Source organism: Paenibacillus sp. MAH-35, from assembly GCF_058135425.1.
The window spans coordinates 1-57671 of the sequence record NZ_JBYUPU010000045.1 but is presented as its reverse complement, the minus strand read 5'-3'; the positions used below and the strand labels follow the sequence as shown (position 1 = coordinate 57671).

49 protein-coding genes (1 of these 49 running past the window's edge) are annotated in these 57671 nt (G+C 52.2%); 44 read left to right on the top strand and 5 right to left on the bottom strand.

The window, feature by feature from the left end; genetic code table 11:
• From AC3Y2E_RS29595 to argH, 37 genes are all read left to right on the top strand, one after another.
• On the top strand, positions 1-366 hold the 3' portion of the coding sequence (locus AC3Y2E_RS29595; protein ID WP_379216891.1) for a hypothetical protein. It extends 1806 nt beyond the left edge of the window; 366 of the gene's 2172 nt are visible here — the last part of the coding sequence; its start codon lies off the left edge, out of view; it ends in the stop codon at positions 364-366.
• Positions 367-451: 85 nt separating this feature from the next.
• The gene (locus AC3Y2E_RS29590) at positions 452-1129 is read left to right on the top strand and encodes a hypothetical protein (protein ID WP_379216889.1); all 678 of its coding nucleotides are present in this window, start codon (positions 452-454) and stop codon (positions 1127-1129) included.
• Between the two features lie 87 nt (positions 1130-1216).
• Positions 1217-1489: an alpha/beta-type small acid-soluble spore protein gene (locus AC3Y2E_RS29585; RefSeq protein WP_379216887.1), complete on the top strand. Its 273-nt coding sequence runs from the start codon at positions 1217-1219 to the stop codon at positions 1487-1489.
• Between the two features lie 241 nt (positions 1490-1730).
• Positions 1731-2936, top strand: coding sequence for a methionine adenosyltransferase (gene metK, locus AC3Y2E_RS29580; RefSeq protein WP_332071879.1), 1206 nt, complete (start codon positions 1731-1733; stop codon positions 2934-2936).
• Between the two features lie 856 nt (positions 2937-3792).
• Positions 3793-6459, top strand: coding sequence for a stalk domain-containing protein (locus AC3Y2E_RS29575; RefSeq protein WP_379216885.1), 2667 nt, complete (start codon positions 3793-3795; stop codon positions 6457-6459).
• Between the two features lie 253 nt (positions 6460-6712).
• Positions 6713-7894 (top strand): sensor histidine kinase, encoded by a 1182-nt coding sequence (locus AC3Y2E_RS29570; RefSeq protein WP_379216883.1) that lies wholly within the window; start codon positions 6713-6715, stop codon positions 7892-7894.
• Between the two features lie 5 nt (positions 7895-7899).
• Entirely contained in the window at positions 7900-8613 is a 714-nt protein-coding gene (locus tag AC3Y2E_RS29565; protein ID WP_332071882.1) for a response regulator transcription factor, read from the top strand.
• Positions 8614-8682: 69 nt separating this feature from the next.
• Complete coding sequence (locus AC3Y2E_RS29560) at positions 8683-9087, top strand: glycosyltransferase family A protein (protein WP_379216880.1); 405 nt, start codon at positions 8683-8685, stop codon at positions 9085-9087.
• Between the two features lie 33 nt (positions 9088-9120).
• Positions 9121-10926, top strand: a complete 1806-nt coding sequence (locus AC3Y2E_RS29555) for an ATP-dependent helicase ComFA (protein WP_379216878.1) — start codon at positions 9121-9123, stop codon at positions 10924-10926.
• 316 nt (positions 10927-11242) lie between these two features.
• Complete coding sequence (locus AC3Y2E_RS29550) at positions 11243-11791, top strand: ComF family protein (protein WP_379216876.1); 549 nt, start codon at positions 11243-11245, stop codon at positions 11789-11791.
• Between the two features lie 65 nt (positions 11792-11856).
• Positions 11857-12273, top strand: a complete 417-nt coding sequence (locus AC3Y2E_RS29545) for a TIGR03826 family flagellar region protein (protein WP_379216874.1) — start codon at positions 11857-11859, stop codon at positions 12271-12273.
• Between the two features lie 120 nt (positions 12274-12393).
• A complete protein-coding gene (gene flgM / locus AC3Y2E_RS29540) occupies positions 12394-12663 on the top strand; it encodes a flagellar biosynthesis anti-sigma factor FlgM (protein ID WP_379216872.1) in 270 nt (89 codons plus the stop codon).
• Positions 12664-12687: 24 nt separating this feature from the next.
• Positions 12688-13182, top strand: a complete 495-nt coding sequence (locus AC3Y2E_RS29535; protein WP_379216870.1) for a flagellar protein FlgN — start codon at positions 12688-12690, stop codon at positions 13180-13182.
• Between the two features lie 33 nt (positions 13183-13215).
• Positions 13216-14802, top strand: coding sequence for a flagellar hook-associated protein FlgK (gene flgK, locus AC3Y2E_RS29530; protein WP_379216868.1), 1587 nt, complete (start codon positions 13216-13218; stop codon positions 14800-14802).
• 45 nt (positions 14803-14847) lie between these two features.
• The gene (gene flgL, locus AC3Y2E_RS29525; protein ID WP_190929265.1) at positions 14848-15744 is read left to right on the top strand and encodes a flagellar hook-associated protein FlgL; all 897 of its coding nucleotides are present in this window, start codon (positions 14848-14850) and stop codon (positions 15742-15744) included.
• A 32-nt stretch (positions 15745-15776) separates the two neighbouring features.
• Entirely contained in the window at positions 15777-16349 is a 573-nt protein-coding gene (locus tag AC3Y2E_RS29520; RefSeq protein ID WP_317891225.1) for a DUF6470 family protein, read from the top strand.
• A 70-nt stretch (positions 16350-16419) separates the two neighbouring features.
• Complete coding sequence (gene fliW / locus AC3Y2E_RS29515; RefSeq protein WP_379216865.1) at positions 16420-16902, top strand: flagellar assembly protein FliW; 483 nt, start codon at positions 16420-16422, stop codon at positions 16900-16902.
• Complete coding sequence (csrA, locus tag AC3Y2E_RS29510) at positions 16883-17134, top strand: carbon storage regulator CsrA (RefSeq protein ID WP_379216863.1); 252 nt, start codon at positions 16883-16885, stop codon at positions 17132-17134. The genes fliW and csrA overlap by 20 nt, the downstream gene beginning before the upstream one ends.
• Before the next feature lie 196 nt (positions 17135-17330).
• On the top strand, positions 17331-20168 hold the full coding sequence (locus AC3Y2E_RS29505; RefSeq protein WP_483875105.1) for a flagellin N-terminal helical domain-containing protein: 2838 nt from the start codon (positions 17331-17333) through the stop codon (positions 20166-20168).
• A 114-nt stretch (positions 20169-20282) separates the two neighbouring features.
• Complete coding sequence (gene fliB, locus AC3Y2E_RS29500; protein ID WP_379216861.1) at positions 20283-21521, top strand: flagellin lysine-N-methylase; 1239 nt, start codon at positions 20283-20285, stop codon at positions 21519-21521.
• A gap of 83 nt (positions 21522-21604) precedes the next feature.
• Complete coding sequence (locus AC3Y2E_RS29495; protein ID WP_379216859.1) at positions 21605-21955, top strand: flagellar protein FlaG; 351 nt, start codon at positions 21605-21607, stop codon at positions 21953-21955.
• A gap of 19 nt (positions 21956-21974) precedes the next feature.
• Entirely contained in the window at positions 21975-23513 is a 1539-nt protein-coding gene (gene fliD, locus AC3Y2E_RS29490) for a flagellar filament capping protein FliD (protein WP_379216857.1), read from the top strand.
• Between the two features lie 23 nt (positions 23514-23536).
• On the top strand, positions 23537-23932 hold the full coding sequence (gene fliS, locus AC3Y2E_RS29485) for a flagellar export chaperone FliS (protein ID WP_379216855.1): 396 nt from the start codon (positions 23537-23539) through the stop codon (positions 23930-23932).
• The gene (locus tag AC3Y2E_RS29480) at positions 23925-24260 is read left to right on the top strand and encodes a hypothetical protein (protein WP_379216853.1); all 336 of its coding nucleotides are present in this window, start codon (positions 23925-23927) and stop codon (positions 24258-24260) included. The genes fliS and AC3Y2E_RS29480 overlap by 8 nt, the downstream gene beginning before the upstream one ends.
• A 413-nt stretch (positions 24261-24673) precedes the next feature.
• Entirely contained in the window at positions 24674-24871 is a 198-nt protein-coding gene (locus tag AC3Y2E_RS29475) for a cold shock domain-containing protein (protein ID WP_131016797.1), read from the top strand.
• A gap of 220 nt (positions 24872-25091) precedes the next feature.
• A complete protein-coding gene (gene hpf / locus AC3Y2E_RS29470; protein WP_332074068.1) occupies positions 25092-25643 on the top strand; it encodes a ribosome hibernation-promoting factor, HPF/YfiA family in 552 nt (183 codons plus the stop codon).
• A gap of 214 nt (positions 25644-25857) precedes the next feature.
• The gene (locus AC3Y2E_RS29465; RefSeq protein WP_379216850.1) at positions 25858-26952 is read left to right on the top strand and encodes a site-2 protease family protein; all 1095 of its coding nucleotides are present in this window, start codon (positions 25858-25860) and stop codon (positions 26950-26952) included.
• A 272-nt stretch (positions 26953-27224) separates the two neighbouring features.
• On the top strand, positions 27225-29729 hold the full coding sequence (secA, locus tag AC3Y2E_RS29460) for a preprotein translocase subunit SecA (RefSeq protein ID WP_379216848.1): 2505 nt from the start codon (positions 27225-27227) through the stop codon (positions 29727-29729).
• A gap of 107 nt (positions 29730-29836) precedes the next feature.
• Positions 29837-30950, top strand: a protein-coding gene (prfB, locus tag AC3Y2E_RS29455; RefSeq protein WP_379216846.1) for a peptide chain release factor 2 whose coding sequence is annotated in 2 segments (ribosomal slippage) — positions 29837-29908 and positions 29910-30950 — 1113 coding nt in all. Because the reading frame shifts where the segments join, the coding sequence is not laid out codon by codon here.
• Positions 30951-31037: 87 nt separating this feature from the next.
• Positions 31038-31907: a YitT family protein gene (locus tag AC3Y2E_RS29450; protein ID WP_379216844.1), complete on the top strand. Its 870-nt coding sequence runs from the start codon at positions 31038-31040 to the stop codon at positions 31905-31907.
• Positions 31908-32287: 380 nt separating this feature from the next.
• On the top strand, positions 32288-33337 hold the full coding sequence (gene argC, locus AC3Y2E_RS29445; protein ID WP_379216842.1) for an N-acetyl-gamma-glutamyl-phosphate reductase: 1050 nt from the start codon (positions 32288-32290) through the stop codon (positions 33335-33337).
• Between the two features lie 131 nt (positions 33338-33468).
• Positions 33469-34710 (top strand): bifunctional glutamate N-acetyltransferase/amino-acid acetyltransferase ArgJ, encoded by a 1242-nt coding sequence (argJ, locus tag AC3Y2E_RS29440; RefSeq protein ID WP_379216893.1) that lies wholly within the window; start codon positions 33469-33471, stop codon positions 34708-34710.
• A 64-nt stretch (positions 34711-34774) separates the two neighbouring features.
• On the top strand, positions 34775-35563 hold the full coding sequence (gene argB, locus AC3Y2E_RS29435) for an acetylglutamate kinase (protein ID WP_379216840.1): 789 nt from the start codon (positions 34775-34777) through the stop codon (positions 35561-35563).
• A 49-nt stretch (positions 35564-35612) separates the two neighbouring features.
• Positions 35613-36803 (top strand): acetylornithine transaminase, encoded by a 1191-nt coding sequence (argD, locus tag AC3Y2E_RS29430; RefSeq protein ID WP_379216837.1) that lies wholly within the window; start codon positions 35613-35615, stop codon positions 36801-36803.
• A 69-nt stretch (positions 36804-36872) separates the two neighbouring features.
• The gene (gene argF, locus AC3Y2E_RS29425) at positions 36873-37832 is read left to right on the top strand and encodes an ornithine carbamoyltransferase (RefSeq protein WP_379216835.1); all 960 of its coding nucleotides are present in this window, start codon (positions 36873-36875) and stop codon (positions 37830-37832) included.
• 103 nt (positions 37833-37935) lie between these two features.
• Positions 37936-39177, top strand: a complete 1242-nt coding sequence (locus tag AC3Y2E_RS29420; protein ID WP_190929282.1) for an argininosuccinate synthase — start codon at positions 37936-37938, stop codon at positions 39175-39177.
• A gap of 136 nt (positions 39178-39313) precedes the next feature.
• Positions 39314-40732, top strand: a complete 1419-nt coding sequence (gene argH, locus AC3Y2E_RS29415) for an argininosuccinate lyase (protein WP_379216832.1) — start codon at positions 39314-39316, stop codon at positions 40730-40732.
• A 144-nt stretch (positions 40733-40876) separates the two neighbouring features.
• Here argH and AC3Y2E_RS29410 read toward each other — a convergent pair whose 3' ends face one another.
• The 3 genes from AC3Y2E_RS29410 to AC3Y2E_RS29400 all read right to left on the bottom strand — a co-directional run bounded on the left by AC3Y2E_RS29410 (position 40877) and on the right by AC3Y2E_RS29400 (position 43900).
• Positions 40877-41767, bottom strand: coding sequence for a DUF4097 family beta strand repeat-containing protein (locus AC3Y2E_RS29410; protein WP_379216830.1), 891 nt, complete (start codon positions 41765-41767; stop codon positions 40877-40879).
• A 1-nt stretch (position 41768) separates the two neighbouring features.
• Positions 41769-42299: a DUF1700 domain-containing protein gene (locus tag AC3Y2E_RS29405; RefSeq protein WP_379216828.1), complete on the bottom strand. Its 531-nt coding sequence runs from the start codon at positions 42297-42299 to the stop codon at positions 41769-41771.
• Positions 42300-42430: 131 nt separating this feature from the next.
• Positions 42431-43900 (bottom strand): VanW family protein, encoded by a 1470-nt coding sequence (locus tag AC3Y2E_RS29400; protein ID WP_379216826.1) that lies wholly within the window; start codon positions 43898-43900, stop codon positions 42431-42433.
• Positions 43901-44089: 189 nt separating this feature from the next.
• On the opposite strand from AC3Y2E_RS29400, the gene ftsE reads away from it, so the two are divergent.
• The 5 genes from ftsE to AC3Y2E_RS29375 all read left to right on the top strand — a co-directional run bounded on the left by ftsE (position 44090) and on the right by AC3Y2E_RS29375 (position 49944).
• Positions 44090-44776 (top strand): cell division ATP-binding protein FtsE, encoded by a 687-nt coding sequence (gene ftsE, locus AC3Y2E_RS29395; protein WP_379216824.1) that lies wholly within the window; start codon positions 44090-44092, stop codon positions 44774-44776.
• The gene (gene ftsX, locus AC3Y2E_RS29390) at positions 44766-45683 is read left to right on the top strand and encodes a permease-like cell division protein FtsX (RefSeq protein ID WP_190929288.1); all 918 of its coding nucleotides are present in this window, start codon (positions 44766-44768) and stop codon (positions 45681-45683) included. Before ftsE ends, ftsX begins: the two co-directional genes overlap by 11 nt.
• Before the next feature lie 37 nt (positions 45684-45720).
• Entirely contained in the window at positions 45721-46905 is a 1185-nt protein-coding gene (locus AC3Y2E_RS29385; RefSeq protein ID WP_379216821.1) for a murein hydrolase activator EnvC family protein, read from the top strand.
• An 86-nt stretch (positions 46906-46991) separates the two neighbouring features.
• Positions 46992-48446 carry a S41 family peptidase gene (locus AC3Y2E_RS29380; RefSeq protein WP_379216819.1) on the top strand — a complete coding sequence of 485 codons (1455 nt, stop codon included), beginning with the start codon at positions 46992-46994 and terminating at the stop codon, positions 48444-48446.
• A gap of 205 nt (positions 48447-48651) precedes the next feature.
• On the top strand, positions 48652-49944 hold the full coding sequence (locus AC3Y2E_RS29375) for a PDZ domain-containing protein (RefSeq protein WP_379216817.1): 1293 nt from the start codon (positions 48652-48654) through the stop codon (positions 49942-49944).
• A gap of 818 nt (positions 49945-50762) precedes the next feature.
• On the opposite strand, the gene AC3Y2E_RS29370 is transcribed toward AC3Y2E_RS29375, so the two are convergent.
• Positions 50763-51539 (bottom strand): flagellar motor protein MotB, encoded by a 777-nt coding sequence (locus AC3Y2E_RS29370; protein WP_379216815.1) that lies wholly within the window; start codon positions 51537-51539, stop codon positions 50763-50765.
• Positions 51532-52317, bottom strand: a complete 786-nt coding sequence (locus AC3Y2E_RS29365) for a flagellar motor protein (protein ID WP_379216813.1) — start codon at positions 52315-52317, stop codon at positions 51532-51534. The genes AC3Y2E_RS29370 and AC3Y2E_RS29365 overlap by 8 nt, the downstream gene beginning before the upstream one ends.
• Before the next feature lie 167 nt (positions 52318-52484).
• Between AC3Y2E_RS29365 and uvrB the strand changes: the two genes are divergently transcribed.
• Together uvrB and uvrA are read left to right on the top strand one after the other, a co-directional pair.
• Entirely contained in the window at positions 52485-54482 is a 1998-nt protein-coding gene (gene uvrB / locus AC3Y2E_RS29360) for an excinuclease ABC subunit UvrB (protein WP_379216811.1), read from the top strand.
• Positions 54483-54604: 122 nt separating this feature from the next.
• Positions 54605-57487: an excinuclease ABC subunit UvrA gene (gene uvrA / locus AC3Y2E_RS29355; RefSeq protein WP_379216809.1), complete on the top strand. Its 2883-nt coding sequence runs from the start codon at positions 54605-54607 to the stop codon at positions 57485-57487.
• The last annotated feature ends 184 nt before the right edge of the window (positions 57488-57671 follow it).

The following is a 57671-nucleotide window of genomic DNA, read 5'->3' as shown; positions in this document are numbered from 1 at the left end:
TCGGCCGAAATTGGAAAGACAACAAGTAACGTTAAAATTAGTTTTGATTATGATTTAGAGAAAGATGCTAGATTTGAAGTGTTACCAGAAGACTATAAGTTGGTCCTGGAAATGGAGGACCTTGATGGAATGGCTAAATTAAGTCAAGTACTAGATATTGAAAAATCAACTAGTACTTCAAGTAGTAATACAGAGACATTGTTAAAGATCGGGAAAAACCAAATAGAGTTTTGGGTCACCGATTCCGATTTTATTTATAAAGCAAGGAGCATTAAGAAATATAAATTAAACATCTATCACCAATTCCAAGGCCAGAAAAAATTGATAGCTAGCAAGGAGCTTGATTGGTTCATCTACTCCGACTAACCCCCAATCCTTTCGACTTCCCCCAGTCGAAAGGATTCTTTTTTCCAACGTCGAATCTAAATAAAGTCAGGAGGCGACAAACTCAATGGTGTTGAAGAAAAAACTTCTACTAACAGGACTTATCGGAATAGGCGTGCTAACTGGAGTATACATAGGGCAAGCTGCCATTATATCGAAGGCGGATGGGGCGGTGCAGCCGGGGAGTGCGGAAGATCCGTTGGTTACGAAGAGCTACTTGGATGAACAACTTAAGAAAATAACGGGTGGCCAGTGGACGGGATCGACGGGGACGGGGAACAGCGGACAAACGGGCGGACAGCAGGGAAATACCGGTTCGACGATTTCGGAAGCGCGTATTCAAGAATTGATTGCGGCGGAGATTAATAAAGTGAAGCAGGAACTGCAAACCGGATCGAATTCGACCGGCGGTACGACAGTGCAGCCGCCTGCCTCTACAGGGGCCGCTCCCACCCTTGAAGTCATGAAGCTGGGGGCTGGTCAAGTGCTCTATGCGGGAGCCGGAACGGAAGTGATTGTCCGTACAGGCAAAACGATTGCAGTAAGCACCGATGACGGTATTCCCGATGTAACCACGGGTAAGGATATACCTGCCGGAACTGCAATTGACAACAATCATCTGCTCATTTTCCCTCGGGAGGGGCGCGGTATTAAGCCTGATCCCAAAAACAAGGACGAGATTTACGTCATGGTACGGGGAAGCTACATTTTGCTAAAAGAGGATGGAACGAAATCCGCTCCATAATTTTGCCCCTTTTAGCAGTAATCGATACGGGTGAACGTTTGAAGCGGGGTCATACTACAGGTATACCATTCAAGGGAGGTTTACCATATGGCCAGCAATCGTAAAATCGTACCGGAATGTCATCAAGCCATCGATCAGATGAAATACGAAATCGCCGCCGAACTGGGCTTGCCTGTCGGTCAACACGCAGCACAAATGGGGAACGTGGAATTTGCAACTGAACTGGGTACCATTTCCGCCGGTTCAATCAAGGAAGATTACTGGGGACATATTGCATCCCGCGATACCGGAGCTGTCGGCGGAGCGATCACCAGGCGCCTGGTCCAGCAGGCGGAACAGACCCTTTTCGGACTCCACTAAACTCTCCGAGTATTGCAATATTTTTACTATATTCATTTATTGACAGAGCCGGGCAAATCCAGTAACATCAATAACTGAAGGTCTTGCGAAGCAACCTTTTCCTAGTGGAAAAGGTTCCTTTTTTGCTATAGCGGAGATGTAGGTTCGCTATTCCCGAGTTTCGTACTTAGAGTAACCAACTATGACTGATGCTACACACCTGCAGCAGTCAAGTAAATATTAGATGCAGGAGGCACACGATATGACTTTGAGGAACGGTCGGCGTTTGTTCACTTCGGAATCGGTAACGGAAGGCCATCCGGATAAAATTTGCGACCAAATTTCTGACGCAGTCTTGGATGCGTTTTTGGCCAATGACCCTAATGCGCGCGTAGCGTGCGAAGTATCGGTAGCAACAGGCTTGGTTCTCGTTATTGGCGAGATCAGCAGCTCTGCGGATTACGTGGATATTTCGGCGATTGCCCGCAATACTATTAAAGAGATCGGCTATACTCGTGCGAAGTACGGTTTTGACGCTACCACTTGCGCTGTACTGACTTCGCTTAACGAACAATCCGCTGACATTGCCATGGGCGTTGACAAAGCGCTCGAGGCCAAAGAAGGCACGATGACGGACGAGCAGATTGAAGCTCTTGGCGCCGGCGACCAAGGATTGATGTTTGGTTTTGCGGTTAACGAAACGCCTGAGCTGATGCCGCTGCCGATCGCTTTGGCTCACCGCTTGTCTCGCCGCCTGTCTGAAGTTCGTAAGAACGGCACGCTTCCTTACCTGCGTCCAGACGGCAAAACACAAGTTACCGTTGAATACGAAGGCGACAAGCCGGTTCGGGTTGACGCAATTGTCGTATCGACTCAGCACGCAGAAGAAATAACGCTTGAGCAAATTCAAAGCGATATTAAAGAGCATGTAATCAAACCGGTTGTTCCTGCAGAATGGCTGGATGAGCATACAAATTACTTCATCAATCCGACAGGCCGTTTCGTTATCGGCGGTCCTCAAGGCGATGCAGGTTTGACAGGACGTAAAATTATCGTGGATACGTACGGCGGATATGCCCGTCATGGTGGCGGCGCTTTCTCCGGTAAGGATCCGACGAAGGTTGACCGTTCCGCAGCTTATGCCGCTCGTTACGTTGCCAAAAACATCGTAGCAGCAGGCTTGGCGGAAAAAGTTGAAATTCAGCTCGCTTACGCCATCGGCGTAGCCCGCCCGGTATCCATTGCCGTGGATACGTTCGGAACAGGCAAAGTCAGCGAAGAGAAGCTGGTTGAAGTCATCCGCAATAACTTCGACCTTCGCCCGGCCGGCATCATCAAAGAACTTGATCTTCGCCGCCCTATTTACCGTCAGACAGCCGCTTATGGACATTTTGGCCGTATGGACCTGGATGTACCTTGGGAGCGCACAGACAAGGCGGACAAGCTGAAACAAGACGCTTACGCGTAAAGATTAGCTTCCGCTAAATAGATATGGGGCTGTTCCCAAAGTGTTCGCATACACGGAACGTCTCTATTTCTAAACGAAAGGACCTTAAATTCCACTATAAAGTGGGGTTTGGAGGTCCTTTTTTTCAAGAGGAAAGGTTCTATGAAGGGGCTTAAGAATCGCGTAATGACTTTTAGGGCAGCCTCTCTTGGTTATACGCCCCGCATGAGCGTCATCCCCCAGGGTAAACGACCCCAAATTGGGCTTGCGGATGGCTAAGGTACAGAACAGGTATCGAGGCAAGGACAGTCAGTCGGATAGGGCGCCAAAGCGGAAAAGAAGCAATGAAGCAAAGAAGCAAAGAAGGCCAATCCTGTAAACTCCAGTAGCGGGCAGAAAGCTGACTTTCATATTGAGGGACACTGTGGAACACGCGAGCGCGAAGCCAAAGCCACTTTCTAACCAGAGCTTGAGGTCCCAATGAATCCACAGGAGTCAGCAGAGGCTAGCTTGTGGGAAGATTGAAACCCGACCGATAGAACGCTGCTCCTTTTAAATGTAATCTTAATTCCATTTCCCCGATTCTCTCAAACGCTCCACCCTAATAACTTCTGTCGCCTTTGTAGGCATATCTCCCAAATCCACTAGAACCTCTTCCAAAAAATTCATAGAGTTGCTCGAAAATTACCCCATAAATCGTTCTATAGGCCCGAATGGTATAGGAGATTCGGGTAGGTTCGACAGTCTCTCTAGTTCGTTCTCTCTAAAAACATTGCGATCCGTCCGGTCCTACGTAACTTTTTGGGGAAAAACGGAGTCTATATTGTTATGCAACAATTATGGAGAGAGATAGAGAGATTCGGAGAGGAGATTCAAATTGCTAGAGCTTAAAGACAACAGGCAGAAGAAAAGCAGAAGATTCAAAGGTTGGACGGCACTTGTGCTGGCCGCTACGATAGCGGTGCACCCGTTGTTTACCCCTCCTACCCTACAGGCCGCATCGGCCGCTGATTCCCAAGTCACGATGGTTACGCAAGACCCGCTTACGTATGGCGCTATTTTGCGAAAATATGTCTGGAGTTTTGATAGAGCCAAAAAGCCGGTAACGGTGAAAGCGAATGTCGTAGAAGTAGACTTGCAAAATCCGTACGTCAAGCTCGACACGATCGTCGGTACGGGAGGGAAATATACCAAAAAACAAAGCGTACGGAAAATGGCCAACGAAACGGAAGCTACGGCGGCGGTGAACGGCGATTTCTTCAATATGCAGGCGGACGGAGTTCCGATGGGGCCCCAGATCATGGACGGCAAGCTGCAGTCGACGACCATTGACATGCCGGGCTGGTACTCGTTTGCGCTCACGAAAGAAAACAAACCGGTTATCGATCTCTTTGCTTTCCAAGGGAAAATGATAGCGAGAGACGGCGCGTCCTATCCTCTTGGCGGAATTAACAAGACCTATTATTGGTATGAAGATGACGGCATTCATCAGGAAGGCGTACACAGCCTGATCGATGGACTGTATATGTATACGAGTGCCTGGGGAGACGTCAACCGCTCTAACGACGGGACGACGGTACCTACCGAAGTGTTGGTGCGCAACGGCAGAGTTGTAGAGATTAAGCCAACCGGTATTTTGGACATGATGCCTCCCGAGGACGGATATATTCTCCGAGCATCGGGCAAAGCCGACGAATTCGTCCGTCAGCATCTGAAGGTCGGGGACCCCATCGTGGCCGATTACAAGATGTTCGCGCAGGACCCGGGCAATTCGTATGATGTCGGCGGGTTTAAAACGATGATCGGCGGACATACCATATTGGTGGATCAGGGCCAGCCGACCGCTTTTTCCCGGGGCGGGGTATCGGAAAATGCCAACAGAGCGCGGACAGCGATCGGTTACTCCAAGGACGAACGCTACGCTTACCTGATCACTTTAGATGAAAGCAGTTCTAGCGCAGGAGCGACACTGGCCGAATTGCAGCAGCTGATGATCAAAATCGGCGTGTGGAAAGGGATGAACCTGGACGGCGGCGGTTCGACCCAATTGGTAACTCGAAAGCTTGGCGATTTTCATACGACGCTGTTAACCGAAGTCGGATACGAGCGGCCTGTAGTCAACGGAATCGGTGTTTATTCATTGTCACCTGAAGGGGAAGCTAAAGGCATGAGCCTTCAAGGCCCGACAGCTTTGTTTATCGGGCAAAAAGCAACGTACGGCATCGAGAAAGCGTACGATGTGTTTTACAACCCGCTGGACCCCGAGCGGTTATCGCCGATATGGACGGCATCGCAGCCGATCGGGACGTTTGAGGGAAGCACATTTGCAGCCAAGGCAACCGGCAAAGCTACGCTGACCGCCAAAGTGGGACAAGCCGCGGAAAGTCTGGATATCGAGGTAATTGGCGGCGAAGATATTGCCAGTTTGAAAATCGACGCCTCTTCCACGGCGCTGCTGCGTAACTCGATCTATAAAATGACGGTGAAAGCGACCTCCAAATCCGGTAAAACCGGCAGCGTTCCGGCCGACGCGCTCCAATGGGAGTTTATCGGGTTCAAAGGACGGATGGAAGGGGACCGTCTCACTGTAGACAGTATCGATCCTAATGTGAAGGAAGGCCGGATGATCGCCCGGTATGACGGATTTTCCGCCATGCTGACCCTTCCAATCGCCGACCAGCGGATCGTGGAATCGTTTGAAGGTGCTACGCCGATTTCCTTTTCTTCGACGGAAGGCGTAACCGGTACGGTATACAAGGTGACCGAAGGCGCAGGAGCGTCTGCTAACAAGGTGCTCGCCCTCCAATACGATTTTACCCAAGGAACGAAAACAACGGTCGCTTACGCTACCTTTATGGGCGGTCTGAAGATTGAAGGAAGTCCGGAATCGCTCAGCCTGAAAGTAAAGGGCGACAACAGCCGCAACTGGATTCGTGCGGAAATTCAGGATAGCTCCGGCGGCCTGCCCAAGCTGATCAGCTTGACGGAGAATACCGACTTCACGGACTGGAAAGTCGTCAGCGCGGATCTGAAAAAACACAACCTGACGTATCCGATCACCGTGAACAGGATTTATGTGGCCAATCCGGAAAACGGGCATAGCGGGCGCGGGTTGAAAGGGCAAATCTTGTTCGACGACTTCACGTTCCATTATTCCAACCAAACCGAGCCATCGAAAAACACAGTGAAGCTGACGATCGACCAGAAGTCGTTGACGGTGAACGGAGCCGAGCTTCAATTGGATCAGGCGCCTGTCATTGTCGAAGGAAATACGCTCGTACCGGTTCGCTTTGTAGTGGAAGCGATGGGAGGAAAATTGACCTGGGTCGATGAGGAGCGTAAAGTAGTGATTATGAAAGACAACCATCTCATCGAGTTGTGGCTGGATAAGAAAGACCTCATTGCCGATGGAGAGCGGATTACGGCGGAAGTGCCGCCAATCTTGATGACGGAGCGGACGATGGTGCCGCTGCGGATTATCGCCGAGAATATGGGCTGGAAAGTGACATGGGACGAGATGACGCGTTCGGTTACGCTGCAATAAAAGGCTTTCGTTTGAGATGATCCGGTGTATGCGTTCTGGTTTGAGCTTGGAAGCCGCCTTCGCTTTAACTGATGGCGGAGGCGGGCCTTCCAAAGCATAATAATCATCTTGCGCAGCCTGCCCACCGGATGGAAAAAAGCCGGATTTCGCGATGGCTCGCAAGGGCAAGGTAACCTCCTGTACCGTTAAATTAGGGCCAATTATCCACTCCAAACCGGTCGAAATATGGTAGTATAGGATTCAGGGTCAAAAAATGGGTAAAGGGGCACGGGTTAGCTTGCAATTCGACGCGATCGACAAAGTCATTAAAAATGCGATTGGTGTCATGGAATCAAGCAAATATCAAATGTTTGAGATTTGCGAAAGCGCCCGTAACGAGTGGGAGGCGCTAAACAAGGAACTTCACCAGGTGATGGAAGAAGTCTCTCACACCATTGACCAAGTGGACAAGCTCGAAGTGGAATATAAACGTTCCCGCATCCGTCTTACGGAAGTGAGCCGGGACTTCCACCGTTTCAAGGAGGAAGACATTCGGGTTGCTTATGAGGCAGCCACGCAGATGCAGCTCCAGCTTATTATGGCCCGGGAAAAAGAGCATCACTTGAGAGCGAGAAGAGATGAGCTACAAAAACGGATCCGAAATTCCGATAAAACGATAGAACGCGCCGAAGCGCTTGTCAGTCAAATGAACGTCGTGCTCCAGTATTTGTCAGGTGATTTGAATCAGGTGACCCGTATCCTCGAATCGGCCAAAAACCGGCAGCTGCTTGGCCTGAAAATTATCCTCGCCCAGGAGGAGGAGCGCAAGCGGATCGCCCGGGAAATTCATGACGGACCTGCGCAAGCGATGGCCCATATGGTGCTTCGTTCCGAAATTGCAGAACGTATGATCGACCGCGAGGAATATGGTTCGGTGAAGGATGAGCTCAAGGATCTGAAGGGAGCCGTACGGCTCGGCCTGGAGGAAGTGCGCAAAATCATTTTTAACCTGCGGCCTATGGCGCTTGACGATTTGGGGCTCATTCCAACGCTTCGCAAATATATTCAGGACTTCGAGGATCGCACCTATATTCATGTCCGCTTCGATGTGGTCGGGGTGGAGACGAGACTTCCCTCCGCGATGGAAGTGGCTGTATTCCGTTTAATCCAGGAAGCATTGGCTAACGTGTGGAAGCACTCCAAGGCGACCCGGGTGAATGTGGAAATTACATATCAGAGGCAAATGGTGAAAGTAGTCGTAAAAGATAACGGAGTCGGGTTTGCGCTCGATAAGCTGGAAGTAAAGATCGTGAAAGGCAGCTCACATTTCGGCATTATGGGGATGCGGGAGCGGGTCGAGCTTCTGGAAGGACGGATGGATATCGAATCCGAGCCGGGTGCCGGCGCGAAGCTTACGATGATCATTCCGATCGGTTTAGAGCAAAGAGAGGAGTAAGCGGTATGGAATTGAAACGTAACGTACAGATCGTCATCGCCGACGATCATCAACTGCTGCGGGAAGGCGTCAAACGCATCTTAAATATGGAGAAAGATTTCGAAGTAGTCGGTGAATGCGGCGACGGGATTCAAGTTGTGGAGCTGTGCAATTCGCTGCGTCCCGATGTGGTTCTGATGGACATCAATATGCCGATTGAGAACGGCGTCGTCGCGACGGAGAGGCTGAAAGAGTTTTTCCCGGAAATCAAGGTCGTTATCTTGTCGATCCATGACGATGAAAGCTACGTGTTTGAGACGCTTCGCAAAGGGGCGTCCGGTTATCTGCTTAAAGACATGGAGGCCGAATCGCTGATCAATGCGATCCGGTCGGTTGTAGCAGGCCATGCATACATACATCCGAAGGTAACGGGCAAGCTGATCAACCAGCTTCGGAGAATGACTTATCTCGATCCGGCCGGCGTAGGCGGCGGAGACCAGAGTCCGAAGGAAGCCGGAGTCAAATATATTCATCAGCCGAATAGCCCGCTTACTCGCCGCGAAGCTGAAGTGCTGCGTTTGCTGGCGGAAGGTAAAAGCAACAAATCGATCGGCGAAATGTTGTTCATTAGCGAGAAGACGGTTAAAAATCACGTGAGCAGCATTCTGCAAAAAATGGAAGTGGAAGACCGGACCCAAGCGGTTATTATCGCAATCAAAAACGGGTGGGTTACGCTTTAAAACGAATCAGGCGCGGAGGAACCATGGACATCATAGTGGCATATAATGGCTGTAAGGGAGGGAGCCGCTATGATTGTCGGGTTGCTGTCGATTTTCGGGGCGTACGGTTTGGCAATCGCCATGGTTCATCTGAGTCGTGCCTGGTTTCGATCGGAACATCGGAAGCCGATTCATTACGTACTTCTTACCAGAAACAATGCGATGCATATCGAATGGTATCTACGGACGCTGCTGTTCGTATCCAAAATGAAAGCCAGGGACATTCATGTCGTGGTGATGGACGAACGATCCGAAGACGACACCTTGGCCATAGCGGAACGGCTCGCCGTATCCCGGTCGAATCAGTTGGAGATTATGGAATGGGGCGGCGACGCTCAGCTCGACGAATGGATCGCCCGCTATGAGAGCGAAGAAGTGGTGCTCGTGCGGCTTAGCAATACGAAGGAGCTTCAACATATTCCGTTATATCAATAGTTAACCGCTTACAGGCGGTATGGAGGGGCATGGGTGAAGGTTCGAATGTATGGGGCCTCCGTCGGTCCAGGGCTGGAATGGCGAATATCGCTTGAATGGAATACGGATTGTACCTACTGGTTCGAACAGTATGGCGGGAAAGTATCCCTCCACCTGTTGGAACCAGTTTTGTCTTTAGGGGAGGCGTGGGCGCTGCTGAGAGAGCTGGACGGCACGGACAGTCTGCAAAGCTCGATGCAGCGAATAGCCGCAACGTGCAGAGCGTATGGGTTTCAGGCGGGTGAGCTTCGACTTCGGACGATTTCGTTTGATGCGTACCGGGCAAACCGGGTGGAGCGTCCTGTACTGGACCTGGAGGAGTTAGTAAGGATGGAGAGGGTATTGGCGGGGCGTTGTTTCTCTAAAGAGGAGCTGCTCCGTTTTCTGGACCATCACGGGCTTCAAGCGTCTTTATCGCAGTGGACGAGCTATGTGCAGGCTGCATACTTGAGAGGACGGCTGAAACTGACCGGGGGCGTGGAGCGGGAGAGACGGCGGCGGTTTCCCTGGTCCAGGCCGGAGCTGCATTACCGCTGCTGCCGATGCGGGACAGGTAAGGAGAAGATGTATCCGGCGGACTGTATCCATTGCAGCGGTCCGTGCGTGTACTGCGAGGAATGCTTGACGATGGGCCGGATGCAGACGTGCTCGTTGCTGTTGTATGGTTTGTCTGTTGATAGAGAGGATAAAAGGGGCTGCCGGGAAGGACAGGCAGATCGGGACAGTACGATCGCAAAATGGGGTCTCAGTCCGGCACAGACTGAAGCGGCACGGCAGGGTCTAGCGTTTTTGGCTGGGGGTAACAGGATGGAGCCCGGCCGTTTCCTGATCTGGGCGGTGACCGGAGCGGGGAAGACCGAGATGATCTTCCCGTTTATCGACTACGAGCTGCACAGGGGGAGGAAGGTGCTGATCGCCACACCCCGGCGCGACGTCGTGCTGGAGCTCCAGCCAAGGCTGAAGCGGGCGTTTCCGGACCGGTCTGTCGTGACGTTATATGGGGGGAGCGAGGAGCGCTGGGATCAGGGGGAGATTACGCTGTCCACTACGCACCAGCTGCTGCGATTTTATCGAAGCTTCGACCTGGTTATAATTGATGAAATCGATGCGTTTCCTTACCACAATAATCCCATGCTTCAGGCAGCCGCGCAGCGGGTGTGTACGTCTGACGGAGCTTACGTGCTGTTGTCGGCGACACCGCCGGCGGGTTTTATTCGCGACGCTGAGCGAGGCCGGCTGGAACATGTGAAAGTACCGGTGCGTTTTCACCGCCATCCTCTTCCTGTCCCTCGCATATTGAAAATCAAGGTGATGTCGGGCTGGAGGGGACACGTGCCTTCGAATCTAAAAACGGCATTGCAGCGATCGATCGACAGGGGGGCGCAATTGTTCGTTTTCGTGCCGAAAATTCGTGAGGTGGAACCGACGGTGGAGGTGCTCCGCAGACAGTTTCCCGGCTGCAGCGTCGAAGGAACGTCCTCTCTAGATCCGCACAGGGCGGACAAGGTTACGAATTTTCGCCAAGGGAACATTCGCCTGCTGGTGACGACCACAATTCTGGAGCGGGGCGTGACGGTTCCGCGAACCGATGTTTTCATTCTGGAAGCCGACTCCGGAACCTTCGATTCTGCGGCACTCGTACAGATGGCTGGAAGAGCCGGCCGGTCGAAGGACGATCCGAACGGAAGAGTGTTTTTCGCTGCTGCGGCACATACCCAATCGCAAGCGCGTGCGATCCGGCAAATTCGGCAGATGAATCGGCTGGCGAAGCGGAAAGGGTACTTGTTGGAGCATCCCTAATACGGCAAGCTGAAGCTGAGAGGAAGCACCTTTCGCCGATGGAGGTGTTTTTTGTTTTGCCCGAATACGATCAAATTCTACATCTACAATAGGAGTGTTTATTATGGTTCAATGGAAGCAGCTTATGTCCCGGTTGATCCGCTCAGGGGAAGCTTGGCTGGGAACGCCGACCCGTCCTTGCGCTTATTGCAGTTGTCCTGGGAAGTCGTATGCAGTACCGTCCTTGAACGTATGCAACAGGTGCTACAGCCGCATACCGTGGATTGAAACGATTCGATGTATAAAATGCGGGCGGGCGGAGCGTTGCCCCGACTGTGTGCGATGGGGAGCGGCATCGCTGCAGCTGAGCAGGAGCGCGGTCCGGTACGACGCCGAGATGAAGGAATGGCTCGCCGCCTACAAATACCGCAAAAATGAACGGTTAAGCGATCTGTTCGCCACGATGCTATACGCGACTTATAAGCGGCATGAGTGGGACTTTACCCGTTCAGGTGCTCCACATGTCGTCACCTACGTTCCCGTGAGCGAGGCGAGACTGTACGACCGCGGGTTTAACCAGGCGGCCCAGCTTGCCGCCAGACTCGGCGAACGGCTGAACGTTCCGGTCGTACCGCTTCTAAGACGCAACCGGGACACGGTCAAGCAAAGCGGCAAGTCGCGCTCGGAGCGGCTGACTGATTTGAAGGACGTCTTTTCGCCCGAACCCTCTTCGATAAATCTGTTATTAAAAAAACCGCTCGGTTCGCCGATAAACATAGTAATCGTAGACGATGTGTACACGACAGGAAGCACGCTGCATTATTGCGCCGACACCATTTGCAGCCGGCTGGAAGCGAATGTGTACGGCTTGACTTGGGCCAGATGACCGGAGCATAGAAGGATCAGGAGAGCGGAGCCGATTTTTGACTATAGAGAAAGAGGGGCTGCGTTGTGAATTTATCCAATTGCCCGCAGTGCGGGAAAGTATTTGTTAATAACAGCTATAATATTTGTCCGGCTTGTATAAGAGAAATCGAAGACCATTACCGGAAATGCGTGGAATTTCTGCGCAAAAACCGCGACAGCACGTTATATGAGTTAAGCGAGGGAACGGGCGTATCGGTACGCCTGATCACCCGATTTATCCGTGAAGGACGGATCGGAGCGAAGGATGCCCCGAATTTGATGCTGCCTTGCGAATCCTGTGGGGAGCTGATTAAAGACGGCTCGATATGCGACAATTGCCGAAGCAAGCTGTCTAAGGATGTAAGGCACCTTCATGAGGATGAGCGGCGGAGAACGGACAGGCAAAACCATTTCGGCTTCGGCAGCACTTATATGAAGGACCGGGACAAATTCGGAAAATGATGCTGCTTGCGGATGCCCAGAAAACATTTGCACAGCTATAAACAATCAAACCCAGTAATCCGATATACTCGATATTAGCATCGTCGGAGTTGAAAGGAACGAAGAGAGCAGGTGATCCCAATGAAAATTAACGGTATCCAGCGGGTCGGCGCGGCCAATCCGTACGCGAAGCACGAAGCGAGACCGACAGATATAAAGGGCAAGCGGGAGATGCAGAAGGATGCGGTTCAGATCTCTCCGGAAGCGCAGGAGCTGCTGGACGCTAAAGGGACGGCTGAAGCCGCGCTGCGCAGCCAAAAGCTTGATCATTTGAAACAGTCGGTTTCGACCGGCACTTATTACGTGGAAGCAGGCCATATTGCGGAGAAGCTGTTTCCCTTTATCAAGTAGCGGGAGAGCGGGTGAGCGATTGACATGGAAGCGATCCTTCAAAGCTTGGATCAACTGATAGAAGTACATCGGCTCTTGCTCGAGCTCAGCCGGCACAAGCGGGAAGCGATCGTGCATAACGATGTGGAACGTCTGATGCAGATGACTCAGAAGGAAAACAAGTGGACAAAGCGTGTAGAGCAGCTCGATACGGAGCGGTCGGAAGCGGTGCTTGCTTACATGCGCTCCAGAAATATGTACGTCACGGGCGCCATCACAGTTAGCACGCTCAGCAAAATCGTAACCAAGCTGGAAGAGAAGGAAGCGCTTGTGGAACGGCAGCAGGAGCTTGTCCGGCTCATTGGCGAGATTAAGCAGGAGAACGAGCTGAACATGCAGCTGGTCGAACAGTCGCTCGCCTATATTAACTATTCGATCGACGTGTTCGTAGGCTCGGATAACCAGGACGTCGTTTACCAGCATCCTCAGCAGGAGCAGCATACCTACCAGGCAAGATCGATGTTCGATCAGAAAGCATAAACGTCATACCACCGACGAAAAGAGGAAACGGCAATGAGATCTACATTCGGCGGAATAGAAATATCCAAACGCAGCTTATTCTCCCACCAAGCGGCACTGACGACAACGGGGCATAATGTGGCGAACGTTAATACGAGGGGATACTCGAGACAAGTAGTGAACCTTGTGGCAGCTAAGCCGATGGAAGCGATCGGGATGATGAGAACGACTATTCCTGGCCAAAGCGGTCAGGGTGTAGAGTTCACTTCGATTACCCGGATTCGTGAACGGTTCTTGGACGGGCAGTACTACAACGAGAACAAATCCCTCGGAGAGTGGACTGTTCGCAATGATACACTTGAGAAAATTGAAGCGATTATTAATGAACCCACAGATACGGGAATTCGGCAAGTCATCGAGAATTTCTGGAATTCGTGGCAAGAGCTTAGCAAAAATCCGGAGAATTTAACGGCCCGGTCGGTTGTTAAGGAAAGCGCGATCGCTCTAAGCGATGCTTTTAACCATACATCCAAGCAGCTATCCGATTTATCTTCCGATTTAACGGACAATATCAATGTAAAAGTTACCCAGACAAATACGATGGTGCAGCAGATTGCACAGTTAAACGAGGAGATATATCGTGTCGAGGGACTGGGGAATGACGCCAACGATCTAAGAGACCAGCGGGATGTGCTGCTCGACGACTTGTCCAAGATCATCAATGTGAACGTTACGGAGACTGACAGCGGGTACAACGTTCGGATGGGAAATATCGAGCTGGTTAATGGTAGGGAAGCGGTGACTCAGTTTACAGCTGAGACTATGGAACAAGCCTACACGAGCCGGGATTTGGCGAGCGGAGAAGTGTACGGGATGATTTTGTCGCGGGACGGGTATGTCGCCAGCTACCGTAATGAATTGAACGCAATGATCAAGACTCTCGTTGAAGGAGAGACGGAGGTTACTCTTCCGGCGGGAGCTGTTATTCCCGCAGGTACCGTCCTTAATGGCACCACCTACACAGGAAGCATAGCCAACCGTACATTAGCCGAGCCGACCAAAGTCACGGTTAGAGGTTTTAACGGGCTCCACAGCTTAGGCTATGCTTTATCCAATGGAGAGGCTAAGCAGGGGGGCGTCTTCTTTCAAACAAACGACGGCAGCAACAATATCACGGCCGGTAATATTAGCGTAAATCCAGACATTGTTAATAACGTAGAGAATATTTCTTCTTCTATGAGAACGTATCTAGACCCTGCCGATAATAAGGTGAAAGTGGTCAAAGGGAATAATGATCTGGCCTTGTTGGCTGCAGGGTTGCGTTCCAATCGGTTCGACTTTATGGCAAATTCCACGGAGACCGTTGCACTTAACGGGGGTACTCTGGATGAGTTTTTCCGCGCCGTTGTCGGCCAGTTAGGGGTTCAGACACAGGAAGCGCATCGTCAAGCGACGAACCAGAAAATATTAGTCGAGCAAGTGGAATCCCGTCGTCAGTCCGTCAGCGGCGTTTCAATGGATGAAGAAATGACCAATATGATCAAATTCCAGCATGCTTATAATGCGGCTGCACGAGCACTAACTGTACAGGATGAAATATTGGATAAAGTGATCAACGGCATGGGAGTTGTCGGTCGATAAGATTGACCTACCCGGTTTTCATTACGTTTGAGAAGGAGGGCCCTGATGAGTTTTCGAGTAACCCAGAACATGATGAACTCTCAATTGCTGCGTAATTTAAACAATAATCTGCTACGTTCCGAAGTTTATCAGAATCAATTGTCCACAGGGCGACAAATCAATAAACCGTCGGACGATCCGGTAGGAATCAGCTTTGCTATGAGATATCGGAGCGAGCTGTCTGCCAACGACCAATATCAGTCCAACGTGGATGCGGCGCTTTCCTGGATTACATTTACCGATACGCTGATGGATCAGGCGGGCAGTGTGGTTCATAAGCTGCGTGAAATGGCAGTTAGCGCAGCGAACGGAACAAATCCGCAGCAAGCTCTCGATATCATGAATCAGGAAGTCAAGCAGCTGTACGAGCAGATGGTGGATGTCTCCAACAGTGAATTTAATGGCAAACGCGTGTTTAACGGACAAAAGACGGATCTGCAGCCGTATACGCTGGAGGACGCCAAGAACCAGGTTACGGATGATGGAGCGATCCAGTTCGAGATCGGAGTAGGCGTCAAGCTGCCGATTAATGTAACAGGCAATCAAGTATTCGGACTCCCTACGGATGAAGACAATATGTTCGCGATCTTCGGAGAAATATCCGAGGCGCTTACGAACGGGGATCATAAAGAAGTTAGCGCGCTTATCGGCAAGATCGATTCCCGCATGACCAAAATGCTGGACATCCGTGCGGATATTGGAGCCAAAACAAACCGGATTCAGCTTGCGGAGAACCGGTTAAAGGATATCGGTCTTAACGTGCAGGAGCTGCAGTCCAAGACCGAAGATGCCGACATGGCCATCGTCATTACGAATCTCAAAATGAACGAAAATGTATACCAAGCTTCCTTATCTGCCGGATCCAAGCTGATTCAGCCGAGCCTGGTCGACTTTCTGAGGTAATAGCAGCATCCTGATGAAGGAGTGAAGCATCGGTGCCCTCGATTCCCCAAATCCAAATATCGCAGCAGTATGCCAAGCTTGGCATCGATGCGGATCTTGGCCGTTATGAAATGAAGCAGCCCAGGCCCACACTCGAGCTTGAACAGCCGCAGGCTAAAGTAGAGATGAGACAGCCTCAAGGCGAACTGAAGATCGACCAGAGCCGGGCGTGGGATGCTTTGTCCCGAACTAATATTTTAGAGGTTATGCATCGGATTTACGGGCAAGCCCGCGAACTCGCGATGAAGGGAACCGCCAGAATTGTTGAAGATGGAAACCGTATGGCGGCGATCCATAAATCGAAAGCCGATGCTATACCGGAACTCGCTATGGACGTAAGAGTAAGCTTCCCCGAGATGGTGTATGCCGGCGAGGCCTCCTTCGACAACGTGGACATCTCTTATACGGCACGCAGGCCAGAAATTAACATTACGCCAAGTCCCGTCCATTCACGCGCGCAACTGAATCCTCCGCAGGTCGACTACTACAGAGGAAAGCTGGATATTTACATGCTGCAGTACAACAAGGTGGAAATAACTCCTCCTGCGTTTGATACAAGAGTATAGGAACGTATAAACTATAGGGTAACGACTATAGTTTTTTTGTAGTTTCCGAACCTGTAGGAGTGTGAGATGGATGATGAAGATACAAACATTGCAATTTGGCGAAATTGAGATCCGGGAAGACAGTATTCTCACGTTTGAACACGGCTTGCCGGGATTTGAGAACTTGCATAGGTTTACCGTGCTGACACCGGATCCGGAGCTTCCCTTCTCCTTTTTGCAGGCTGTTGATGACGGGAACACCGCGTTCGTGCTAACTGATCCTTTTCTATTTTATCCGGAGTACGAATTCGATGTGCCGGAGGAAGTACAGCAGCAGCTTCAGATCATCGAGGGGCAGGAGCTTACCATATGGGCGATCGTCTCGGTCAGAGAGGAGCTGGCCCATTCCACCTTAAATTTGATGGCTCCGGTGCTGATTAACGGCAGCAAGCGTCTTGGCCGGCAATGTATTCTGCATGGCAGCGGCTACTCGACCAAGCATCCTCTGCATGTAAAAGCTGAAACGGCTGCAACAGCTGAAGAGGGGGATGCACATGCTCGTATTAACACGTAAGAAGGGCGAGTCCATTATGATCGGGGACACGATCGAGGTCGTCGTCCTGGGCAGTGAAGGAGATGCGGTGAAGATCGGGATCAAAGCACCGCAGCAAGTGCAAATTTATCGCAGCGAAATATATGAGATGATCCAAGTATCGAACCGGGAAGCGACACAATCCGTCGGACTTGTCGATAAGTTGAATCAATGGATGAAGAAACCGGAGAAAAATGGAGAAAACGATAGATGAATCTCGAATATACGGGGAAAACAGCTGATAATTGTCGATTATCGGCTGTTTTTGTTTGAATTTGACATGAACATAAGTAACAGTTCCTTCCGATATATAAATCAGGCGCTGTATTGTCCGGGCGGCCGACCTGGCAAACAGTAAGACCGAGCTCCCACAAGGATGTGGGGATACCTTTCAAGGAGGAAGAAAAACAATGAGAATTAATCACAACATTGCGTCTCTGAACACACACCGTCAGATGACCAACAACACTGCTGCAACTAGCAAATCGCTTGAGAAGCTGTCTTCGGGTCTGCGTATCAACCGTGCGGGCGACGACGCTGCAGGTCTCGCAATCTCCGAGAAAATGCGCGGACAAATCCGCGGTTTGGAGCAAGCTAGCCGCAACTCGCAAGATTCCATCTCGCTGATCCAAACGGCTGAGGGTGCTCTGAGCACGACTCATAACATTCTGCAACGTATGCGCGAGCTTGCTGTACAAGCAGCGAACGACACTTCGACAGATGCTGACCGCGCAGAGCTGCAAAAAGAAGTTTCTCAGTTGAAATCCGAAGTAGACCGGATTTCTAGCACGACTGAGTTCAATACGAAGAAGCTCTTGAATGGTAGCTTGACTGCTGCTAAACAAGTACAAGGTACAGTCGCTAATTCTTCTGCTATTGACGCTGCCGATCAGGCTGCAACTGCTGCTAAGACAGGTGCTGGTCTTGCTATCGAATTGACTCAATCGTTGGCAGGTAAATCCGGCACTGGATATTCTCACACCGGTGGCGCACAACTTGCTGAGAGAACCATCGTCAGAACTGGCGAGAATGATACGTTTAAAATTGCTATTAACGGAGCAGCAGATTTAACTGTCACTATCGCTGCAAGCGGTGCTGAAGGGTACACTCGCGAAGATTTTGCAAATGCTGTAAGCAAAGCTATTATCGATGCTCAGGAAGGAGCTACAGCTGGTTCTTCCAAAGCTGAATTTAATCAAGTAACCGTAAAAGCTACAAATGACGGACGACTTGAGTTTACAACGAAAGCAACAGGTGCAAGCAGCACGATCAAAGTTGAAGTAAAAGCCGATACTGCGAGTAAAGATGCGCTTGCTGCTATGGGTTTTGACGAAAAGGCAACTTCGTTCACTTCAACAGTGGATCTTGGTACTACAGGATATAAAACCTTGGCGACAGGCAATAACAAAATTGATGTAACCTTTGGTAATGGTAGTGCCATTACGGTTAATTTGGAAAATGACGGTGGCTTGACTGCTGGTACACAGTATACTTTCTCTGCTTTAAAAGAAGGTCTTCAAAAAGCTTTTGATACAAAACTTGGAAAAGATCAGATTGTTATAGGCGACGACGGTAACGGGCGCCTGACAATTAAAAACAATGTTGGAACAGGAACGCTTACTCTAGCGAACAATGGTGGTACCAACGTAACCGACCTGTTTGGTGGAGCGGTAACTGTTACTAAGGACGTACTAGCTACCAAATCAACTACTACTGCTGGTACAAATGCAGTTAACACAATCAAAGCTGGAACAGTTATTTCAAAAGGTGCTAATGATCAGTTTAACATTTCTTTGAATGGTAAAGAAACGACTCTGACTTTGGCTGCTGGTACTTATGCGGACCGGAACGCTCTTGTTACGGAAGTTAACAACCAAATTAATGCTTCGAGCGATCTTATTGGTAAAGTTAAAGCTACCTTGGGATCCGACGGTAAAATAGAGTTTGAATCTCTTGTAAAAGGTGCTGACGCAACATTAAAAGTATCTACTCCACCAACTATTCCTCGCTCTGCATTAGGTGCGTTGGGATATGATGGGGCTGCAACTACGATTAATGCACCTGCTGCGGCCGATCTAGCTGCTGGTATTGATTTGGACACTACTGCAGATAGAAAGATTAAAGTGACACTGGGGGCCAAGACGGAGTATCTTGATCTCACAGGTTATGATGGTATTAATAGCTCAGTTGCCAATGTTAAAAGTTCCCGTGATGCTATCGTCAAAGCTCTCCAAGCAGAGTTTGATAAGAAATTTGGAGAAAATGCTGTTACAGTTGCGACTAAAACGACCCCTGCTGGAGTAGATACTTTATCTTTGACGGCAAACGCCCGCGGTGCTCTTTTCAAAATTGAGAATGAAGCTGGTGTAGCAACAGGTCGTGCAGCATTGTTTGGTGGAGCTGACATAACAGCAACAGTAACTACTGCAGGCGTTAACTCTAATGTAGCGGGTACAGATGCTGTTGATAACTCTATTGCAAATACAACGAAACTTGTTGATCTTGTTGACACAAATGGCAACGGACTTGGCTTGCAAGATGGAAATGTTATTAAGATCTCGGGAACCCAGAATGGCAAAGCCTTCGAAGCTTCTGTCACAGTTGGAGCCAACAGTAAAGTTGATGACATTCTTAGTGCTATTCGGAATCTTAAAGAGTTCGATGGTGCGACAGTATCGTTGGATACAGCAACAGGAAAAATTGCCGTACGGGGTGCTGACGGTCAAGACAAAGATATCTCGAACCTTAAGTTTACAGCTCAAAGGTCAGCTACTGATGTAACTCAAGTTGCTAACTTTAACCGAGTTTTTGGTGATTTTACTGTTACTCAACAAGCTCAAAATGGTGCTGCTGACAGCTCGCTTCAGATGCAAATCGGTGCAAATGAAGGTCAAACACTTAAAGTTGATATTAACGATATGGGAACCCAAGCTCTTCGTATTCAAGATGTCGATGTTTCTACAAGCTCAAGTGCACAAACTGCAATTAGTGTAGTAAATAATGCTTTGGAAATCGTTTCTGCAGAGCGGTCCAAACTCGGTGCATACCAGAATCGTTTGGAACATACCATTAGCAACCTTGGAACCTCCGCTGAGAACTTAACAGCATCTGAATCCCGTATTCGTGATGTTGATATGGCTAAAGAGATGATGGACTTCACGAAGAACAACATCCTTTCTCAAGCTGCTCAAGCTATGCTTGCTCAAGCAAATCAACAACCTCAAGGCGTGTTGCAACTTCTTCGTTAATAACATGTAATCTTGTAGAGACCTTAGATGATCTAAGGTCTCTTTTCCTATTAATAAATAGATTAATGAAGCCGATATTAGTAGTAACACTTAATTCGTTCAAAGGGGAAATATATGAACAGTACTAAAAGAGTTAAACACTTATACCCACTGTACATGGATAAATTCCAATGCATTGGTTCAGAGTGTGAAGACACCTGTTGCTCAGGTTGGCAAGTTTCGATCGATCGATCGACATATAAAAAATATAACAAGGTCTCAGATCCTGTGCTCAGAAGGCTGCTAGAAAACAGTTTGAAGAGAAATCGGGTTGATCCGAGTGATGGATATTTCGCCAGTATAAAACTGAATGAACAGAACCGCTGTCCGCTATTAACCGAAGATAGAAGATGTGGAGTTCAACTTAGATTAGGAGAGCAGTATCTCTCCAATGTATGCGCTAGTTACCCAAGAGGAGCAAATGTTGTCAACAATGTATTTGAGTTATCGGGCACGATATCCTGTCCTGAGATGGCAAGGCTTGTATTGCTTAATCCTGAGGGTATAGATTTTACAGAACAAAATAGAGAGCTTGATAATAGAATTAATGTGGGGAAAATTTTGAGAACCAATGAAGCTACAGTTCCTATCGAGCGTTTTTTTTGGGAACTTAGAATATTCACTATACAAATTTTGCAAAATAGAAATTACGATCTTTCAGATCGACTGATTTTGCTAGGAATGTTCGTTCAAAAGGTTCAGGAGTACATTGAAGAAGGTAACGGAGGAATAGCTGAGCTTATTGCAAGGTATTCAGCATTGATAGACAATTTTGGCTTAAAAGAATCCTTACAAGACATTCCGACTAATACTGTAATTCAAATGGAATTACTGAAAGAACTAGCTGATGAACGGTATAAAATAGGAGTTAGCAGTCAACGTTATTTCGAGTGTTATGCTGCATTTTTACATGGAATTGAGTACAACTTAGAAGATACTACTGAAGATATAGCATCACGCTATAAAGAAGGCTATGAGAAGTATTATCAACCGTTTATGAAGCAACATGGATATATTCTGGAGAACTATCTTGTTAATTATGTTTATAAAAGTCTCTTTCCATGCGGCAAGTTCACCAATATATTTGATGAATTTGTAATGTTGGCATTGCATTACGCATTAATTAAGATGCATTTAATCGGAATAGCAAGATATGCAAAAGAGCAGTTTTCAGTTGATTTCGTCATTAAGTTCATGCAATCTTTCTCTAAAACTGTTGAACATAACAATATGTTCTTTTCCAATGCATATAGTCTTCTGGAAAAGCATAATTACAAAACCATGGCTTATATGGCAATAATGATCAGGAATTAATGTGATAGATAAAATAGCTATAACAATAGTTATATATCCCTCCGATATATACCCTATAGGAATGTTATACGGAGGGATTTTCAATGGAAAATCAACCAATTGGGGGAAGTTATCCTAAGATCCCGCCTTTAGGAAGCGACATGACCAACACGATCCAGACTGCACAAGAGCTTAAGAAGGCGGAGTTACAAGGAGAACATATCTCCATCAGTGAAGAGCAGCTTATTATGGCCATCGATAGAGCTGTACAGGCGGTACAGGGACCAGTAACGGTGCTGGATTTCTCGATTCATAAAAGTACTAACCAGATTATGGTAAAAGTACTGGAGCGGGATACCGGGAAGGTTGTCAGGGAGATTCCTCCGGAAAAGATGCTTGATTTCGTAGCGAAGTTATGGGAAATGGCTGGCATATTGGTAGACAAGAGAGCTTAATTATCGAAAGTGGGTGATAATGATGCCATTACGAGTGGCTGGACTGAGTGGATTTGATGTAGATAATACCGTAAAAGAGCTGATGAAAGCCCAGCGCGTTAAGTATGATGCATTGGATCAAAAGAGACAAACGTACGAATGGTCTAGGGATGAGTATCGGGATACGAATCTTAAATTAACGGATTATCGTAACAATAAGTTATTTAAGTTCCGGTTAGAAGGTACATTCAATAAAAAGGAGGTTACTGTTTCGGGCAATTCCGAAATATTAACTGCCAAGGCTACTAGTTCAGCAGGTGAGAGTAATCTAGCTATATCAGTTCAAAAGCTAGCAGTAGCTGCATCAAATTTTAGCAATTCAGCAATTGCAAAAGAAGAATTTGATCCTTCCAAGCCATTATCTGAACAAATACCTAATCTACTTAGTGATGCTCCGCTTACAACGAGTTATAAATTTAAAATTAACAATAGCGAAGAAATAACTGTTGATACCAATAAAGATTCTCTCAACGACATTCTCTCCAAAATCAATCAAAAGACCAATGTAACAGCTTTTTATGATGAAAGTAAGAAACAAATATCCTTTATGGCAAAACAAACGGGTAAAGTTAATGGAGAAGATCAAAAAGGGGACAAGATAGTATTCGAGGACTTAAATGAAGGTAATTTCTTGAGCAACGTATTAAAGGTGGCAACAGATAGTGGTAATAAATCGTTAGCCAACGACGCAGAAGTTACGATCAACGGCCTGGCCACCACCCGCACCAGCAACACGTTCACTGTAAACGGTATTGAGATTACGCTTAAAAAGGCTGGCGGCACAGAAGCCACGATCGAGCCCAAAACAAAGGTCGATGAGGTTGTCGAAGCCATTAAAACTTTTGTTACCGAATATAACGATTTTCTGAAGCAAACGCAGGACAAGCTTTCTGAAAAAAGAAATCGTGACTACCTTCCATTGACAGATGCACAAAAAGAAACCATGTCCGAGAAGCAAATCGAGCAATGGGAGAAGCTGGCCAAGAGCGGAATGCTGCGTAATGATTCCATATTGGCCAATATGGTCACAGATCTTCGTTTCGCAGTTACTGGTATTGTCGATACCGGGCATTCGACCATCAAGTCCCTAGCGTCGATCGGAATTGACACCGGAGATTATACGGAAAAAGGGAAGCTAGTCATCAAGGACGAAACGAAGCTGCGTGCTGCCATCGAGAATAACCTTGAAGCGGTCCAGACGTTATTCACACAACCAATAGGTGAGGGCGAGGATGGGGCCAAAGGCGGCATTGCCAATCGGATGTACGCCCGGCTGAAGGATGGCCTTGATGAACTGATCGAGAAAGCGGGTGCTCCCAATACGACTTCGTTTGATCAGAGTATAGTGAGCACAAGGCTCCTCGAAGTAAATAAACAGCTTGACCAAATGGACAAAAAGCTCAGAACGATGGAAGATAATTATTATAAAAAATTTGCTGCAATGGAAGCTGCGCTTAATCGGTACAACTCCCAATCGGCCTATTTGGCAAACGCGTTTGGCACTGGCAAGAGCCAGTAACGAGGGAATGAGGAGGGACATCCATGATTCAATCACAGCCGAATAAGTATCTAGAAAATTCGATTCAGACAGCTTCTCCCGCACAGCTTCTCGTTATGCTTTGTGATGGGGCGATACGTTTCTGCAAACTGAGCATAGAGGATATTCGCAAAAACGATATCACCGCCGCCCACAATCATATTTTTAAGGTTCAGGATATCATTAGTGAGTTTGTGATTACCTTGGATCAATCTTTGCCAATCGCGAAAGACTTGTTGCGTCTATACGATTATTTAATTTACCGATTGATTCAAGCCAATACCAAAAAAGAAATCGAGCCGCTCGAAGAGGTTCTCGGTTACCTGCAGGAGTTCAAGGAAACGTGGATTCAAGCCACCAAAATCGTAAACAGCCAAAGAAGCGGAATTCAACATGGATAGTTTGATTGGGAAGCTGGAGATTATCACGGAGCAACTCTTAGGGTCCTTACAATTCGCCAAGCAGGAAGAGTTAGAGGACTTTATTGAGCAACGACAGGCATTGATCAAGCAACTGATGGAATTAACGATTACCCCGGACCAAGCATCATTGCATCGTAACCGGGTGACCGCTTTGCTTGAAAAAGATTCAATAATCACAGCGAGAATATCCGAAATCCAGGTTGAGAACCAGAGCGGTATAACTAGAATGAATTTGGCTAAAAAACAAAAAGCTACCTACGAGGCGGATTACGTAATGGATCCGTTCATGTTTGATAAAAAAAAGTAAAAAAGTACGATGATGAGCGCTGCATGGTTATGCAGTGTTTTTATTTTTTATTGGAGCTGCAGGCTGCGGCAAAATTCGGTCTATCTCGTTAATATAAAACAATTGAAGCAGGGGTGCACCGAAGTCGCTTTTTCAAGTGCATCTGCCCCTTCCATTTGTATTTTCTCCTGTGCGCAACTGAATAACTACCCTGTGGATAATGTGTATAACTCTGTGAATAACTAATGAAAACAAGCTTTCATAATGTGTATTTCTTGTAAATAGCCAAATTTTCGTGCAATTCGGGCAAGCGAGAATTGGGCAAGGCTGGGAGAGAAAGATTGCGCTTTCACGTTGACATTCGGCAGGGCTGGTGGTATAGTCAGGGTGTGGGCAAGGCCCGCAGCTATTTGAAGATGAAGGGAATGTTTTGCATGCAAGGTAAAGTAAAATGGTTTAACGCAGAAAAAGGTTATGGATTCATCGAGCGCGAAGACGGCGGAGACGTATTCGTTCACTTCTCGGCAATCCAATCGGACGGCTTCAAGACTTTGGAAGAAGGCCAAGCCGTAGAATTCGACATCGTGGAAGGCGCACGCGGTCCGCAAGCAGCTAACGTCATCAAATTATAATCAACCGGCTGTTTGCCGCGATTGAATATATACGCTAGCAGCGAAGATGCCCCGGGAAACCGGGGTGTCTTTTTTGCATGAATTTTCCTCTTTTCAAGGGTGTGAACATTATGCAACAAAAATAATCAGAATTGTTTAATTATTTTGAATTATTGCAAAGTTTTTTTGAAGTAGGCTCCTTAATATGATATAGTAGAAGTATGAAAGGAGCTGTTGAACAATGAACTTTACCATTCGCGGTCAAAACCTGCTGCCCACCGACGCACTAAAAGAGTACGCTGCTAAAAAGATCGGAAGGCTGGAAAAGTATTTCGAAGCTGCTCCCACCTCTGACGTGAACGTCACGCTCAGCGTAGCCAAAAACATGCAGACGGTAGAAGTAACGATTCCGCTGCCTGGAGTGCTGCTGAGAGCTGAGGTTAAGAACGAGGATATGTACGCCTCGATCGATTTGGTTACCGAGAAGCTCGAGCGCCAAATCCGCAAGCATAAAACGAAAGTAAACCGCAAATTCCGGGGAGACGGTATTCGTACATTGTTCAGAGAAAGTTATGACGGCTCGACGGCAGTGAAACTGGACGAGGAAGACGAAGATCTGGAGCTGGTTCGCACGAAGCGTTTCAATCTGAAGCCGATGGACGTAGAGGAAGCGATCTTGCAAATGAACATGGTCGGTCATAACTTCTTCGTATTCGCTAATGCTGACTCTAAGGAAGTGAATGTGGTTTACCGGAGAAACGACGGCAAGTACGGTCTCATCGAGCCGAACTGAAGCCTAGCACATAGTAACGAACGGCATCCATAACGTTTATAACTCGCCTGATCCTGAAACGGATCAGGCTTTTCTGCGTATAAAATCTAATAACCAGCACGAAGAAACCGAATCCGGGGGACGCTAACCTAACGTAAGGTCTAACGTCATCACGGTTTTCACCATTGAAAATGAAAGCAGCGGTGAGTGAAGTAGCCGCAGGGAGGTTGGTACATTGGACAACAAGCCGGCCAAACGAAACGGCTGGTGGCTTTTGGGAGCCGCGGGGCTGTTTATTCTGAGCAAAGGCAAGACGCTGCTCGCCTTATTCAAATTCAGCAAGTTCGGCACAGCCATCATCAGCATGCTCGTCACCGTGTGGGCCTATACGATCGTGTTCCCGTTCCAGGTGGCGGCGGGTCTGGTGGGGATGATCCTAATTCACGAGATGGGACACGTAGCCGCAGCGAAGCGCAAGGGTCTTCCGGTGAGTGCACCGTTTTTTATTCCTTTTCTCGGGGCGATGATTATGCTAAAGCGGAATCCGCGGGATGCCGTAACGGAGGCTTATATCGCGTATGGAGGTCCGCTGATCGGCACGTTAGGCGCTACGGCCGCCTACGTCATCGGCTGGCTTGGCATTCAGGCGGGCGGCGGAACTGGATGGTATGTATGGATCGTCATCGCCAAGATCGGGTTTATTTTAAATTTGTTTAATTTGCTTCCGATGCAGCCGATGGACGGCGGGAGAATCGCTTCGGCGCTTAGCAGATGGCTGTGGATCGTAGGCCTTGTCGGCGGAGCGCTGCTTATCTTTTACTTGAATGCCTGGATACTGGCGATATTCTGGGTTTTGTTCGCCTACGATTTATACAAGAAGTATATCAAACGGGTCAAGACGTCGCCTGTCCAATATACGGTGCGCTGGGAAACCCCGCTCGTTCCTTTACTGGAGGCCGGTTATTTTATCCCGGGAGAAGAGCACCGAAGAGAGCTTCCGTTCAGCACCTCCAGTACGATTGAGAACGGCGTGCAGCAGCTTCATGTGAAATGGGAAGGACTTGGTCTGGAGCATACGGCAGACTTGCAAGGACAATCGCAAATCCGTAAGGTGGAAGTCGTTCGGGTCATCAAAAAGACAGACGAAGAGGAAGAGTCGAAGCTTGTCATATTTTTGCAGGTGCAGGGCGATACTCATGAAAATGATACGTACTATGAAGTTCCCCCAACAACCCGTCTGAGATACGGAATCGCCTATTTTGGGCTAATCGCTTTTTTGGTGTCGATGCTGTTGGTCATCCAATCTATGGCAATGCCGATCATTTCGTAACCCGATCAGGGCCCGTCGGTACAAGCCTGTTGTTGCGGCGGCTTGCGCAAACTGTTACAATTTATGCAAACGGTTTGTCGTGAAAAAGGACGTTATCCTGTAACATTCGGAACGATTGTCTCGTCTGAAACACGGAACGATCATCAAGGACCTTTACGGCGCTTTGCCTGATTGCAGCGGCACGAAGGTTTTTTAAAGGTTCATGGATTCAATGCTACAAAAAATTCGTTTGTTCCGTCCGACGGACTACGTATAGCGAAAGGGGTTCTCGCATGCTGGGACTCGTAAAAAAGATATTTGGCGATTCGAACGATCGCGAGATTAAGCGATTGATGCGAACGGTAGAGATGATCAACGAGATGGAGCCTCAGATCAAGGCACTGTCTGACGACGAGCTTCGCAACAAAACGGCGGAATTCAGATCCAAGATCGAAGCCGGAACTGAATTAAACGAGCTTCTTCCGGAAGCTTTCGCGGTCGTACGCGAAGGGTCATGGAGAGCGCTGGGCAAACGTCACTACGATGTGCAGCTGATCGGAGGGATGGCGCTTCATGAAGGCAAAATCGCGGAGATGCGGACGGGTGAAGGGAAAACGCTGGTCGGTACGCTGCCGGTTTATTTGAACGCCTTGCTCGGCAAAGGCGTCCACGTCGTTACGGTCAACGATTATTTGGCCCAGCGGGACAGCAATGAGATGGGGAAAGTGTACGAGTTTCTGGGCATGACCGTTGGCGTCAACCTGAACAGCTTGTCCCATTCGCAGAAACAAGCGGCATACGCCTGCGACATTACGTACGGAACGAACAACGAGTTCGGCTTCGACTATTTGCGCGATAACATGGTGCTCTACAAAGAGCAGATGGTGCAGCGTCCGCTTTATTATGCGGTGATTGACGAGGTCGATTCGATCCTTGTCGACGAAGCGCGGACCCCGCTTATTATATCCGGACAAGCAGCCAAGTCTACGGACTTGTATTATGCGGCCGACCGGTTCGTAAGCCGGCTGGCTCCCGAAGAGGATTATACGGTTGATATCAAGGTAAGATCGGTCAACCTCACCGAAGCGGGCGCGGCAAAAGCGGAGAAGATGTTCGGCATCGAGAACTTGTACGATCATGCGAACGTCACCTTGAATCATCATATCTCCCAAGCGTTGAAAGCTCACGTTATCATGAAACGCGACGTAGACTATGTCGTTCAGGACGATGAGGTTATTATCGTGGACGAGTTTACCGGACGCCTTATGGTGGGCCGCCGTTACAGCGACGGTTTGCATCAGGCGATCGAAGCCAAAGAGCAGATGAAGGTGCAGAACGAGAGCATGACGCTCGCCACCATTACGCTGCAAAACTACTTCCGGATGTACCGCAAGCTGGCCGGGATGACCGGTACGGCGAAGACGGAGGAAGAAGAGCTTAAGAAAATTTACGGTCTCGAAGTTGTCGTCATCCCGACGAACAAACCGATGATCCGTAACGACATGCCGGATACTGTATACAAAAGCGTGAACGGCAAATTCAAAGCGGTTGTCGATCAGATCGTAGAGCGCCACAAAAAAGGCCAGCCGGTACTCGTCGGTACGATATCGATCGAGAACTCGGAGCGGTTGTCCGACATGCTTAAGAAAAAAGGCGTGCAGCATAAAGTACTAAACGCCAAATACCATGCCGAAGAAGCGGAGATCGTATCCCGCGCGGGCCAGCCGAACTCGGTCACTATCGCCACCAACATGGCGGGACGGGGTACGGATATTGTGCTCGGCGATGGAGTTGCCGATATCGGCGGTTTGCATATTATAGGTACGGAGCGTCACGAGAGCCGGCGGATCGATAACCAGCTTCGCGGACGAGCGGGCCGTCAAGGCGACCCGGGTTCTTCGCAGTTTTTCCTGTCGATGGAAGACGAGCTGATGCGCCGTTTCGGTGCCGAGAACATCATGGGCATGATGGACCGGATCGGATTCGAGGAAGATCAGCCGATCGAGAGCAAGCTGATTACCCGCGCGATCGAGTCCGCCCAGAAACGGGTGGAAGGCAATAACTTCGATACCCGGAAGGTCGTTCTTCAGTACGACGACGTCATGAATCAGCAGCGTGAGATTATTTACAAGCAGCGCCGCGAGGTGCTGGAGCACGATAATATCAAGGAAATCGCGCTCGGCATGATTATGCCGGTCATCGAGCGGATCGTCAAAGCCCATACCCCGGATGATCAGGTGCCGGAAGAGTGGGATTTGGCGGCAATCGCCGAATATGCGAATTCCACGTTCCTTCAGGAAGACCAACTGAGCGCCGACGCATTATGGGGCAAGGAACGCGAGGAAATGATCGAATATATCGAGAAGCTGGTTAAAGAGATGTACGACCAGCGCGAACAGGAGATCGGTCCGGACAACATGCGCGAGTTCGAGAAAGTCGTTCTGCTGCGTGCGGTGGACAGCAAGTGGATGGATCATATCGACGCGATGGAGCAGCTTCGTCAAGGGATTCATCTTCGCGCTTACGGCGGAACCGATCCGCTTCGCGAATATCAGTTCGAAGGATTCGAGATGTTCCAGGAAATGATCGAAAACATTCGCGAAGAAGTGGCCAAGTATATCATGAAGGCCCACGTCGAATCGAACCTGGAGCGTCAGGCCGTAGCCGAAGGGCAAGCCGTCGATCCGAAGGCCGAAGCGGAAGGCAAGCGCCCGGCTCGCGCCGAGGACAAAACCGGACGCAACGATCCTTGTCCGTGCGGAAGCGGCAAAAAATATAAACAGTGCCACGGCAAATAAGCGAGCTTGCTATTGGCTAAGGCAAGGCGGCCCCCTTCGCAGGGGGCTTCCTTTTGCCGATGGACCAGCGGGCGTGGCCTAACTTTGAGACAGAGGTGAACGGAATCATGTTGGAAGCAGATGTAAAGCAGGATTTACGGGAAGTGGCTAAGCGAATTCAAGACCTTAGGGGGTCTCTTTGACTTAGATCTGAAGCTGGAGCAGATCGGCAACTTTGAAGAGAAGATGGCCGCTCCCGATTTCTGGGACGATAACGAGAAAGCGCAAAAAGTAATCGGCGAGATGAATGCGGTCAAGTCAGTAGTCGACGAGTTCCAAGGACTCGCTTCGGCTTACGAGGATATCGAAGTGATGCTGGAGCTGGCCGAGGAAGAGGGCGACGACAGCATGGCGGCGGACTTGACCTCAAGCATTCGCGAACTGCATGCGAAGCTGCAAGGCTTCGAGCTGCAGCTGCTGTTGAATCAGCCGTACGATAAGTACGATTGCATTCTGGAGCTGCATCCGGGCGCCGGCGGTACCGAGTCCCAAGACTGGGCGGACCTGCTGCTCCGTATGTACCGCAGATATTCGGAGAAAAAAGGCTTTAAGGTGGAGCTGCTCGACTACCTGCCGGGTGATGAAGCGGGCGTTAAGAGCGTTACGCTCTCCATCAAGGGGCACAACGCCTACGGTTACTTGAAAGCGGAGAAGGGCGTGCACCGGCTGGTACGGATCTCCCCGTTTGATGCATCCGGACGCCGTCATACATCGTTTGTATCGTGCGACGTCGTTCCGGAGATCGAGGAAGACGTAGAGGTCGAGATCCGTACTGAAGATTTGCGGGTCGATACGTACCGGGCGAGCGGAGCGGGTGGACAGCACGTCAACCGGACCGAGTCGGCCGTGCGGATTACACATATTCCAAGTGGAATCGTCGTAGCCTGTCAGTTGGAGCGGTCGCAGATTCAGAATCGGGAACGCGCCATGAAGATGCTTCGTTCGAAGCTGTACGAGAAAAAGCTGGAGGAGCAAGCCAAGCATCTGGCCGAGATTCGCGGCGAGCAATCCGATATCGCATGGGGCAGTCAGATCCGCTCTTATGTGTTCCATCCGTACAGCATGGTCAAGGATCACCGTACCCAAGCGGAGACCGGGAACGTTCAAGCGGTCATGGACGGAGAAATCGAGCCGTTTATCGATGCGTACTTGCGTCACCAAATAAAACCGGCTGACGGTTGATGAATATACAGGGAAACCTTTATCCTACACTATAGTGTAGGATTTATTTTTACACCGCACGGCTGAATAAAGGGAAGGAGAATGCCAATGCGCCGTAAACAGCCCGCAATCCGGATCGGAAGTCCGCTGCATCATACGATCGAATATATGTTGTTGCTGACCGGCTGTCTGATCATTGCCCTTAGCTTTAATATGTTCTTGAACCCGAACCGGATCGCATCCGGAGGAGTGGCCGGCATCTCCACCATCATTCAGCATTTGTTCGGCATCGAGCCGGCTATTATGCAGTGGGTGCTTAACATTCCCTTGTTTATGCTCGGCCTGCTTTTTTTGGGCGGACAGTTCGGTTTGAAGACAGCGGTGGCATCGATCGTGCTCCCGCTTTTTGTCCTTTTGTCGCGTGATATCGGTCCTTTAACGACAGACCCGCTGCTGGCCACGATCTACGGGGGAATCGGGATTGGAGCGGGACTCGGCATCGTGTTCCGCGGCAGAGGTTCTACAGGAGGGCTCGATTCGGCGGCTCAGTTAATCCATAAATGGACGGGGATCGGTTACGGCATCGCTGTAGCCATGCTGGACGGGGCGGTCATTGTAACGGCGGGGATCGTCTTCTCGCCGGAGAAAGCGCTGCTGGCGCTGATCGGCCTGTTCGTCACAACAAAAACGATCGATGTCGTCCAGATCGGCTTCCGGTATTCGAAGGTCGCTTTTATCATGACCAAGGAAACGGAAGCGATTCGCGAGGCGGTCCTGTTCGAGCTGGACCGGGGACTGACCGTATTGGCCGGCCGGGGCGGGTACACGGGGGAAGACCGGCCTACCCTGATGGTGGTCGTCAGCCAGACCGAGGTGACCCGGCTGAAGACGCTCGTCAAGGCGGTAGACCCTGCGGCCTTCGTTATTTTAGCCGATGCCAGCGAAGTGCTGGGGGAAGGATTCAAGCTTCATGGCTAAGCACGGAAAAGCCAGTTGCAGTTCCGTTCAATATTCCGTATGATCGAAAAAGAGACGAATCGCTCGTGAACCATCTGCTGCGTAGCGGGTTTTCTGATTGGGGCATGATCCGTCGCGCTTCATAGAACATTTCGATTTGCTGCACTTCAATTGGAGAGATGTTCAGCACAGTAATTTCGGCTGATTTTGCCGATAAGGGAAGACGGAGATCCGGATAAAAAAGCGATTGAATTATTATTCTTTAGAATGTATAATGATGCATATGTTTCGGGACGGAATCGTAGGATTGCGAGAAACAACGATACAAAAACGGCAGACGACACCGGTCCTGTTCTTGGGAGAAAAGGAACGGAACTTTGCTGTTATGGGGAGGCATAGTCATGAACGGTAAGCTCAGAACGGCTATCGTAGGCTCGACCGGCTACGGCGGCGTCGAATTGATCCGGCTTTTATTGCAGCATCCGAAGGCGGAGATTACATCGGTCATTTCTTCTTCGAACGCAGGAGCTTTGTATGCGGAAGGGTATCCGCACTTATCGGAGATCGTTACAGATCGGCTCGAGGCGATTGATGTTGCGGCCATGAAGAGCAAGGCCGATGTTGTTTTTCTGGCGACTCCGCACGGGGTTAGCACGGAGCTGTCTCCGAAGCTGATCGATGCGGGGCTGAAAGTCATCGACGTGTCCGGAGACCTCAGGCTGAAGCAAGGAGATGTATACGAGACTTGGTATAAACATAGACCTGCAGATCCGGCTTATCTGGATCGAGCGGTGTACGGATTGTGCGAAGTATTCGGCGAAGACGTGCGCGGAGCCGATCTGATCGCGAACCCGGGATGCTTCCCTACGGCGACGGCGCTCGGTCTCGTGCCGCTTCTGGCGGAAGGATGGATCGATCCGTCTACGATTATATCGGACGCGAAGACGGGCGTATCGGGGGCGGGACGCGGACTCGGCCTGGCCTATCACTACTCGGAGATCAACGAGAGCACGCTGGCTTACAAAGTGAACCGGCATCAGCATACGCCGGAGATCGAACAGACGCTCAGCCGCGTAGCCGGCCAGGAAGTAACGATGACGTTCACGACACATCTGCTGCCGATGACCCGCGGCATTCTGGTCACGAGCTATGCGAAGCTTACGCAGGCCCGGACGGACGAAGAGGTCGTGAATTTGTTTCGCAGCTACTACGAAGGACGGAAATTCGTGCGGATTCGCCCGGTGGGCAAATATCCGGCGACTAAGGAAGTATCCGGCTCCAACTATTGCGATATCGGCGTATCGGTCGATGCGAGGACAGGCCGGGTAACGGTCATCTCGGTCATCGATAACCTGATGAAGGGCGCAGCCGGGCAAGCGGTACAGAACCTGAACCTGATGATGGGCTGGGACGAATCGACGGGGCTCGATTTTACTCCGGTTTATCCATAACGGTTTTCTATAGATGCACCAGGACGAAATGGCTCATGGCTTCCGGACGCTGCTGTCGCTTAATGGTACGACTTCGGCGGTCTCGGGGGCTGTTCCAATTATAAGCATTTGCAGTTTGCAGAAAGATGGTGATGGTTGCGATGGCGCAGCATGGCGAATTTGTAGTGGTGGAGAATGGCTCGGTCACGACGCCGAAAGGGTTTCGGGCTGGAGGCTTGCATTGCGGTCTGAAGAAGACCCAGCGCAACGATTTGGGTGTCATCGTATGCGACGTTCCGGCTTCGGCGGCGGGCGTATATACGCTTAACGCGTTTCAGGCGGCTCCGCTGCAAGTGACGAAGGACAGCTTGGCGGTGGAAGGGAAGCTTCAAGTCATGCTGGTCAACTCCGGCAACGCAAATGCGTGTACGGGGAAACAAGGCGATGAGGACGCGCGGACGATGCGTTCGGAAGCGGCCAAAGCGTTCGGCGTGCCGGATCATTACGTGGGCGTTACGTCCACTGGCGTGATCGGCGAGCTGCTGAAGATGGATAAGGTAACATCCGGCATTGCCGGGCTGCCTGAGCGCGTATCCGCTTCGGACGAAGGCGGAGACCAGTTTTGCCAGGCGATTTTGACGACGGATCTGACCAAGAAGTCGGTTTGCGTCAAACTGACGGTGGACGGCCACACGGTACATATCGCCGGGGCGGCCAAAGGGTCGGGCATGATCCATCCGAATATGGCGACGATGCTGGGCTTCATCACGACCGATGCGGCAGTTCCTGCGGCTTCGCTGCAAAAGCTGCTTAACGGAGTAACCGATACGACGTTTAATATGATTACGGTGGACGGAGATACGAGTACAAACGACATGGTGGTCGTGATGGCGAGCGGACTGGCCGGCAACGGTGAGTTGACCGAGAGCCATCCGGACTGGGAAGCGTTCGCCGCAGGCTTCCGTTATGTCGGCGAGGTGCTGGCTAAAGCGATCGCCCGCGACGGCGAGGGCGCCACGAAGCTGATCGAGGTGAACGTGGTTGGGGCGGAATCGGTGGAAGCGGCTCGCGCTTTTGCCAAGACGGTCATCGGATCGAGTCTCGTGAAGTCCGCTTGCTTCGGCGCCGACGCCAACTGGGGACGGATCATTGCTGCGATCGGTCGCGCCGGTTATCCGGTGAATACGGAGACGGTGGATATCCGTCTGGGCGATATCGTCACACTGGAGCAGTCGCGTCCGGTGAAGTTCGACGAGGAGAAGGCCGCCGAATATTTGAAGGGCGAGTTCGTGCTTATTCACGTTGATTTGCATATGGGGGGCAGCGGCGCTACCGCATGGGGCTGCGATCTGACCTATGATTATGTTCGTATTAATGCGGCATACCGGACGTAAGTTCGCTATTATACCATCCATTTTCCAATAGAGAAGCGGTACAGAAGTAAAGGAGAACCGATTCATGAGCAACAACTGTTTTGTGATGAAATGCGGGGGGAGCACGCTGGCCGCGCTGCCCGACGCTTTTTTTCTGGATCTGAAGAAGCTGCAGGATGAAGGAACGATCCCGGTCATCGTACACGGCGGCGGTCCCGCGATATCGGATACGCTGGGCAAGCTGGGCATCGAAACGGAGTTTGTGAACGGACTGAGGAAAACGAACGAGGCGGTGCTCGACGTCGTCGAGATGGTGCTGTCCGGACAAATCAACAAAGAAATCGTCCGCAAAATCCAGAAGTCGGGCGCTAAGGCGCTGGGCTTGTCCGGTGTGGACGGCCACTTGATTCAGGCGAGGCTCGTAGCGAATGCGCACGAAGTCGGGCTCGTAGGCGACGTTACGCACGTCAATGCGGAGATCATCCAAGGGATCGTCCGGATGGGTTATATGCCGGTTGTAGCACCGGTCGGGATCGGAGAAGGCGCACAGCGGTATAACATCAATGCCGATACAGCGGCAGGCGCGGTCGCTTCCCATATTGGCGTTGAGCGGATGATCGTTGTAACGGACGTGCCGGGCATTTTGAAGACGGTTGACGGCGAGAAGCGGGTTCTTCCAGTCGTGTCCGTGGCCGATATTGAACAGATGATAACCAGCGGCGAGATATACGGTGGGATGATCCCGAAAGTACGTGCAGCGATCCAGTGCATCCAGGGCGATGTCAGAGAAGTCGTAATCGTAAACGGCAGCGAGCCGGAAGTGCTCAGCAAAGTGCTGCGCGGAGACAAGATCGGCACTCGTATCCAGCGATAGCATGCGAGTTGTGAGAACGGACGAACTGAAAGAAACGGAGTGAGCACATATGAGCGAACAACAAAGCGCACTGTTCCCCACCTATGCCAGATTCCCAATTACGCTCGTAAAAGGGGAAGGCAGCCGGCTGTGGGACGATCAAGGCAAAGAATATCTCGATTTCGCAAGCGGACTGGCAGTGACGAACCTCGGGCATGCGCCGCAAAAGGTAAAAGAGAAGCTGGTCGAGCAGCTCGGCGAGCTGTGGCACGTCAGCAATCTGTTTCATATCCCGAATCAGGAGAAGCTGGGTCAGCTGCTGGTCGACAACAGCTGCCTGGACGCCGCCTTTTTCTGCAACAGCGGTGCGGAGGCGAACGAAGCGGCAATCAAGCTGGCTCGCAAGTATAACGCCAAGGTGCTCGGCAAGCAGCGCTACGAAATTATTACATTCCATACTTCGTTCCACGGCCGTACACTGGCTACCCTGACCGCTACCGGACAGGATAAAGTGAAGGAAGGGTTCCACCCGCTTCCGGAAGGCTTCGTATACGCTCCATACAACGACGCGGAGGCGCTGAAAGGTTTCGTAACCGACAAGACGTGCGCGATCATGCTGGAGCTCGTACAGGGCGAGGGCGGGGTCAATCCGGCCGAACCGAAGTTCGTACAAGAAGTTGTGCGTCTATGCAAGGAGCACGATCTGTTGCTTATTATCGACGAGATTCAAACCGGGATGGGTCGTACCGGTAAATTGTTCGCCTATGAGCATTACGGCATCGAGCCGGATATTATTACACTGGCCAAAGCGCTTGCGAGCGGATTCCCGATCGGCGCCATGCTGGGCAAAGCGAAGCTGCGCGAGGCGTTCGGTCCGGGCAGTCACGGCTCGACGTTCGGCGGTACGCCGATCGCGACGGCGGCGGGGATCGCGACAGTGGAGACGATGCTCGAAGAGAACCTGGCCGGGCGCGCTGCGGAGATGGGAGACTACATCCTGTCCGAGCTGAACGCGAAGCTGGCCGGCAACCCGCTGGTGAAGCAGATTCGTGGCAAAGGGCTGCTCATCGGAATCGAGTGCACCTTGCCGGCGTCGGAATTTGTGCCGGTGATTCACGAGGCCGGGCTGCTCGTCACAGCGGCGGGTCCTAACGTCATCCGTCTGCTGCCGAATCTGCTCGTCACACGCGAAGAGGTTAACGAAGGGATCGGCATCATTGCCGACGTTCTCGCCCGAAAGGCGGCCGCTTCGGTTAAATAATGCAACGAAACGATCAGGCGGGCGCCGGATGGAGCTTCCCAAGACGCCCTGACATAAAGGAGGAGCAAGATGTCTGAAATCGCGATTCAAGATATGGCCGCAAGCTTAAAGGGCCGGGATTTTCTCGGGCTCGTTGATTATACACCGGAAGAAATTCGTTATTTGCTCGACCTGGCAATTGATTTGAAGAAAAAGCAGAAATCCGGTCAGCCGTTCCAGCCGCTCAAAGGCAAGACGCTCGGCATGATTTTCGAGAAATCGTCCACACGGACGCGCGTATCGTTTGAAGTGGGGATGTATCAATTGGGCGGTCACGCTCTGTTCCTGAGCAAAAACGATCTCCAGCTGGGCCGCGGCGAAACGATATGGGATACGGCGCAAACGATGTCCCGCTATCTCGACGGCATTATGATCCGGACTTACGCTCACCGTACCGTCATCGACTTGGCGCGGGGCGCTACCGTACCGGTTATCAACGGGCTGACCGACCGCTCCCACCCTTGCCAGGCGCTGGCCGACTACCAGACGGTTCTGGAGAAGAAGGGCAAGCTGCAAGGACTCAAAATCGCATATATCGGCGACGGCAACAATATGGTACACTCCTTAATGATGGGCGCTGCCAAGCTGGGCATGCATATGGCGGTAGCTTCGCCGGAAGGTTACGATCCCGATCCGGAAGTTGTCAAGAACTCCCGTGAAAATGCGGCGTTAACCGGCGGTTCGCTCCTGCTGACCCGCGACACGAGAGAAGCGATCGAGAATGCGGATGTCGTCTATACCGACGTATGGGCGAGCATGGGCTTCGAAGCCGAGCAGGCGGCCCGAGAGATTGCGTTTAAGAACTATCAGGTCAATGAAGAGATGACCAGCTACGCGAAGAAAGACTACCTGTTCATGCACTGCTTGCCGGCTCACCGCGGCGAGGAAGTAAGCGAAGGCGTTATCGACGGGCCGAACTCGATCATTTTCGATCAGGCGGAGAATCGTCTGCATGCGCAAAAAGCGGTTATGGCCGCATTAATGTCCTAATGTTCACGTTGTAATTTTAGCCCGGCTGCGCAGACTGTAACGGGTCTGTACCGCCGGGCTCCCATAATCCGATGGATTCGTGTAGAGAGGGAGATCAGATCACATGGCGAAACAAAAAATCGTACTGGCATACTCCGGCGGGCTGGATACATCCGTCATTTTGACATGGCTGAAAGAAACGTACGACGCGGAGATCATCGCATTCACCGCAGACATCGGACAAAAGGACGAGCTGGACGGACTCGAAGAAAAAGCGCTGCGCACCGGCGCCACGAAAGCGTACATCGACGATCTGCGCGACGAATTCGCGAGCGATTTTATTTATCCGATGTTCCAGGCCGGGGCGCTCTATGAAGGACAATATTTGCTCGGGACAAGCATCGCGCGTCCGCTGATCGCCAAGCGTATGGTCGAGATTGCACGCGCGGAAGGCGCGACGGCCATCGCCCACGGCGCTACCGGCAAAGGCAACGACCAGGTCCGCTTCGAGCTGACCGCAGCCGCACTCGCTCCGGAGCTGGAAGTGATCGCGCCTTGGCGGATCGAAGAATTCCGTGAGCAGTTCCCGGGCCGCGCCGAGATGATCGCGTATGCGGAGAAGCATGGCATTCCGGTTACCGCTTCGGCAGCCAAGCCGTATTCGACGGACCGCAACCTGCTGCATATCAGCTTTGAGAGCGGCATGCTCGAAGACCCTTGGTTCGACGCTGCAGCGGACTCCAACCGCGATATGTACGTACTGAGCCGTTCGCCGGAAGAAGCTCCGGATGAAGCGGAATACGTGGAGCTGGAGTTTGAGCAGGGCGATTGCGTAGCCATTAACGGCCAACGGATGAACGCGCTCGAAGTGATGGAGACGCTCAACGAGCTCGGCGGCAAACACGGTATCGGCCGCGTCGATATGGTCGAGAACCGTTTCGTCGGCATGAAGAGCCGCGGCGTGTACGAGACTCCGGGCGGAACGATCCTGTTCGTGGCTCACCGGAAGATGGAGTCGCTGACGATGGACCGCGATGTTATGCATTTGCGCGATTCGCTGATTCCGAAATATGCGACGCTCGTATACAACGGCTTCTGGTTCGCGCCGGAGCGTCTTGCGATTCAGGCGCTCGTGGCGGAAAGCCAGAAAAACGTAACCGGTACGGTTCGTCTGAAGCTGTACAAGGGCAATGTGATGGGCGCAGGCGTCAAAAGCCCGGTCAGCCTGTACAACCCGGACATCGCTACGATGGAAGCGGACCCGTCCAAAGCGTACAACCAGGGAGACGCTACCGGCTTTATCCGCCTGAACGCGCTTCGTCTGCGCGTAGCTTCCGGCGTAGAGCAAAACGCGAAGAACAAATAACTTTTGCGAAATTGGAAACAAAAGGGCAAGGAGGCGTTCCGGCAAGCTCCGCTGCAAGCAGGCGGAGAAGAGCCGGAGCGACCCTTGCCTTTCGAGCGCATAGACGAGGGTGAACCTTGAGGAGGGAATATACAGCGTGTCGAAGCTTTGGGGTGGACGGTTTACGAAAAAGACGGACCAGCTGGTCGAGGAATATACGGCGTCGATTATGTTCGACAAGGAGCTGGCCGAGGAAGACGTTCAAGGCAGCCTGGCGCACGTGACGATGCTGGGGAAATGCGGGATTTTGCCTGCGGACGATGTGGAGAAAATTCAGGACGGTCTGCTGAAGGTGCTTCAAATGATCCGTCGCGGAGAAGTCGAGTTTTCGGTATCCGACGAAGATATTCATATGAATATCGAGAAAACGCTGATCGAGGAAATCGGCCCTGTCGGCGGCAAGCTTCATACGGGACGCAGCCGCAACGACCAGGTGGCGACGGATATGCACTTGTACTTGCGCAAGCGCGTCGTCGAATTTGTCGGCATGCTCGTGAAGCTGCAGGAAGCGCTGATCGGACAAGCGAAAGCGAATCTCGATACGATCGTGCCGGGGTATACGCATCTGCAGCGGGCTCAGCCGATCTTGTTCGCTCACCATATGATGGCGTACGTGTCGATGTTCGACCGCGATATCGAGCGTCTGCGCGACAGCTACAAGCGCATTAATGCTCTGCCGCTGGGAGCCGGCGCGCTGGCCGGGACGACGTTCCCGATCGACCGTCACTTCGTGGCCGAGCAGCTTGGCTTCGAACGCGTCTACGAGAACAGTCTCGATGCGGTCAGCGACCGCGATTTTATCGTCGAGTTTCTGGCGAATGCGTCGCTTGTCATGGCGCATCTGTCGCGGCTGTGCGAAGAGCTCGTCCTCTGGTCGAGCACCGAATTCCAGTTCGTCGAGCTGGATGACGCGTTCTGCACCGGCAGCAGCATTATGCCGCAGAAGAAAAATCCGGACGTCGCCGAGCTGGTGCGCGGCAAAACCGGCCGTGTCTACGGCAACCTGGTCGGCATGCTGACCGTCCTGAAGGCTCTTCCGCTTGCTTACAATAAAGATATGCAGGAAGACAAGGAAGGCATGTTCGATACGGTACGGACGCTCCAAGGAGCGCTGCAGCTGTTTGCGCCGATGATCGCGACGATGAAAGTGAACCGCGACCGGATGCGTCAAGCGGTGAACCAGGATTTCTCCAACGCCACCGATATCGCCGACTACCTGGTCGGCAAAGGCTTGCCGTTCCGTCAAGCTCACGAAGTGATCGGCAAGACGGTGCTGTACTGTATTCAAAATAAGAAGTATTTGCTCGACTTGTCGCTGCAGGAATTTCTGCAATTTTCGGAGCTGTTCGACGACAAAATCTACCAGGTGCTCCAGCCGGAGCAAGTGGTCAACGCCCGCAACGTCTACGGGGGGACGGCTACCGTTCAAGTATCCGCCGCGATCGGCCGCGCCGAGCAGGCGCTTGCCGCGAGCGAAGCCTGGTTCGAGGAATATATGGAGAAGAGCAGCAAGTAAGAGCGGAGGGGAAGTCCTCACGCTAATCGTCCATGCTGCTATCGCATGGCTCACATGCTCAAGCACGCGAAAACCCTCCCGCCACCGGCGGGAGGGTTTCTTTATGACGTCAGGGACAACCTGCTCACAGCGTGTCTCCGTTTCTCACTTCGCTTCGACTTTGATCGAGCCAAACTCCGATCTTGCCTTCAGCAAGGGACCGCCCGAACCGACGCTGCCGTCCAGCGTATTGTTCGTTTTGGTACGGGTCTGCAGATCCGGCAGGTCGGCGCTTATGCCGCCCAGCTCGTTTTTCAGATCGAGGCGAATCGGCGCGGAGCGCGGTACTTTTACATTCAGGCTGCCTGCTTCTGTGGACAGCTCCATCGACTCCGCCAGGTTGTCAAACGACAAATCGACGCTGCCGAATTCCGTCTCCACCTGAACCGAATCCGAAGGCTCCAGCCGCTTTGCTTCGATACGTCCCACTTCGGAGGATAATTCCAGCTTGGAGCCTTGGAAGGCGTCCAGCGAAATGTTGCCTACACTCGTTTCCAGCCGGAGCCGTTCGGCGCGAACCACACTCCCTGCGTCGATATGACCGACATCGGTGTCCAATTCTACGAGCTTGAAGTTTTTGTCGGGAAGGGCCACTTCCACCTGCAGCTTGGTCAGAGAGCCGTCCATCAGGTTCAGGAGCTCGAACAAGTTGAATTGGATCCATTTATTGCGTTTTTGCAGCTCGACTTCCGCCGTTAAAGTTCCGTTTGCCGCATTCAGCTGAATATCGGCGTTATTGCCCGGCCGGTCCGACATCGGGCCGGTCAGCCTCAAGTGAATATCCGAGTCGCTGCTCCGGACGAACTTGATATTCGGATAGTCCGAATGAATCGCGATCCGCTCTACATCCTGCGCGGACACTTTTTTCTCCACGTCGATTTGCTCCGTTTTGCCGCGAAATCCGTCCGCCGCCGAGTACACGATGATCGAGCCGGCCAGACCGCCGCCGAGACAGATCAGCCCGAGAGCAAACAATGATTTACGAATCCAGCCCATCTTAATACCCCCTCGCGGCTTTGACATTCAGGCCGATATACTTTTTGATCAGCAGCATAAATTTCGGTCCAACGTAAGAGACGCCCACCGTCAGGATCAGTCCGAGCCCAAACAGCGCCGTGCAGGAGAAGATGACGAACAGCATCTCCAGCAAACTGTCCGGAATCCCGTTGGCGAAATAATACACAAACGGGGAGGACAGCAGAATAATTCCAGCCAGGCCTAAGCTGAACAGTACCGCGCAGACGGCGATGAAGGGACCTAACACGAAGATGAGATTAAACAGGATGAGGGCGAAGCCTCCCAGAATAAGCCGCAGCGAAGAATCGCTTTTTTTGGAGCCGGGAGCAGCCGGGGCCGCTGCTCCGCTGCCCTGATATAAAATCCGGTGCACGACTTGCTCCTCCGTCTCCCCGCTCGCCAAAGCGTGGTGAAACAGGTCCTCGTATCGCTGTATGATTTGCGTCCGGTCCGGTTCCGGCACGCCGCGCAGCTTTTGATCGAGCATATCGAAAAATTCCGCTTTCGTCATCGCTTGCATCACCCTACCGATTCGTTTATTTCTTACACAATCAATATACACATTTTCAGTCATAGTCACATAGTCCCGATCGTCATATGACTGTCATGTTTCGCGCCTGTTTCCGGGCACAAAAAAAGAAGTCAGCGCCCCTTGGGAAATACGGGACCGCTGACTCCATCTTCGACGATCGGCTTGCCGCCTCCGGGCGGGCCGTTTTTCTCCTCCGGCTTGACTTCGCCGTTATTGACCGCAATGAGTGTCGTTTGGGGCTGATACGTATCTTTGGACAGTTTTTCTCTACCGGTCTCGGCGCCGTTTTCTTTGCGAATCCGGTAGGTTTCTACGACGAATCCCGGCTTGCCCTGCTGGAGCAAAGTCTGGCTGCCGAGCGGCAATGTCGGATTATGGACGTATTGAACCGGGGGCTCCAGCGTCTGAATGACATGGGATTCGACATCGTACGTCACATTTTCCGGCAGCCGCCCGAACAGTTTTACTGTTACCCGGGATTCGTCCGTTTCGGTGCGGATGAGCAAGTATTGATCGCTGCTGTTGGTGAATACGAAGTTGATATAACCGCTTGCAAATGTGGCGTCCAGACCGAGCGGCGCGTAGCTGATCGGCAGCGTATGATTGCGCCGTTCGTTCACTTTCAGGCCGGCTCGCAGAACGGCGTTATACAGTGTCGTCGACACTTGGCAGATACCCCCGCCGATTCCCGGTACCAGCTTCCCGTTGTAGATGACCGGGGCTTCCTGGAAACCGTGTGTTTTCTCCGTCTCACGGATGATAGCGCCGTAGTCGAATTGTTCGCCGGGAGCGAGCAGCTTATCGTGAATCGTTCCTGCCGTGACCCGGATATTATGGTTCCGGCCTGCGGCGCTTCCGGGAGAGGTCGTCGAATACTCGGCGATCTTCCGGTCGATGCCTTGCGCCTGGAGCCGATCCAGGGTCATCTCCGGAACGGCTTCCTTCATCGGTAGGACGACGAATGGCGGCGGATCGGCGTTCCCCTCTTCTGTAAGCGCGCGATCGTTGAACCGCGAATAGGCGAGATCGGTCAGACACTTGACCAGCTCCGGTACGTCAACGGCTGCGGCACGCTGCTCCGGAACGTATTCCACACGGTCGTCTGCCGTAATACGGCGAACTGCGTTTCGGGTGACCGGGTTCATGGGAGCGGGCCATACTTTGGATAAAGCTTCGCGCAAGGCCGTTTCCGACAGTTCGAGATGAACCGGAATGACGCTGCCGCGCATCTGCCATCTCCGCTTGACCGTTTCGAGCCGGCTCGCTCCGAACCAATAGTCGGCCCATTTCGACAGCTCTTCCTCCCGGACCGACAAGCCCAGCTGTCCCCAAGTGAAGGGACGGCTTCCCTCCAGATTTTCCCCGGGCCCAAGCCGTACGGTCTCCCCGTACAAGTTCGCAAGCCGGCTCTGCAGCTCGAGCCGGAATTGCCGCTCCGGCATACCGCCGATCGGTAAGTCTCCTAGACGGACACCCGGAGGAACGACACGCTGTCCCGAATACCACCAGAACGCTATCCATAACGCAACCATGCACGCGACGGCGGCCAGCAGCAGCGAGTTCATCGTACGTCGTTTCATAGCAACGCTCCTCGATTTAAAGGGGTACAACCTATGTATATGCGGGGGGCGCAGGGTATTACGACTACCAAAAAAAGCGGCGATTGCCGGGCTAATCTGAAAGAATATGTAGAAAGACAAAGTTTTCTAGAGGATTTCGGGACCAGGTGTCGAACTCTTACATGTTAACTATTAACAGGATGTGATCGTGTGATCGAAATGCAAGATGTATGGAAGACGTATCCAGACGGAACCCATGCATTGAAAGGCATCAATGTGAAAATCGACGCCCACGAATTTGTATATGTGGTAGGCCCGTCCGGTGCGGGAAAATCCACGTTCATGAAATTGATATATCGCGAGGAGAGGCCGACCAAGGGCCAGATCTTCGTAAACGGTTTTAATCTAGAAAAGCTGCGCCAGCGCAAAATTCCTTATGTCCGGCGCAACATCGGAGTTATTTTTCAGGATTTTAAGCTGCTGCCGAAGATGACGGTGTATGAAAATGTCGCATTCGCGATGGAGGTCATCGAGGCGCCCAAGAAGCTGATCAAGAAGCGGACGCTGGAAGTGCTGGAGCTGGTCAGGCTGAAGGACAAGGTCGGATCGCTGCCAAGCCAGCTGTCCGGAGGCGAGCAGCAGCGCGTGGCGATCGCCCGCGCCATCGTGAATAATCCGGCCGTCATTATCGCAGACGAACCGACCGGTAACCTGGACCCCGATACATCTTGGGGCATTATGAAGCTTCTCGAAGAGATTAATTTCCGGGGCGCTACGATCGTCATGGCAACGCACAACAAAGAAATCGTCAACACGATGCGCCAGCGCGTCATCGCCATCGAGAAGGGGAATATTGCCCGCGACGAGCTGAGAGGGGATTACGGCTATGAGGATTAGCACCTTCGGTCGGCACATCCGGGAGGGCGCTAAAAATGTTGTCCGCAACGGCTGGATGACGTTCGCCTCGATCAGCGCGATATCGATATCTTTATTTGTACTTGGCATCTTTCTTGTCTTGGCGCTTAACGTCAACAACTTGGCCGATCAGATTGAAAGTCAGGTCGAAATCCGCGTGTATCTCGAAGTGAATACGTCCGAGCAGCAGAAAAACGCCGTACAGCGGGATATCGCCTCCCTCGCCGCCGTTAAAAAGGTTACTTACGTATCCAAGGAGGAAGGGCTCGAGCTGCTGCGGGACAAGATGGGCGCAGAGGGCAAGGAGCTTTTGGAAGGCTTCGACGGGGAGAACAACCCGCTGAACGATTCGTTTACGATTGAAGTGAGCGATCCGCCGCTGGTCGGACAAGTGGCCGAACAGATCAAGGCGCTCGACGCACAGAACAACCCTCCGCTTATTTACAAAATCAACTACGGCAAAGGCACCGTCGACACGTTATTCAAAATTACCGACATCGTCCGCAACGTAGGTCTTGTGTTCGTTCTGCTTCTCGCATTTACCGCAATGTTTCTTATCTCGAATACGATCAAGATTACGATTGTCGCACGCAGGCGGGAGATCGGCATCATGAAGCTGGTCGGAGCGACGAACAGCTTTATCCGCTGGCCTTTTTTCATAGAAGGCGCTCTGCTCGGCATCATCGGATCGGCGATCCCTGTAGGCGTTCTGCTGTGGGGATACGCGGAGCTTCTCACTTATACGAAAGTACAGCTCGGACTGATGCTGATCACACTGATCCCGGTTCACGAGCTTATTTTGATCATTCCCGCACTGCTGCTGGGCATCGGCGTGATGATCGGCATATGGGGCAGTATTTTGTCCGTTCGCAAGTTTTTGAGAGTGTAACAATCGGTCGGCCAGACGCCAAGGAGGAATTCCTGTCTTGAAAAAGGTAAAAATATCGCTTATCGCCGTCTGCAGCTTATCCATGCTGCTTATGTCCGCGCCAAAAGAAGGGTATGCTATTACCAATGCTGAAATCGACCGCCAGCTCCAGCAAATTCAGAAAAAAGAGGCGGAAACCGCCAAAAAGCAGCAGGAAGCGGACAAGCTTAAATTGGATATTGCCGCACGCAAGGAGCAGGAAGCGAGCAGCATTCAAGAGCTGTGGAAGCAAATCGAAGAGCAGGGCGACAAGCTGAACCAAATTCAGAAGCAGATCGATACTTCGGCGGCACATCTGATGAAGACGACGGAAGAGCTTCAGGAAGCGGAACAACGCGTCGAGACGCGCGATCAACTGCTCAAGTCCAGAGTGCGGCTCATGTATACGAACGGTTTCGTCTCTTATATGGACGTGTTACTCGAGTCTACCAGCTTCAGCGACTTTTTGGACCGGTACCACGCGCTCAAATCGATCGTCAGCCAGGACAAGGATATTCTGGAGGCGAACAAACGGGATCGCGAGGCGGTCGCCCAGAAGAAAGTTCAGGTGGAGAATCAGCTTGAGGAAATCCGGTTGCTGTACGCCGAAAACGAAAAGATCAAAAACGCACTAGTAGTGAAAGAAAAGGATAAGGAAGTGCTGATCGCAAGCCTGGCCAAGCAGGAAAAGGACCTCGAGCATATCAGCGAGGAAGCGGAAGCGCAGCTGAACAACCTGGCCAAGGAGAAATCGAAGCTTTGGGCGGAGCGCAACAAAAACAACAGCAAGCAAACGTTCGTGTACAGCGGTGGAACCTTAAGCTGGCCGCTGCCAGGCAGAACGACGATCTCGTCCGGTTACGGATACCGGGTCGACCCGATCAACAAATCGGACGCCAATCATAAGGGCATCGATATTCCGGCGCCTGCAGGAACGCATATCCAAGCGGCTGAAGCCGGAACGGTCATTATCGCCCAGTGGGTGAACGGATACGGCAACACGGTCGTCATCGATCATGGAGGCGGCTTGCAGACATGGTACGGGCATAGCCGGAAGCTGCTGGTAGAGGAAGGCGATCAGGTGAAGCGCGGGCAGTCGATCGCTGAAGTAGGCTCTACGGGGCGTTCTACAGGCAACCATCTGCACTTTGAGGTACGCAAAAACAATGCGCCGGCCGATCCGCTCCCTTATTTGAAAAAATAACGAACCGTGCTTATATTTGAACGGCTGGCATCATACAATGGAAACAGCGCAGACAGACAAGCCATAAGAGGCGGTGAGAAAGCACGATGTTCTGGAAAGGTCGCAATCTGTATATTTTCGTGGCGTTTATGCTGCTGGCGATGTTCGCGAGCAGCGTGCTGACGCTCACGATCGTCGGTCCGTTTTCGTTTGCCGAGCAGGGCAAGAGCGTATCGGGAGGCAAGGCGGAACAGTCGGGATTTACTGCCCAGGAGCTGAAGAAGCTCTCCACGACCTACGAATTGATCAAAACCCAATATTTGCACGAGGTCGATAAGACGAAAGTAATCGACGGCGCCATCCATGGCATGCTGGGCTCCCTGAACGATCCGTACACGACGTACATGGATCAGAAGGAAGCGCAGCAATTCAACGACATGCTCAACTCCACGTTCCAGGGGATCGGAGCCGAGGTGTCGCTGGAAGACGGCAGGGTGAAGGTCGTTTCACCGATCAAAGGATCGCCGGCGGAGAAGGCGGGCATCCGGACGAACGACATCATCATGTCGGTTAACGGAGAGAAGCTGGACGGGCTGACGTTGTCGGAAGCTGTAATGAAAATCCGGGGCACCAAAGGCTCTCAGGCGAAGCTGCAAATTATGCGGGCCGGAGCCGAGCCGATCGAGATCGTGGTCGTACGCGACGATATTCCAATCGAGACGGTGCACTCCGAGATGATGGACGGTCAAGTCGGCAAAATCGACGTCCGGGAGTTCGTGCAGAATACGGCGAAGACGTTCAAGGAACACCTGAAGGCTCTCGAGGATCAGGGGATGAAAGCTCTCGTCATCGACGTCCGGAACGATCCGGGGGGTATGCTGAACGCGGTAGTGGACATGCTCGATCCGTTCGTAGCCAGCGGCAAAACGGTCGTCCAGGTCGAGGACCGCAACGGACAGCGGGAGAAGACGGTGTCCAAAGGATCGAGCAAGCCGTATCCGATCGCCGTGCTGATCAATAACGGAAGCGCGAGCGCATCGGAGATTATGGCGGGAGCGCTGAAAGAATCGGCCGGCGCTACGCTGGTCGGAGAGAAGACGTACGGCAAAGGTACCGTTCAGGTTACTTACCAACACGAGTTGGGCGACGGCAGCAATATTAAGATGACGGTCATGAAGTGGCTCACCCCGAACGGGAACTGGGTGAATGAGAAAGGAATCGAACCGGATCTGACGGTGGATCAGCCTTCCTACTTCAAAGCGTCGCCGATGTCCAAGAAAACGACGCTCAAAACCGATACACTCGGGGACGACGTCAGAAACTTGCAAATGATGCTTGAAGGTCTCGGCTACAAGCCCGGACGGATAGACGGCTATTTCAGCGAAGCTACCGCTCAGGCGGTCAAGTTGTTCCAAGGCCAGCACGGTCTGCCGGCTAACGGTGAGGTGGACGTCGCAACGGCTAACAAAATCGAAGAAGCGATCACTAAAGAAATCCGCGATCCCAAAAACGACCTGCAATTAAAAGCGGCGGTCGAAGCGATGAAGAAGGCGATCAAGTAGGAGCCGGAAGCATAGGGGCAAACGATCGGATATCGGAAAACGCTGGAAAGCTGCGGGAAACGGCAGGAATTCGCGATCGCAACGTCGAACCAAGAAGGGGAGGCTGATGGTTAATCAGCCGTCCCTTCTTTTTTTGTTGAATTTGGTGCGAACTCCCTTTGCAGCGGAGAGGGAGATAGTTTGTGCATAAAGGAGCGGTGCCTGGATGGAAATCGTGGCCGAACTGGCGCGAGGCGTACTGCGCGCTTTGCTTCAGCTTGCTGCTCAGCCGTTTTACTATATCGGAATTTTGTTCGTTATTTTACAGTATCACAAACAAATCGTACTGGAACGCAAGTTGTTCTCCACCCGGCTGCACTCGATGCTGGATACGGCTTGGAAAACGGTCCTTTGGGGCATAGCTGCAGGGATGGCGGCATCGCTTGCCATGGCGTTTGTCGGCGCAACGGTGCCGGCCGGCGTCCTGATCTGGCTGTGGGTGTTGTCCGCACTGCTGGCGGTATTCCGGATACGGTTTATATGTCTGGCCTACTCCGTCGGGGTATTAGGAATGCTGCACGTCATTACAGGCTGGTTTCCGGGGTTGGCGGAGATTCCCTACGTGGGTGCGGCCGTTAAGCCGCTTCAGAGCTTGCCCATCTCTTCGCTTCTCGCTTTAGTCGGCATTTTGCATTTGCTGGAGTCGTTTTTCGTCAGAAAGCAGGGGGCCGACATGGCTATGCCGTTGTTCGTGGCGGGCAAGCGCGGCAAGGTGATCGGCGGGTACCAGCTCCAGCAATTTTGGCCCGTGCCGCTGCTGCTGCTGGTGCCGGTTCAATCGGCCGGTGCTGCGGCAGCGTTGCCATGGACACCTTTGTTCGGAGGGGATATTTGGAACGCGGGCTGGACCTTTGCCGCGCTGCCGGTGATGCTCGGTTTCGCCGAGCGGACGGTGACCCGGCTGCCGCAGCAGAAGGCGAAGCGGAGCGCGTCGCTCCTGTTCTTCTACTCGCTGGCTGTACTGGCCTTGGCGGCGGGGGCGGAATGGCTGCCCGGATTCGTGCTGATCGGTTCGGTTCTGGCGATTGTTCTGCACGAAGCTTTACTGTGGTGGAGCGGGCGAGAGGAGGCGGAGAAGCCTCCGTATTACGTGCATAACGAGCAAGGGCTGCGAATATTGGCCGTGCTGCCCGGCAGTCCGGCCAGCGAGATGGGGCTTGTAGCCGGCGAAATTATTCATAAGGTGAACGGGGTACGGGTCCGGACCAAGGAACAGCTGCATGAAGCGCTCGGCGTCAACGGGGCCTTTTGCAAGCTGGAGGTGATCAATACCGAAGGGCACAGCAAGTTCGTTCAGAGAGCTCTATATTCGGGCGATCACCATTTGCTGGGCGTCCTGCTTGCTCCCGACGAGAAGGTGATGTATTACCTGGAGGAGCGGAACGTCAACTGGTTTACGAAGGCCGGACGGCGGAGCCAGGAGGTACCATCCGCAGCGAAGGAGAGCGGAGCGCTGTAGGCGGCTGGACCCGGGCTTCCGTCCGTCGAACGGCTGGATTTTGGAAGTCCGGCCGGCCGAGTTCTTCCGGGATTAATGAAAAACTCCAATTCCACCAACCATGGAACTGGAGTTTCTTGCTTCTAGTGCCAGACCTCAAATTACACCAACAGATAAATCTACCAGTGTATGGGCAGCGGAGATCGGTGTCCGGATCCGGCAGCTTTTTTGCAGGGTGAAGCGATTAGCGGAAGAAAAACTTCCGCTAATGCGCCTGAAACCGTCCAGAAAGGTGGATAGCGGAACTATTACTTCCGTTATTTATGGAAACTTGCTTGAAATACATAGAAATCCTTCGTATAGAGGAAATAAAACTTCCGCTAACGCCCCTAAAAGAGTTCCATCGACGAATTAGCGGAAGTAAAGTTTCCTCTATCTTCATTTGCAGGGAGCAAAACAAGGTTGAACCGTATTCTTTGCCAAACGCCATTGCTCGCCTGTTATATGAGGCTGTCGACTCAATGTGGACAACCAAGTGGAAGGGAAAAGATTAGCTTCTGGCGAGTTTTGTCTGGAATCCCCTACCTTACCATCCTTATTTAATCAAGGGATTCCGGACAACCTGTTTGAGCAGAAGAAGGTAACTTTTCACTTGGAACGGCCTGCTATCACTTCTACACATTGAATCGACAGCCTCTATATGCCGACTAGTACATCCTATCGCCCCGTCTGCGCAAACTCGCCGCTTCGGTAAGATCTGCTCGTACAAGTGTTGGGATTTTTACGTAGCGTTGCATTAGTACTTCAGAGCCGCATCCAGCTCAGAGTTTATACTTGGATTATTTCTGATCGTTCCGCAGCACGACGATTTCGACTCTGCGGTTTTTTTGCCGGTTCGCTTCGGAATCGTTAGGCGCAACCGGCTTCGTATCGGCATAAGCTGAGGAGATGAACGTACCGGCGTCCAGCTTGGCCGTATTGACGAAGTAGCGGATGACCGACACCGACCGGGCTTGCGAAAGTCCCCAGTTGTCCTGATAAGCCGATCCTGTGGCGAGCGGCAGGTCGTCCGTATGCCCCTCGATGCTCACTTTCGTATCCAGGGTGGGAAACAGGCTCGCCAGCTTCTCCAGCACGGGATAAGCCCCTTGCTTCAGCTCGGCTTTGCCAAGATCGAACAGAAACAGGTCGTTCAGCTTGATCGCGATGCCGCGGGGGGTATCGCTGGCGGACAGCTGTTCCTCCAGATGCTGATCGGCAATATATTGCTGAACGATTTTCAGCAAATTTTGCAATTCCTTCTCTTTTTCTTTCTCGGGATCGGAGTTTGGCTCCGTCTTGGATTCCGGCTGCTGCTGCGTCTGGTCTCCGGACTTCGGGTCCCCGGGAATCGCCTCGCCCATAATGCCGGTCCCTTTCGGGATGACCGAGGAGCCGTCGTTGAACTGCATCTGCAGCGCTCTGGACAACGTGTCGTATTTGGCCGAGTCGATCTTGCTCATCGCATACAGGATGACGAAAAAAATCATCAGCAGCGTAATCAGGTCGGCATAGGTGATCAGCCATCGCTCGCTGCTGGAATGGGAACCGGACGGCTGCTTGCGTCTCCTAGCCATCGGCGTTCGCTTCCTTCCGAACTTGCGCTTCCGTGTCGAGCAGCAGGAAGGACGTCAGCTTTTTCTGGATCATCTGCGGGTTATGTCCCGCCTGCAGGGCGAGCAGCCCTTCGAGCATCATCTCCATCTCGGCGATTTGCTCTTCGCTGCGGACTTTGATCTTGCTGCCGATCGGCAGGTAGATGACGTTCGCGCTGGCGACGCCGTACAAGGTGGCTGCGAACGCTACGGCAATCGATCCGGCGAGCGATTCGGGATCGGACATGTTGCTCAGGACGTGGATCAGACCCATGACCGTACCGATAATCCCCATCGTCGGAGCGTAACCTCCGGCGGCTTCGAATATTTTCGCAAAGCTGGCATGCAGCTTTTCTTTCGCTTCGATCTCAACTTCGAGAATTTGCCGGATCAGATCCGGGTCCGTGCCGTCGACCACCATCTGCAATCCGTCCCTGAGAAAAACGTTCGGGTGCTGCTGAGCGCGGTCTTCTATGGCAAGCACGCCCTCCCGGCGGGCGATAACCGCCATCTCGACCAGCTCCTCGATCAGCTGCTCCGGTTTTGTTTTCCTTTCGCTGAACGCCATGCGGAGTGCTTTCGGGATCTGCTTCAGCTGCGATTTCGGGAAGCTGACGACAACCGCGCCGATCGTGCCTCCGAACACGATAATGGCGGCACTTAATACGAGCAGACCGTTGATATGGCCTCCATCCAGCAGGAAACCTCCCACCAATGCCAGCAGGCCAAGTATTATGCCTAGAATCGTAGTTAAATCCATGAAACAGACCCACACCCTTTGTTTGAAAATTTGCAACAATTCGGAAAAAGAAGTATAATATCTGATGAGAACAAACATTCGGTAGACCCTGTCGCATGTCACACCATATATCGGTAATTGAAGAAAGAGTCAATAGAGTCGAAAGACCCAGAGCGAGGGATAAAGCGATGAGCGATATCGTGCTCCACAACAAACCGTTTCAACTGGTTTCTCCATTCCAGCCTCAAGGCGATCAGCCTGGGGCTATTGACGAGCTTGTCCGCGGACTGCAGGAGGGCAAGAGATATCAGACGCTGCTTGGCGCGACCGGCACGGGGAAGACGTTTACGGCCGCCCAGGTGATCGCCCGGGTGAACCGCCCGACGCTTGTTATTGCGCATAACAAGACGCTGGCGGCTCAGCTTTGCAGCGAGTTCCAGGAGTTTTTTCCCCATAACGCCGTGTCGTATTTTGTCAGTTATTACGACTACTACCAGCCGGAGGCGTATATTCCTTCGAGCGATACGTACATTGAGAAAGATTCCAGTATTAACGATGAGATCGACAAGCTCCGCCACTCCGCAACCAGTTCGTTGTTCGAACGCCGCGACGTAATCATCGTTGCCAGCGTATCGTGCATTTACGGTCTCGGTTCCCCGATGGAGTACCGAAATCTCGTCTTGTCGCTGAGGACGGGGATGGAACGACCGCGCAACGAGATTTTGCACAAGCTGGTCGATATCCAGTACGCGCGGAACGATCTTAACTTCGTCCGCGGGACGTTCCGCGTTCGGGGCGACGTTATCGAGATTTTCCCGGCTTCGAGAGGCGAGCAGGCGATTCGCATCGAGCTGTTCGGCGACGAGATCGAGCGGATTACTGAAATCGACGTGCTGACCGGAGAGATTCTCGGCGAGCGGGATCATGTGGCGATCTTCCCGGCGTCTCACTTCGTCACCCATGAGGATACGATGAAGAAGGCGCTGGTGGACATCGAGCGCGAGCTGGAGGAGCGGCTCGAAGAGCTTCGTTCCGAGAACAAGCTGCTGGAGGCTCAGCGGCTGGAGCAGCGGACCCGGTACGATCTGGAGATGATGCACGAGATGGGGTTCTGCTCCGGCATCGAGAACTACTCCGGCCCGCTTACGTTCCGCGAACGCGGCGCTACGCCGTATACGCTGCTGGACTATTTCCCCGACGATATGCTGGTTATCGTTGACGAATCACATGTATCGCTTCCGCAAATCCGCGCGATGTACAACGGCGACCGGGCGCGGAAGGAAGTGCTGGTCGATCACGGCTTCCGGCTGCCGTCGGCGCTGGATAACCGGCCGCTGCGATTCGAGGAGTTCGAGCAGAAGATCAGCCAGGCGATCTTCGTCTCGGCTACGCCGGGCCCGTATGAGCTTGAGAGCTGCCCGACGATGGTGCAGCAGATCATCCGGCCGACAGGTCTTCTCGATCCGATTATCGAGGTGCGCCCGACGAAGGGACAGATCGACGATCTGATCGGCGAGATCAACGAGCGGATCGCCAAGGACGAGCGGGTGCTCGTCACGACGCTGACGAAGAAAATGTCGGAGGATTTGACGGATTATTTCAAAGAGCTCGGCATTAAGGTCCGTTATCTCCATTCCGATGTCAAGACGTTTGAACGGATGCAGCTGCTGCGCGAATTGCGGCTCGGCACGTTCCATGTGCTGGTGGGCATCAACCTGCTGCGGGAAGGGCTGGACTTGCCGGAAGTATCCCTCGTCGCCATATTGGATGCGGATAAGGAAGGGTTTCTGCGTGCCGAACGGTCGCTCATTCAGACGATCGGACGGGCGGCGCGGAACGCGAACGGCCGGGTTATTATGTACGGGGACAAGCGGACAGATTCGATGGACCGGGCCATCCGCGAGACCGAGCGGCGGCGCGCGATCCAGATCGAGTTCAACGAGAAGCACGGCATCACGCCGCAGACGATCCAGAAGCGGGTGCACGATGTTATCGAGGCCACGAAGGTGGCGGAGCAGAAGGCGGACTATCTGGCCGGCGTGAAGTCCGAGAAAATGTCCAAGAAAGACCGCGCCTCGCTGATCGAACGTCTCGAAGCGGAGATGAAGGAAGCTGCCAAAAGCTTGCAGTTCGAACGTGCCGCCGAGCTGCGCGATGCGATATTGGAGCTCAAAGCCGCCCTGTAACGGCGGCTCTCTTTCGCGGCGGAGCTGGAGAATGTTTCAACCGGGCGGCCGGTTCCCAGTCGTTTTTAACGGTGTTATGATGAAGGAATGAATGGCTCTACCCACGGAAAGGATGGTTCACAGTGGCTCAAGACCGCATCGTGATCAAAGGAGCGAGAGCTCATAATTTAAAAAATGTTGACGTAACGATACCGCGCGACAAGTTCGTCGTGTTGACCGGGTTAAGCGGCTCCGGCAAATCGTCGCTCGCTTTCGATACGATCTACGCGGAGGGACAACGCCGCTACGTCGAGTCGCTTTCCGCCTACGCCAGACAGTTTCTGGGCCAGATGGACAAGCCGGATGTCGATTCGATCGAAGGATTGTCCCCGGCCATCTCCATCGACCAGAAAACGACCAGCCGCAACCCCCGGTCTACAGTCGGCACGGTTACGGAAATATACGATTACCTCAGGCTGATGTTTGCCCGGATCGGGAAGCCGCATTGCCCGGATCACGGCATCGAGATTACCGCGCAGTCGGTCGAGCAGATGATTGACCGGATTATGGAATATCCCGAGCGGACGAAACTGCAGATCTTGGCGCCGATCATATCCGGACGCAAGGGCGAGCATACGAAGCTGCTGGCCGACATTCAGAAGCAGGGCTTCGTTCGCGTCCGCGTTAACGGAGAGATCCGCGATCTGTCCGAGAAGATTGAGCTGGAGAAAAACAAGAAACATTCGATCGAAGTTGTCGTCGACCGGATCGTCGTGAAGGACGACATTCAGGCCCGGCTCGCGGACTCGCTGGAGACGGCGCTGAAGCTGGCCGACGGCCGGGTGATCGTCGATGTGATGGAGCAGGAAGAGCTGCTGTTCAGCCAGAAGCTGGCGTGCCCGGAATGCGGCTTCAGCATCGATGAACTCGCTCCTAGGATGTTCTCGTTCAACAGCCCGTTCGGAGCTTGCCCGGATTGCGACGGTTTGGGAGCGAAGATGATCGTTGATCCGGATCTTCTCGTACCGAACCCGTCGATGACGATCGAGGAAGGCGCGTTCGAGGCTTGGGCGGGAAGCACGTCCAACTATTATCCTCAGTTTCTGGCTGCGGTGTGCGAACATTACGATATCCCTCGGGACGTTCCCGTTGCCGAGCTGTCGGCGGACCATATGAAGAAGATTTTGTATGGAACCGGCGGCGAGAAGGTCAAATTCCGTTACGAGAATGATTTTGGCCTGTCCAAGGAAGCGCTCGTTCCGTTCGAAGGAATCGTCCGCAACCTGGAGCGGAGATACCGCGAGACCGCTTCGGACGGCATCCGCGAGCATATCGAGCAATATATGAGCGCGAAGCCGTGTCAGGGTTGCAAAGGCCAACGGCTGAAGCGAGAGACGCTGGCCGTCACCGTCGGCAATAAAAATATTGCGTACGTGACTAATCTGTCGATCGGAGATGCGGCCGATTTCTTCGGCGGGCTCGATCTGACCGAGAAGGAGCGGACGATCGCCCAGCTCGTACTCAAGGAAATCGAAGCCCGTCTCGGCTTTCTGGTTAACGTCGGTCTTGACTACTTGTCGCTCAGCCGTTCGGCCGGTACGTTATCCGGCGGCGAGGCGCAGCGTATCCGCCTGGCGACCCAGATTGGTTCCAGCCTGATGGGTGTTCTGTACATCCTGGACGAGCCGAGTATCGGTCTGCATCAACGGGACAACGACCGTCTCATTCGTACGCTGGAGCATATGCGTGATCTCGGCAATACGCTGATCGTCGTCGAGCATGACGAGGATACGATGATCGCTGCGGACTATATTATCGATATCGGACCGGGTGCCGGCATCCATGGCGGACAAGTCGTGGCGCAAGGAACGCCGAAGGAAATCATGGAAGATCCCAACTCGCTTACCGGTCAATATTTGAGCGGCAAGAAGTTTATCCCGATCCCGAGTCCGCGGAGGAAGCCTAACGGAAAGTGGCTTGAGGTCAAAGGCGCCAAGGAGAACAATCTGCGAGGCGTTAACGCCAAAATACCGCTCGGCGTATTCACTTGCGTCACCGGTGTATCCGGGTCGGGCAAAAGTACGCTGATTAACGAAATTTTATACAAATCGCTCGCGCGCGATCTGAATAAAGCGAAGACCCGCCCGGGCGAGCATAAGGAAATACTCGGCCTGGAGCATATCGAGAAGGTTATCGAGATCGACCAGTCGCCGATCGGAAGAACCCCGAGATCGAATCCGGCTACGTACACAGGGATGTTCGACGATATCCGGGACGTATTCTCGGCTACCAACGAGTCGAAGGTGCGAGGTTACAAGAAAGGCCGGTTCAGCTTTAACGTGAAAGGCGGACGCTGCGAAGCGTGCCGCGGAGACGGTATCATCAAGATCGAGATGCACTTCCTGCCGGACGTTTACGTGCCTTGCGAGCAGTGCAAAGGGAAACGGTACAACCGCGAGACGCTCGATATCAAATACAAAGGCAAAAGCATCGCCGAGGTGCTGGAGCTGACGATCGAGGACGGCTGCGAGTTTTTCCGCAACATTCCGCGTATTCACCGGAAGCTGCAGACGCTGCTGGACGTAGGCCTCGGCTATATGAAGCTGGGCCAGCCGGCAACGACGCTGTCCGGTGGCGAAGCGCAGCGGGTGAAGCTGGCCGCCGAGCTGTACCGGCGCAGCACCGGCAAGACCATCTACATTTTGGACGAGCCGACAACGGGTCTTCATATCGACGACATCGACCGTTTGTTGACAGTCCTTCACCGTCTGGTGGACAGCGGCGAGACGGTGCTTGTAATCGAGCATAATCTGGACGTGATTAAGACGGCCGATTATTTGATCGATCTGGGGCCGGAAGGCGGCACTCGAGGCGGCACGATCGTGGCGACGGGAGCGCCGGAGGAAGTCGTCCGGGTACCGGAGTCTTACACCGGCAAGTATTTAAAGCCGATTCTGGAGCGCGACCTGGAGCGTACGGAGCAGCAAGAGAAAGAGCGTGAAGCTAAGGAGAATGCGGTCGTATGACCGCTCCAACAACCAACCCTGTTCGAACGACGGCGTTCGTAACGGGGTTGGTTTTTCGTGCGCTTGGCAGCGCTTCGACTAAGGAGTGAAAGTCTCCTCTACACCGCGTGGCGGCGGAAGTAGTAGCTGACGCATAGTGCTCAGTCCGTGAGGATGGGTGCGGAGGTAGCGAAGGCAAACCCCG

What these genes read in the sequence shown, in the direction of transcription:
- AC3Y2E_RS29420 (WP_190929282.1), top strand. Translation starts at nt 37,936, where the DNA reads ATGGCGAAACAAAAAATCGTACTGGCATACTCCGGCGGGCTGGATACA.
- AC3Y2E_RS29410 (WP_379216830.1), bottom strand. Translation starts at nt 41,767, where the DNA reads ATGGGCTGGATTCGTAAATCATTGTTTGCTCTCGGGCTGATCTGTCTC.
- uvrB (WP_379216811.1), top strand. Translation starts at nt 52,485, where the DNA reads ATGAGCGATATCGTGCTCCACAACAAACCGTTTCAACTGGTTTCTCCA.
- AC3Y2E_RS29400 (WP_379216826.1), bottom strand. Translation starts at nt 43,900, where the DNA reads ATGAAACGACGTACGATGAACTCGCTGCTGCTGGCCGCCGTCGCGTGC.
- AC3Y2E_RS29450 (WP_379216844.1), top strand. Translation starts at nt 31,038, where the DNA reads ATGCGCCGTAAACAGCCCGCAATCCGGATCGGAAGTCCGCTGCATCAT.
- AC3Y2E_RS29405 (WP_379216828.1), bottom strand. Translation starts at nt 42,299, where the DNA reads ATGACGAAAGCGGAATTTTTCGATATGCTCGATCAAAAGCTGCGCGGC.
- AC3Y2E_RS29365 (WP_379216813.1), bottom strand. Translation starts at nt 52,317, where the DNA reads ATGGATTTAACTACGATTCTAGGCATAATACTTGGCCTGCTGGCATTG.
- ftsX (WP_190929288.1), top strand. Translation starts at nt 44,766, where the DNA reads ATGAGGATTAGCACCTTCGGTCGGCACATCCGGGAGGGCGCTAAAAAT.
- AC3Y2E_RS29570 (WP_379216883.1), top strand. Translation starts at nt 6,713, where the DNA reads ATGGGTAAAGGGGCACGGGTTAGCTTGCAATTCGACGCGATCGACAAA.
- argB (WP_379216840.1), top strand. Translation starts at nt 34,775, where the DNA reads ATGAGCAACAACTGTTTTGTGATGAAATGCGGGGGGAGCACGCTGGCC.
- fliW (WP_379216865.1), top strand. Translation starts at nt 16,420, where the DNA reads ATGATGAAGATACAAACATTGCAATTTGGCGAAATTGAGATCCGGGAA.
- AC3Y2E_RS29370 (WP_379216815.1), bottom strand. Translation starts at nt 51,539, where the DNA reads ATGGCTAGGAGACGCAAGCAGCCGTCCGGTTCCCATTCCAGCAGCGAG.
- flgK (WP_379216868.1), top strand. Translation starts at nt 13,216, where the DNA reads ATGAGATCTACATTCGGCGGAATAGAAATATCCAAACGCAGCTTATTC.
- AC3Y2E_RS29585 (WP_379216887.1), top strand. Translation starts at nt 1,217, where the DNA reads ATGGCCAGCAATCGTAAAATCGTACCGGAATGTCATCAAGCCATCGAT.
- AC3Y2E_RS29480 (WP_379216853.1), top strand. Translation starts at nt 23,925, where the DNA reads ATGGATAGTTTGATTGGGAAGCTGGAGATTATCACGGAGCAACTCTTA.
- argF (WP_379216835.1), top strand. Translation starts at nt 36,873, where the DNA reads ATGTCTGAAATCGCGATTCAAGATATGGCCGCAAGCTTAAAGGGCCGG.
- AC3Y2E_RS29505 (WP_483875105.1), top strand. Translation starts at nt 17,331, where the DNA reads ATGAGAATTAATCACAACATTGCGTCTCTGAACACACACCGTCAGATG.
- AC3Y2E_RS29560 (WP_379216880.1), top strand. Translation starts at nt 8,683, where the DNA reads ATGATTGTCGGGTTGCTGTCGATTTTCGGGGCGTACGGTTTGGCAATC.
- secA (WP_379216848.1), top strand. Translation starts at nt 27,225, where the DNA reads ATGCTGGGACTCGTAAAAAAGATATTTGGCGATTCGAACGATCGCGAG.
- flgM (WP_379216872.1), top strand. Translation starts at nt 12,394, where the DNA reads ATGAAAATTAACGGTATCCAGCGGGTCGGCGCGGCCAATCCGTACGCG.
- hpf (WP_332074068.1), top strand. Translation starts at nt 25,092, where the DNA reads ATGAACTTTACCATTCGCGGTCAAAACCTGCTGCCCACCGACGCACTA.
- AC3Y2E_RS29535 (WP_379216870.1), top strand. Translation starts at nt 12,688, where the DNA reads ATGGAAGCGATCCTTCAAAGCTTGGATCAACTGATAGAAGTACATCGG.
- fliD (WP_379216857.1), top strand. Translation starts at nt 21,975, where the DNA reads ATGATGCCATTACGAGTGGCTGGACTGAGTGGATTTGATGTAGATAAT.
- AC3Y2E_RS29380 (WP_379216819.1), top strand. Translation starts at nt 46,992, where the DNA reads ATGTTCTGGAAAGGTCGCAATCTGTATATTTTCGTGGCGTTTATGCTG.
- AC3Y2E_RS29565 (WP_332071882.1), top strand. Translation starts at nt 7,900, where the DNA reads ATGGAATTGAAACGTAACGTACAGATCGTCATCGCCGACGATCATCAA.
- flgL (WP_190929265.1), top strand. Translation starts at nt 14,848, where the DNA reads ATGAGTTTTCGAGTAACCCAGAACATGATGAACTCTCAATTGCTGCGT.
- argD (WP_379216837.1), top strand. Translation starts at nt 35,613, where the DNA reads ATGAGCGAACAACAAAGCGCACTGTTCCCCACCTATGCCAGATTCCCA.
- AC3Y2E_RS29590 (WP_379216889.1), top strand. Translation starts at nt 452, where the DNA reads ATGGTGTTGAAGAAAAAACTTCTACTAACAGGACTTATCGGAATAGGC.
- AC3Y2E_RS29475 (WP_131016797.1), top strand. Translation starts at nt 24,674, where the DNA reads ATGCAAGGTAAAGTAAAATGGTTTAACGCAGAAAAAGGTTATGGATTC.
- fliS (WP_379216855.1), top strand. Translation starts at nt 23,537, where the DNA reads ATGATTCAATCACAGCCGAATAAGTATCTAGAAAATTCGATTCAGACA.
- csrA (WP_379216863.1), top strand. Translation starts at nt 16,883, where the DNA reads ATGCTCGTATTAACACGTAAGAAGGGCGAGTCCATTATGATCGGGGAC.
- argJ (WP_379216893.1), top strand. Translation starts at nt 33,469, where the DNA reads ATGGTTGCGATGGCGCAGCATGGCGAATTTGTAGTGGTGGAGAATGGC.
- metK (WP_332071879.1), top strand. Translation starts at nt 1,731, where the DNA reads ATGACTTTGAGGAACGGTCGGCGTTTGTTCACTTCGGAATCGGTAACG.
- AC3Y2E_RS29375 (WP_379216817.1), top strand. Translation starts at nt 48,652, where the DNA reads ATGGAAATCGTGGCCGAACTGGCGCGAGGCGTACTGCGCGCTTTGCTT.
- AC3Y2E_RS29495 (WP_379216859.1), top strand. Translation starts at nt 21,605, where the DNA reads ATGGAAAATCAACCAATTGGGGGAAGTTATCCTAAGATCCCGCCTTTA.
- fliB (WP_379216861.1), top strand. Translation starts at nt 20,283, where the DNA reads ATGAACAGTACTAAAAGAGTTAAACACTTATACCCACTGTACATGGAT.
- argC (WP_379216842.1), top strand. Translation starts at nt 32,288, where the DNA reads ATGAACGGTAAGCTCAGAACGGCTATCGTAGGCTCGACCGGCTACGGC.